Annotated in this window: 49 protein-coding genes, 3 tRNA genes and 4 pseudogenes (2 of these 56 only partly in view); 31 read left to right on the top strand and 25 right to left on the bottom strand. The window is 49.9% G+C overall.

Going from position 1 to position 57671, the window contains the following annotated elements:
- On the top strand, positions 1-980 hold the 3' portion of the coding sequence (gene recD, locus PT300_14000; GenBank protein ID MDF7681636.1) for an exodeoxyribonuclease V subunit alpha. The gene continues 853 nt to the left of window position 1, outside the view; 980 of the gene's 1833 nt are visible here — the last part of the coding sequence; its start codon lies beyond the left edge, outside the window; its stop codon occupies positions 978-980.
- 21 nt (positions 981-1001) lie between these two features.
- Here recD and argA read toward each other — a convergent pair whose 3' ends face one another.
- Positions 1002-2333 (bottom strand): amino-acid N-acetyltransferase, encoded by a 1332-nt coding sequence (gene argA / locus PT300_13995; GenBank protein MDF7681635.1) that lies wholly within the window; start codon positions 2331-2333, stop codon positions 1002-1004.
- 231 nt (positions 2334-2564) lie between these two features.
- Here argA and PT300_13990 point away from each other — a divergent pair, with 231 nt between their 5' ends.
- The 3 genes from PT300_13990 to cobS are packed head-to-tail and all read left to right on the top strand — an operon-like array spanning position 2565 to position 5722.
- Positions 2565-3818, top strand: a complete 1254-nt coding sequence (locus tag PT300_13990) for an N-acetylmuramoyl-L-alanine amidase (protein MDF7681634.1) — start codon at positions 2565-2567, stop codon at positions 3816-3818.
- 19 nt (positions 3819-3837) lie between these two features.
- Positions 3838-4953 carry a threonine-phosphate decarboxylase CobD gene (gene cobD, locus PT300_13985; GenBank protein ID MDF7681633.1) on the top strand — a complete coding sequence of 372 codons (1116 nt, stop codon included), beginning with the start codon at positions 3838-3840 and terminating at the stop codon, positions 4951-4953.
- 25 nt (positions 4954-4978) lie between these two features.
- The gene (gene cobS / locus PT300_13980; GenBank protein MDF7681632.1) at positions 4979-5722 is read left to right on the top strand and encodes an adenosylcobinamide-GDP ribazoletransferase; all 744 of its coding nucleotides are present in this window, start codon (positions 4979-4981) and stop codon (positions 5720-5722) included.
- Between the two features lie 28 nt (positions 5723-5750).
- Here cobS and PT300_13975 read toward each other — a convergent pair.
- Together PT300_13975 and PT300_13970 are read right to left on the bottom strand one after the other, a co-directional pair.
- A tRNA-Met gene (locus PT300_13975) sits at positions 5751-5827 on the bottom strand.
- A gap of 45 nt (positions 5828-5872) precedes the next feature.
- Positions 5873-5949: transfer RNA gene (locus PT300_13970), tRNA-Met, on the bottom strand.
- A gap of 225 nt (positions 5950-6174) precedes the next feature.
- On the opposite strand from PT300_13970, the gene mltA reads away from it, so the two are divergent.
- Both mltA and tcdA read left to right on the top strand, forming a co-directional pair.
- Positions 6175-7272 (top strand): murein transglycosylase A, encoded by a 1098-nt coding sequence (gene mltA / locus PT300_13965; GenBank protein ID MDF7681631.1) that lies wholly within the window; start codon positions 6175-6177, stop codon positions 7270-7272.
- Between the two features lie 21 nt (positions 7273-7293).
- Complete coding sequence (tcdA, locus tag PT300_13960) at positions 7294-8112, top strand: tRNA cyclic N6-threonylcarbamoyladenosine(37) synthase TcdA (protein ID MDF7681630.1); 819 nt, start codon at positions 7294-7296, stop codon at positions 8110-8112.
- A gap of 6 nt (positions 8113-8118) precedes the next feature.
- Here tcdA and csdE read toward each other — a convergent pair whose 3' ends face one another.
- The 3 genes from csdE to PT300_13945 all read right to left on the bottom strand — a co-directional run bounded on the left by csdE (position 8119) and on the right by PT300_13945 (position 11543).
- On the bottom strand, positions 8119-8559 hold the full coding sequence (csdE, locus tag PT300_13955) for a cysteine desulfurase sulfur acceptor subunit CsdE (GenBank protein MDF7681629.1): 441 nt from the start codon (positions 8557-8559) through the stop codon (positions 8119-8121).
- Complete coding sequence (gene csdA, locus PT300_13950; protein MDF7681628.1) at positions 8556-9764, bottom strand: cysteine desulfurase CsdA; 1209 nt, start codon at positions 9762-9764, stop codon at positions 8556-8558. The genes csdE and csdA overlap by 4 nt, the downstream gene beginning before the upstream one ends.
- 204 nt (positions 9765-9968) lie before the next feature.
- Positions 9969-11543, bottom strand: a complete 1575-nt coding sequence (locus PT300_13945; protein MDF7681627.1) for a methyl-accepting chemotaxis protein — start codon at positions 11541-11543, stop codon at positions 9969-9971.
- A 602-nt stretch (positions 11544-12145) separates the two neighbouring features.
- On the opposite strand from PT300_13945, the gene PT300_13940 reads away from it, so the two are divergent.
- From PT300_13940 to rlmM, 3 genes are read left to right on the top strand one after another with little or no spacing between them, the layout of a single operon-like run.
- Positions 12146-13063, top strand: coding sequence for a transcriptional regulator GcvA (locus tag PT300_13940; GenBank protein ID MDF7681626.1), 918 nt, complete (start codon positions 12146-12148; stop codon positions 13061-13063).
- A 19-nt stretch (positions 13064-13082) separates the two neighbouring features.
- Positions 13083-13478: a DUF423 domain-containing protein gene (locus PT300_13935; GenBank protein ID MDF7681625.1), complete on the top strand. Its 396-nt coding sequence runs from the start codon at positions 13083-13085 to the stop codon at positions 13476-13478.
- On the top strand, positions 13471-14571 hold the full coding sequence (gene rlmM / locus PT300_13930) for a 23S rRNA (cytidine(2498)-2'-O)-methyltransferase RlmM (GenBank protein MDF7681624.1): 1101 nt from the start codon (positions 13471-13473) through the stop codon (positions 14569-14571). The genes PT300_13935 and rlmM overlap by 8 nt, the downstream gene beginning before the upstream one ends.
- Positions 14572-14679: 108 nt before the next feature.
- Here rlmM and PT300_13925 read toward each other — a convergent pair whose 3' ends face one another.
- The 4 genes from PT300_13925 to queF form a co-directional block, all read right to left on the bottom strand.
- Positions 14680-16044, bottom strand: coding sequence for an L-serine ammonia-lyase (locus PT300_13925; protein ID MDF7681623.1), 1365 nt, complete (start codon positions 16042-16044; stop codon positions 14680-14682).
- 52 nt (positions 16045-16096) lie between these two features.
- On the bottom strand, positions 16097-17386 hold the full coding sequence (locus PT300_13920; GenBank protein MDF7681622.1) for an HAAAP family serine/threonine permease: 1290 nt from the start codon (positions 17384-17386) through the stop codon (positions 16097-16099).
- Positions 17387-17692: 306 nt separating this feature from the next.
- The gene (gene ppnN, locus PT300_13915; GenBank protein MDF7681621.1) at positions 17693-19060 is read right to left on the bottom strand and encodes a nucleotide 5'-monophosphate nucleosidase PpnN; all 1368 of its coding nucleotides are present in this window, start codon (positions 19058-19060) and stop codon (positions 17693-17695) included.
- A 146-nt stretch (positions 19061-19206) separates the two neighbouring features.
- A complete protein-coding gene (gene queF, locus PT300_13910) occupies positions 19207-20052 on the bottom strand; it encodes an NADPH-dependent 7-cyano-7-deazaguanine reductase QueF (GenBank protein ID MDF7681620.1) in 846 nt (281 codons plus the stop codon).
- 68 nt (positions 20053-20120) lie between these two features.
- Between queF and syd the strand changes: the two genes are divergently transcribed.
- Positions 20121-20669, top strand: coding sequence for a SecY-interacting protein (syd, locus tag PT300_13905; protein MDF7681619.1), 549 nt, complete (start codon positions 20121-20123; stop codon positions 20667-20669).
- Between the two features lie 779 nt (positions 20670-21448).
- Positions 21449-21799, top strand: a complete 351-nt coding sequence (locus PT300_13900; protein ID MDF7681618.1) for a DUF305 domain-containing protein — start codon at positions 21449-21451, stop codon at positions 21797-21799.
- Positions 21800-22001: 202 nt separating this feature from the next.
- Here the strand turns inward: PT300_13900 and ybcJ are convergent, their stop codons facing one another.
- A complete protein-coding gene (gene ybcJ / locus PT300_13895; protein MDF7681617.1) occupies positions 22002-22214 on the bottom strand; it encodes a ribosome-associated protein YbcJ in 213 nt (70 codons plus the stop codon).
- A gap of 1 nt (position 22215) precedes the next feature.
- On the bottom strand, positions 22216-23082 hold the full coding sequence (gene folD, locus PT300_13890; GenBank protein ID MDF7681616.1) for a bifunctional methylenetetrahydrofolate dehydrogenase/methenyltetrahydrofolate cyclohydrolase FolD: 867 nt from the start codon (positions 23080-23082) through the stop codon (positions 22216-22218).
- Between the two features lie 244 nt (positions 23083-23326).
- Here folD and PT300_13885 point away from each other — a divergent pair.
- Positions 23327-23403 (top strand) — tRNA-Arg (locus PT300_13885).
- Between the two features lie 433 nt (positions 23404-23836).
- On the opposite strand, the gene PT300_13880 is transcribed toward PT300_13885, so the two are convergent.
- A protein-coding gene (locus PT300_13880; GenBank protein ID MDF7681615.1) for an IS5 family transposase occupies positions 23837-24681 on the bottom strand; the annotation gives its coding sequence in 2 pieces (ribosomal slippage) (positions 23837-24336 and positions 24336-24681; 846 coding nt in all).
- Between the two features lie 71 nt (positions 24682-24752).
- Here PT300_13880 and PT300_13875 point away from each other — a divergent pair.
- Positions 24753-25268 (top strand): hypothetical protein, encoded by a 516-nt coding sequence (locus PT300_13875; GenBank protein MDF7681614.1) that lies wholly within the window; start codon positions 24753-24755, stop codon positions 25266-25268.
- Between the two features lie 374 nt (positions 25269-25642).
- Here PT300_13875 and PT300_13870 read toward each other — a convergent pair whose 3' ends face one another.
- Positions 25643-28216, bottom strand: coding sequence for a DEAD/DEAH box helicase family protein (locus PT300_13870; GenBank protein MDF7681613.1), 2574 nt, complete (start codon positions 28214-28216; stop codon positions 25643-25645).
- Positions 28213-30483, bottom strand: a complete 2271-nt coding sequence (locus PT300_13865; GenBank protein MDF7681612.1) for a DNA methyltransferase — start codon at positions 30481-30483, stop codon at positions 28213-28215. The genes PT300_13870 and PT300_13865 overlap by 4 nt, the downstream gene beginning before the upstream one ends.
- A gap of 302 nt (positions 30484-30785) precedes the next feature.
- On the opposite strand from PT300_13865, the pseudogene PT300_13860 reads away from it, so the two are divergent.
- The 3 genes and pseudogenes from PT300_13860 (at position 30786) to PT300_13850 (ending at position 32825) form a co-directional block, all read left to right on the top strand.
- A pseudogene (locus tag PT300_13860) lies at positions 30786-31031 on the top strand (type IV toxin-antitoxin system YeeU family antitoxin).
- A complete protein-coding gene (locus PT300_13855; GenBank protein MDF7681611.1) occupies positions 31005-32354 on the top strand; it encodes a DUF935 family protein in 1350 nt (449 codons plus the stop codon). Before PT300_13860 ends, PT300_13855 begins: the two are co-directional and overlap by 27 nt.
- A 60-nt stretch (positions 32355-32414) precedes the next feature.
- The gene (locus PT300_13850) at positions 32415-32825 is read left to right on the top strand and encodes a tail fiber assembly protein (protein ID MDF7681610.1); all 411 of its coding nucleotides are present in this window, start codon (positions 32415-32417) and stop codon (positions 32823-32825) included.
- On the opposite strand, the pseudogene PT300_13845 reads toward PT300_13850, so the two are convergent.
- The 3 genes and pseudogenes from PT300_13845 to PT300_13835 all read right to left on the bottom strand — a co-directional run bounded on the left by PT300_13845 (position 32797) and on the right by PT300_13835 (position 33777).
- A pseudogene (locus tag PT300_13845) lies at positions 32797-32886 on the bottom strand (tail fiber assembly protein). The gene PT300_13850 and the pseudogene PT300_13845 overlap by 29 nt on opposite strands.
- 278 nt (positions 32887-33164) lie before the next feature.
- Positions 33165-33575, bottom strand: a complete 411-nt coding sequence (locus PT300_13840) for a type II toxin-antitoxin system HicB family antitoxin (GenBank protein ID MDF7681609.1) — start codon at positions 33573-33575, stop codon at positions 33165-33167.
- 22 nt (positions 33576-33597) lie between these two features.
- Positions 33598-33777, bottom strand: coding sequence for a type II toxin-antitoxin system HicA family toxin (locus PT300_13835; GenBank protein ID MDF7681608.1), 180 nt, complete (start codon positions 33775-33777; stop codon positions 33598-33600).
- 685 nt (positions 33778-34462) lie between these two features.
- Here PT300_13835 and PT300_13830 point away from each other — a divergent pair.
- Both PT300_13830 and PT300_13825 read left to right on the top strand, forming a co-directional pair.
- Entirely contained in the window at positions 34463-35434 is a 972-nt protein-coding gene (locus tag PT300_13830; GenBank protein ID MDF7681607.1) for an RHS domain-containing protein, read from the top strand.
- Positions 35435-35589: 155 nt separating this feature from the next.
- Complete coding sequence (locus PT300_13825) at positions 35590-35778, top strand: hypothetical protein (GenBank protein MDF7681606.1); 189 nt, start codon at positions 35590-35592, stop codon at positions 35776-35778.
- A gap of 676 nt (positions 35779-36454) precedes the next feature.
- On the opposite strand, the gene PT300_13820 is transcribed toward PT300_13825, so the two are convergent.
- Positions 36455-37149 (bottom strand): IS1 family transposase gene (locus PT300_13820; GenBank protein MDF7681605.1). Its coding sequence is split into 2 segments (ribosomal slippage): positions 36455-36891 and positions 36891-37149, totalling 696 coding nucleotides; the frame shifts between segments, so codons are not numbered across the junction.
- Between the two features lie 158 nt (positions 37150-37307).
- On the bottom strand, positions 37308-37682 hold the full coding sequence (locus PT300_13815; protein MDF7681604.1) for a hypothetical protein: 375 nt from the start codon (positions 37680-37682) through the stop codon (positions 37308-37310).
- 989 nt (positions 37683-38671) lie between these two features.
- On the opposite strand from PT300_13815, the gene PT300_13810 reads away from it, so the two are divergent.
- The 5 genes from PT300_13810 to PT300_13790 all read left to right on the top strand — a co-directional run bounded on the left by PT300_13810 (position 38672) and on the right by PT300_13790 (position 43698).
- Positions 38672-39481: a hypothetical protein gene (locus PT300_13810; protein MDF7681603.1), complete on the top strand. Its 810-nt coding sequence runs from the start codon at positions 38672-38674 to the stop codon at positions 39479-39481.
- A gap of 341 nt (positions 39482-39822) precedes the next feature.
- Positions 39823-40092, top strand: a complete 270-nt coding sequence (locus PT300_13805; GenBank protein ID MDF7681602.1) for a hypothetical protein — start codon at positions 39823-39825, stop codon at positions 40090-40092.
- 297 nt (positions 40093-40389) lie between these two features.
- Positions 40390-41568: a M20 family metallopeptidase gene (locus PT300_13800; GenBank protein ID MDF7681601.1), complete on the top strand. Its 1179-nt coding sequence runs from the start codon at positions 40390-40392 to the stop codon at positions 41566-41568.
- A 19-nt stretch (positions 41569-41587) separates the two neighbouring features.
- The gene (locus PT300_13795; GenBank protein ID MDF7681600.1) at positions 41588-42364 is read left to right on the top strand and encodes a lysine/arginine/ornithine ABC transporter substrate-binding protein; all 777 of its coding nucleotides are present in this window, start codon (positions 41588-41590) and stop codon (positions 42362-42364) included.
- A gap of 260 nt (positions 42365-42624) precedes the next feature.
- Entirely contained in the window at positions 42625-43698 is a 1074-nt protein-coding gene (locus PT300_13790; protein ID MDF7681599.1) for a YncE family protein, read from the top strand.
- 85 nt (positions 43699-43783) lie between these two features.
- Here PT300_13790 and nfsB read toward each other — a convergent pair whose 3' ends face one another.
- The 3 genes and pseudogenes from nfsB to PT300_13775 form a co-directional block, all read right to left on the bottom strand.
- Positions 43784-44437, bottom strand: coding sequence for an oxygen-insensitive NAD(P)H nitroreductase (nfsB, locus tag PT300_13785; protein MDF7681598.1), 654 nt, complete (start codon positions 44435-44437; stop codon positions 43784-43786).
- A gap of 82 nt (positions 44438-44519) precedes the next feature.
- Positions 44520-44900: pseudogene (locus PT300_13780) on the bottom strand (MmcQ/YjbR family DNA-binding protein).
- Positions 44897-45481 (bottom strand): TetR/AcrR family transcriptional regulator, encoded by a 585-nt coding sequence (locus PT300_13775; GenBank protein ID MDF7681597.1) that lies wholly within the window; start codon positions 45479-45481, stop codon positions 44897-44899. Before PT300_13775 ends, PT300_13780 begins: the two are co-directional and overlap by 4 nt.
- 308 nt (positions 45482-45789) lie before the next feature.
- Between PT300_13775 and PT300_13770 the strand changes: the two genes are divergently transcribed.
- Positions 45790-46890: an MBL fold metallo-hydrolase gene (locus PT300_13770; GenBank protein MDF7681596.1), complete on the top strand. Its 1101-nt coding sequence runs from the start codon at positions 45790-45792 to the stop codon at positions 46888-46890.
- 24 nt (positions 46891-46914) lie between these two features.
- Positions 46915-47250 carry a RamA family antibiotic efflux transcriptional regulator gene (locus PT300_13765; GenBank protein ID MDF7681595.1) on the top strand — a complete coding sequence of 112 codons (336 nt, stop codon included), beginning with the start codon at positions 46915-46917 and terminating at the stop codon, positions 47248-47250.
- Between the two features lie 47 nt (positions 47251-47297).
- Here the strand turns inward: PT300_13765 and entD are convergent, their stop codons facing one another.
- Both entD and PT300_13755 read right to left on the bottom strand, forming a co-directional pair.
- On the bottom strand, positions 47298-47939 hold the full coding sequence (gene entD, locus PT300_13760; protein ID MDF7681594.1) for an enterobactin synthase subunit EntD: 642 nt from the start codon (positions 47937-47939) through the stop codon (positions 47298-47300).
- 121 nt (positions 47940-48060) lie between these two features.
- On the bottom strand, positions 48061-50286 hold the full coding sequence (locus tag PT300_13755) for a TonB-dependent siderophore receptor (GenBank protein ID MDF7681593.1): 2226 nt from the start codon (positions 50284-50286) through the stop codon (positions 48061-48063).
- A gap of 237 nt (positions 50287-50523) precedes the next feature.
- Here PT300_13755 and fes point away from each other — a divergent pair, with 237 nt between their 5' ends.
- The 6 genes and pseudogenes from fes to PT300_13725 form a co-directional block, all read left to right on the top strand.
- Positions 50524-51732: an enterochelin esterase gene (gene fes, locus PT300_13750; GenBank protein MDF7681592.1), complete on the top strand. Its 1209-nt coding sequence runs from the start codon at positions 50524-50526 to the stop codon at positions 51730-51732.
- A gap of 44 nt (positions 51733-51776) precedes the next feature.
- Positions 51777-51992: an MbtH family NRPS accessory protein gene (locus tag PT300_13745; GenBank protein MDF7681591.1), complete on the top strand. Its 216-nt coding sequence runs from the start codon at positions 51777-51779 to the stop codon at positions 51990-51992.
- Positions 51992-55873 (top strand): enterobactin synthase subunit F, encoded by a 3882-nt coding sequence (locus tag PT300_13740; GenBank protein ID MDF7681590.1) that lies wholly within the window; start codon positions 51992-51994, stop codon positions 55871-55873. Before PT300_13745 ends, PT300_13740 begins: the two co-directional genes overlap by 1 nt.
- Positions 55874-56104: 231 nt before the next feature.
- Positions 56105-56578 (top strand): annotated as a pseudogene (locus tag PT300_13735) (DUF3289 family protein).
- A complete protein-coding gene (locus PT300_13730; protein ID MDF7681589.1) occupies positions 56568-57026 on the top strand; it encodes a DUF943 family protein in 459 nt (152 codons plus the stop codon). The pseudogene PT300_13735 and the gene PT300_13730 overlap by 11 nt, the downstream one beginning before the upstream one ends.
- Before the next feature lie 183 nt (positions 57027-57209).
- Positions 57210-57671: the 5' portion of a DUF943 family protein gene (locus PT300_13725; GenBank protein MDF7681588.1), read on the top strand. It continues 132 nt past the right edge of the window; the window shows 462 of its 594 coding nt (coding positions 1-462); its start codon is at positions 57210-57212; its stop codon lies off the right edge, out of view.

Here is a 57671-nt window from a genome sequence, read left to right as displayed (position 1 = left end):
ATGCGCTGCCCCCCGAGAGCCAGGTGGTTTTCCTCGGTGATCGCGATCAGCTGGCTTCCGTTGAGGCGGGTGCAGTACTGGGTGATATTTGTGCCTGGCTGGCGGATGGCTATACCCCTTGTCGGGCGGCTCAGTTATCCCGGCTCACAGGCTACTCCCTGCCAGCTGGTGATGGCCAGATTGCCGCTACACTGCGTGACAGCTTGTGCTTGTTGCGAAAAAGTTATCGTTTTGGTGATAACTCCGGGATTGGTCATCTGGCACGGGCGGTAAACAGTGGTGATGGTCACGCGGTTAGTGTAACGCTGCAGCAGCCATTTGCCGATATCATCTGTCATAGCCTGAGCAGCCCGGAAGAGTACGCCATGATGCTCAGCCAGGTGCAGGCAGGATATGGCCATTATTTGCAACTGTTACAGCAGCGTGCCACACCGGCAGCACTCATTGCGGCATTCGCTGAGTTCCAGTTGTTATGTGCTTTGCGCGATGGTCCCTGGGGGGTGAGTGGGCTGAACCAACAGCTGGAGAAGCAGTTTCATCATCAGCGGATGATTACCTTACCAGGCGCGGGGCGCTGGTATCATGGACGTCCGGTGATGATATCGCGTAATGACAGTGCGCTGGGTTTATTTAATGGCGATATCGGCATTGCCCTGGAGCAGGAAAAACGCTTACGTGTCTGGTTTCCGATGGCTGACGGCAGCATCAAGTCAGTCTTACCGAGCCGTTTACCGGAGCATGATACCGCGTGGGCCATGACGGTGCATAAGTCGCAGGGATCTGAGTTTGACCATGTGGCCCTGATCCTGCCCGCTAAGCGTATGCCACTGGTGACACGTGAACTGGTTTATACCGCCGTGACACGAGCGAAGCAGCGACTATCACTCTATGCCGATAAGCAGATACTGAGCCAGGCGGTCGCCACCCGTACCGAGCGGCGTAGTGGGCTGGCGGCGATCTTCGCGCAAGACGAAAGGTGAAAAAGCCGCCCTCCGCCGCTGTCAGAGCAGATCGAGCATCAGTACCAGGGAGCGGCGCTGATAGTTGTACATCTTTTTCCTGCTTTCCGGCAGGTACTCTATCCCGACGGGAGTGAAACCGCGTTCCTGAAACCAGTGGATACTGCGGGTGGTGAGGACAAAAAGCTGGCGTAAGCCCCTCTGTTTTGCCTCTGCGATGATGTGATCCAGCAGTATCTCGCCGCGTGATGAGCGACGATAAGCCGGATGTACTGCCACGCAAGCCATTTCGCCGGTTTTTTCTTCAACAAAAGGATAGAGGGCGGCACAGGCGATGATCGTGTTATCGCGCTGAATCAGGGTAAATTTATCAATTTCCATCTCCAGTTGTTCGCGGGAGCGGCGCACCAGAATGCCTTGCTGCTCCAGCGGCTGGATTAATGCCAGGATCGCGCCAATATCATTAATTGTCGCCCGGCGGATCTGCTCGGCGCTTTCCATCACGATCTGCGTGCCCGTCCCTTCGCGTGAGAAAAGTTCTTCCAGTAACGCGCCATCTTGCTGATAACTGATAAGATGGCAGCGACGTACACCGCTGCGACAAGCTTTGATCGCTGCCTGCAGAAAACGCGCGGTACTGGCGTTTTCCTCTTTTTCTGTCGCCAGCGCTTCTGCGCGTGCTTGTGCCTCATCAGGGAATAATTCCGTCGCGAGGCGGCCATGCTGATCGTAAACTCCCTGCGCAGCGCAGAAGCCGATCATTTTTTCCGCTTTTAGCTGAATCGCCAGCTGGCTGGCGATCTCTTCTGAGGTCAGGTTAAAACTTTCACCGGTCACTGAAACCGCCACCGGCCCCAGCAGAACGATAGCGCCTGCAGCCAGCTGACGATGAATAGCTGTCTCATCAATACGGCGAATACGACCACTGTGGCAATAATCAATCCCCTCATCGACCCCCAGTGGTTGGGCAATAATAAAGTTACCGCTGACAACATTAATGTGCGCGCCCTGTAATGGGGTATTGCTCAACCCCATAGACAAGCGGGCGGTGATATCAAGTTGTAACATTCCGGCCACTTGCTTAACCAGTGCCAGTGTTTTCGCGTCCGTGATGCGGATTTTTTTATGATAAATCCCTTGCTGATGGTGTTGTGCCAGGCTGGCGTCAATCTGTGGCCGGGCACCATAGACCACCACGAGGTGGATACCCAGACTGTGTAACAGACCAATATCATTGACAATATTAGCGAAGTTTTGATGATTGATGGTTTCACCATCCAGCATAATGACGAACGTTTTACCCCGATGGGTATTGATATAAGGGACTGAGTGGCGAAATTCCTCCACCAGCCCACGATGCTGTTGTTGCGTCATAACATCACCCCTAATGAATTAATATTCATAATTAGTGTATTTTTATTCTCTAAATGTGTTCAGCGCAAGCATAGAATGGCGGTGAAACAGATAAAAACGGCGCAATAATAGAGATATCGTCAGAAATGTTTACCCTTTTATAGATGACAGCGCATGCAGCGTTGGCTAAATTTTTTAGTTAACCTATTGAGTAAAATTAGTTTTTATCAGATTTTGTGACTCAGGAGTGGCATGACAGAGTATAAGTTTGGATTAAGCCGCCGACTTTTTTTGCAGGGCGTAGGGGCGATAGGGCTATTGAGTGTCAGCCCGTTAGCATTCGCGGCTTTGGTGCAGGTGGTCGCGGTGCGTGTCTGGCCGTCATCAACCTATACGCGTATCACGATAGAGTCTAATCATGAACTGAAATTCAGACAGGTCACGGTCAGTGATCCAAAGCGGCTGATTATTGAGCTTCAGGAAGTCCAGCTCAACGCGGTGTTAAAAGGGATTGGAACACGGATTACCAGCAGTGATCCCTATATCAAATCGGTCTCTGCTCGTCAGTTTAATCCGCAAACGGTGCGACTGATATTTACGCTGAAACAGGATATTAAGCCCCAGCTTTTTGCTCTCGCACCGGTGGCGGGCTTTAAAGAACGATTGATCATGGATCTCTATCCGGCGATGGCGACCGATGTGCAGGACCCCCTGCTGGCGTTGCTGGAAGATTACAACAAAGGTAATCTTGAGCAGCCGCTCCCTCGTGCGCAAAGCGGGCCAAAACCCGGTAAAGCGGGCACGGATCGCCCGATCGTCATTATGATTGATCCCGGGCATGGCGGCGAAGATCATGGCGCTATAGGGAGTAATGGCACCCGGGAAAAGGATATCGTGTTGAAAATTGCCCGTCGATTACGTACGTTAATCAATAAAAACAGCAAAATGAAAGCGTATATGACCCGTAATCAGGATATCTTTGTGCCGTTAAAGGTCCGTGTTGCGAAGGCACAAAAACAGCGTGCCGACCTGTTTATCTCGATTCATGCGGATGCTTTCACTAACAACCAGCCCAGTGGCTCGACTGTGTTTGCCCTGTCAACCCAGGGGGCGACCAGTACGGCGGCGAAATATCTGGCGCAAACGCAGAATGCCGCTGATCTGGTCGGTGGGGTCAGTCCTAGCGGTGACCGTTATGTTGATCATACGATGTTCGATATGGTGCAGTCATTGACCATCGCTGATGGTATGAAGCTGGGCAAAGCGGTGCTGCAGAAAATGGCCAGGGTGAATAAGTTGCACAGTCCCCGTGTCGAGCAGGCGGGGTTTGCGGTACTTAAAGCGCCGGATATTCCCTCGATTCTGGTGGAAACCGCCTTTATCAGTAATATCGAAGAAGAGCGTAAACTGAAAACGGCGGCTTTTCAGCAGCAGATAGCCGAGTCGATACTGGCGGGGATTAAAACTTATTTTTCTGATAGCGTTACACGGGCAAGACGCCGGTAACCACTACAGGAGTCGGGGCATGACGTTACTGAAGAGTACTCATGGTGGCAATATTGATGAGGCTGCCGCAATCCTCGGTATTCCGCCACAACAATTAGTCGATTTCAGCGCCAATATTAACCCACTGGGAATGCCAGCAGGTCTGAAACAGGCACTGGCAGATAATCTGCAACGGGCGCAATGTTATCCTGATATCGAATACCGGCGGTTACATGCCACGCTGGCGGCGCATCATCATATTCCCGTTTCATGGCTTCTGGCCGGTAACGGTGAAACAGAATCTATTTTCACCCTCGTTAATGGCCTGAAACCCCGGCGGGCGATGCTCGTGATCCCGGGGTTTGCTGAATACCGTCGGGCGTTGCAGAGAGCCGATTGCACGATTGTTGAGTTTGCGCTGCGTGAAGAGGATGGCTGGCAACTGACAGACACGATCCTCGCGGCGCTGACGCCTGATCTCGATTGCCTGTTTCTTTGTACGCCGAATAACCCGACTGGCCTGCTGCCGGAGCGCCATTTACTGGAGGCCATTGCGCTGCGCTGCCGGGAGGCCGGGATTGCGCTGATTATTGATGAGGCATTTCTTGATTTTCTCTCTGATCAGCCTGGCTTTATCCCGCTATTAGCGCAATATCCCCATATCTGGGTGCTCCGTTCGCTAACTAAATTTTATGCGATCCCGGGGTTGCGCCTGGGTTATCTGGTTAATAGTGATCCGCAGGCGATCGCCCGCCTGCGTGAGCAACAAATGCCCTGGTCGATTAATGCCTTTGCGGCCCTGGCTGGGGAGATGGTGCTGGATGATAAAACCTATCAGCAGACAACATGGCAATGGCTGGCCGATGAGGGCGCGCGTTTTTATCAGGCGCTCAGTCAGTTTTCCGGCTTGACAGTTTATCCAGGGTGCGCAAACTATCTTTTTTTACGTTGTGACTGGCCTGGGATTGATTTACAACAGGTTTTGCTGGCACACCATATTTTGATTCGTAGTTGCGCTAATTATCCCGGGCTCCGTAGCGGCTATTTTCGTGTCGCGATTCGCAGCCGGGAAGAAAATCAGCACCTTATTATGGCACTGAGGGCGGTTGTGGCAGATGAAACGGTTCGTCACACTCCGCTCTCTCCTGATGCCTGATAACGGGGCAGGGAAACAGCTTGAAATGATCACACTATTCTGGGCAACACTCTCTTTTATCAGTCGGCTACCAGTACCTGAACGCTGGTATCAGGGATTACCTTTCGATCAGTATGGTCGGGGAATTATTACTTTTCCTTTCATTGGCGCATTGCTGGGTGCTCTCGCCGGGCTGGTTTTTCTTGCCGTGCAGGGCTGGTGTGGTATTCCGCTTGCCGCGCTGTTTTACCTGATAGCGCTGGCCTTGCTGACCGGGGGCTTTCATCTTGATGGTCTCGCCGATACCTGTGATGGTGTGTTTTCCGCGCGTCGTCGTGAGCGGATGCTGGAAATTATGCGTGATAGTCGCCTTGGGACGCACGGCGGACTGGCGCTGATTTTTGTCCTGCTGGCCAAGCTATTGACCATCAGCGAACTGGCATTACGTGATATGCCGATGTTGCCGCTGCTGGCTGCCGCTTGTGCCGCCGGACGCGGTGCGGTGGTGCTGGTGATGTACCGACAGCGCTATGCGCGTGAAGAGGGGCTTGGCAATGTGTATATTGGCAAAGTGAATGGACATCAGGCCTGCATCACTATAGCGATAGCGGCGATACTGACACTGCTGCTATTACCGGGGCTACGTGGTCTGGTGGCATTACTCGTCACGATGGTGATCGTTTTTCTGTTTGGGCAATGGCTGAAGCGAACTCTGGGTGGCCAAACCGGTGATACCCTCGGGGCGACAATAGAGCTGGGAGAGCTGGTTTTTATGCTGGCTTTGTTGTGAAGAGAAACGGCTGGGATGAGTCTGATATTGGTTGCGGAGGCCGGATTTGAACCGACGACCTTCGGGTTATGAGCCCGACGAGCTACCAGGCTGCTCCACCCCGCGTCCGTCTTTCACTGTGCAGTGAATCTATCATCAATCAAACTAAACTGGTTGCGGGGGCCGGATTTGAACCGACGACCTTCGGGTTATGAGCCCGACGAGCTACCAGGCTGCTCCACCCCGCGTCCGTGGCTGCGTACTATACACTGTTAGTATTTTGATGCAACCGTTTTTCTGCGAAATGATTAAATTAATAAGCGATATAGCACTCAGACGTACATAGTCGATTTTTTTTGCCCAAATTGCCTTTATCATAGTGATATGGTAGCTGTCGGAAAGCGGCTGACGGATTTGCTATCTTTCTTATTACCTTCTGCCGGTCTGGCAGGTTGCTATAAAAACGAGATGCTATGAAGGGATGTTGGATAAAACCGGTTGTTAGCGGGATGTTGTTACTGTTGCTGGCGGCCTGTACACCGAAATCGGGCCACCGTGATCAGCAATATGATGAAGACAGTTTTAATCAGTTGTTGTCACTGGTGAACAATCCGAATGCCATCGGTTCACCGATTAACGCTGGTGACTTCTCTGAACAGATCAGACAGATTCACCAGGCTTCGCCGCGACTGTATAGCAGCCAGAGTACGCTTTATGATGCCCTTCAGCGCTGGTTGCGGGCTGGGGGCGATACCCGCACACTACGACAATTCGGCATTGATGCCTGGCAAATGCAGGGCATGGATAATTATGGCAATGTCCAGTTTACCGGTTACTATACCCCGGTAGTACAAGCGCGTTATACCCGCCAGGGTGCCTTCCGTTATCCGATATATCGCCTGCCACCGAAACGCGGAAAATTGCCAAGTCGTGCCCGTATTTATGCCGGTGCATTGAGTGATGCCTATGTGCTGGCTTACAGCAATTCGCTGATGGATAACTTCATTATGGATGTGCAGGGCAGTGGCTATATTGATTTTGGCGATGGTTCGCCGCTCAATTTTTTCAGCTATGCCGGAAAGAATGGCTGGCCCTACCGCAGTATTGGTAAAGCCCTGATTGATCGTGGTGAAATAAAAAAAGAAAATATGTCGATGCAGGCGATCCGCCAGTGGGGTGAGAGACACAGCGAGGCAGAAGTGCGGGCATTGCTTGAGCAAAACCCGTCATTTGTCTTTTTTAAGCCACAATCCTTCGCGCCGGTAAAGGGAGCCAGTGCCGTGCCGTTGATTGATCGCGCGTCAGTGGCCTCGGATCGCAGTATTGTTTCGCCAGGCACCGCGTTACTGGCAGAGATCCCCCTGCTGGATAGTCAGGGCCGATTCACCGGTCAATATGAGCTACGATTAATGGTCGCGCTGGATGTCGGCGGGGCTATTCAGGGGCACCATTTTGATATTTATCAGGGGGTGGGGGAGGAAGCAGGACAACGGGCGGGATGGTATAACCACTATGGTCGTGTCTGGCTACTGAAAGATGCGCTGGTCGGCGGCGGGATGTTTAGCAATTAAAAGAAGGTGTTGTAGATAAATATGGCTGTGGTGATTAATGAAGCCTGGCGTCAGCGTTTTGGTGGTACGGCACGATTATATGGCGAACAAGCACTGCAATGTTTTGCAGATGCGCATGTTTGTGTGATCGGGATCGGCGGTGTCGGGAGCTGGGCCGCCGAAGCGCTGGCCAGAACCGGAATTGGCGCCATAACGCTGATCGATATGGACGATGTCTGTATTACCAACACAAACCGGCAAATCCATGCCCTGAGCGGAAATATCGGCCAGGTAAAAGCCGAAGTGATGGCACAACGTATTCAGCTGATTAACCCGCAATGCCAGGTGACGGTGATTGATGATTTTATCACCGCAGAGAATGTGGCCGGATATCTGGCGGCTGGCTTTGATTATGTGATTGATGCCATTGATAGCGTGCGTCCGAAAGCGGCACTTATCGCCTGGTGCCGACGCCATAAGATACCCCTGATAACCACTGGTGGGGCAGGGGGACAGGTTGATCCGACCCGGATTCAGGTCACTGATCTGGCGAAAACCATTCAGGATCCGCTGGCGGCGAAATTGCGTGAAAGACTGAAAAGTCAGTATGGTATCGTCAAAAACAGCAAAGGTAAGCTGGGGGTGGATTGCGTTTTTTCCACTGAAGCGCTGGTTTACCCGCAAGCCGATGGTCGTGTTTGTGCCATGAAACGCAGCGCTGAAGGGGCAAAACGGATGGATTGTGCCTCAGGTTTTGGTGCCGCAACAATGGTGACAGCGACCTTCGGTTTTGTCGCTGTTTCTCATGTATTGAAGAAAATGCTGGCAAAAGCACAACGCCAGCGACAGTCATTCGCATGAAAACACTCATACCGCGCTGGCAGCAGCGCGCACGGCATCACACAGTGCGGCAAGCCCCTGATTGCGTGATGCGCTCAACGGCTCACTGAGTCCCAGTTCGGCAAATAGTGCCAGCGGATCAGTGGCCAGCAATTCAGCGGCACTTTTCCCTTCGATTGCAGTCAGCAGGACGGCCAGCAGACCGCGTACTATTCGCCCTTCACTGTCAGCAAAAAAATGCATTTTCCCTGCACTGAGGGTCGAACCGAGCCAGACCCGGTTTTCACAGCCGCTTATTTCGTGACTTGCCGCCTTTTGCGCCGTGGTTAATGGTGGCAGTTGTTTGCTTAATAAAATCAGTTGCCGGTATTTGTCTTGCCACTGATGTAACGGGGCAAAAGTCTGGCGCAATGTTTCGGTGGTGATGGTGGTGCCAAATGGATGGCAGGGCAGCGGGGCAGTTGTCATAAATCTCCCAGTATTTCCAGTGCGCAATCAACGGCGTAAACCAGCGCATCAACATCATCCTGTGTATTATAGGGGGCAAATGAGGCGCGCAGGAGATTATTCACACCCAGTGCCGCCAGCAATGGTTGAGCGCAATGTTGCCCGGCTCGCAGGGCGATGCCAGACTCGGCCAGCAGCGTGGCCATATCACTGGCATGTATACCGGTAAAATCAAAGGCCAGCAGGCTGGATTGCTGGCAGCGGAAAGAGCGAAAGCCCGGACGTTGTGCCAGCGCCAGTTCCGCCTGGCTAGCCAGCTGGCAACTCCACGCTTCCGCCTGCACGAGATCGATCTCTGTCAGCCAGGCGAGCGCCGCCTCAAGCCCAATAACACCCGCGATATCGGGTGTTCCCCCTTCCAGACGGTACGGTACCGGTTGGGTACGAAAACCATCAAAACTGACCTCGCTGACCATTTTGCCGCCGCCCAGCCACGATGGCATCTCCTCCAGCAGCTCACTTTTACCATACAGTGCGCCGGTTCCCGTCGGGCCATATAACTTATGGCCTGAGAAGGCGTAAAAGTCGATATCCATTTTTTGTACGTCAGCGGGCGCGTGGACGATACCCTGGGCCCCGTCGACCATCACGACCATCCCAGCCTGATGAGCATAATCGATAGCCTTTGTCAGATCAGGACAGCCGCCGGTCACGTTCGACATCTGACTGATAGCCAGCAGCCGACTACGAGGGGTGATGAGCGCAGGCAGGCGTGCTATATCCGGCAGTCGATCGAAACCGACAGGCAGCTTGATAACCTTTGCTCCCGTCTGTTCGGCAACCATCAGCCAGGGAATAAGATTGGCGTGATGTTCAGCCTCACTGACGATAATTTCATCGCTTGGTTTCAGGCGCGGACGCAGATAACTTTGCGCCACCATATTAATCGCCTCTGTCGTACCGTGCGTCCAGACGATATTTTGCCAGCCAGGGGCGTTGAGCAGTGCCGCCACACGTTCACGCGCCGCTTCATAGCGCCCGGTAAGCTGGCGGGCGGCGGCAAACTGGCTGCGGTGCACATTACCCACACTGTGGCGATAAAACTGGTCGCTGGCGGTGATCACCGCCTGTGGTTTTAGGGTGGTCGCGGCACTATCAAGATAGACACCCGTATCGGCGAGTGCCGGAAACTGACGACGAAACTGCTCAGGATGGAATGAACGCATAGAACCCCTCATTATCATGCGCTGATCGTCGCGCAATTTATCTTTGGGGGCAAGGATGGCGGGAGAATATGTTGGCCTTGTGGCCTGCTTTTGTTCTCTGGTGCTTATTTTTAAGGTATTACAGCTGGTGGCTGTGATTGTTATTCAGGGCGAGGGTTAAAACAGCCAGGCCGCAGAACCTGGCTGTTTTGATGGCAGTGTCATTTACTGGATAGCGAATTTTGCTACGGCTTGCGTCAGACAGTTGACCTGGTTTTCTAACTCCAGCGCCGCAGAAGTTGACTTATTGGCTAAGGCATTATTCTGCTGTGTCACACCATCCATGGTGGTAATGGCGATGCCAATTTGCTCAATGCCCCGACTCTGCTCATCGGAAGCGGCTGCAATTTCAATCATCAGTGCAGTAACCTGCTCAACCGCGTTGACAATTTCATTCATCGTATCCCCGGCCGCGGTCGCCAGTGTCGAGCCGGTTTTAACTTTATCACTCGAATCATCGATCAATGTTTTGATCTCTTTTGCTGCTTTGGCGCTGCTCAATGCCAGACGGCGGACTTCATTCGCGACGACGGCAAATCCGCGCCCTTGTGTACCGGCACGCGCCGCCTCAACTGCCGCATTGATTGACAGGATATTAGTCTGAAAAGCGATGCCATCGATCACTTTGGTAATATCATTAATTTTCTGGGAACTATCGGTGATATCACCGATGGTGTGCACCATGCTATCAACCGCTTTACTGCCACGTTTCGCGATTTCAGAGGCATTAATCACCACCTGACGCGCCTGGGCGGCATTATCGGCATTCTGTTTTACCGTGGTTGTCAGCTCGGACATACTGGCTGCCGTTTCTTCCAGTGAAGCGGCCTGTTGCTCGGTACGAGCAGAAAGATCCTGACTTCCGGTAGAGATGTGACTGGCACCATTCATCACTTCATCCGCGCTGTTACGAACATTTGATACCATTTGGATGAGTTCATTTTGCATATGAAGCAGGATAGTGGCTAGCTGTCTGACTTCATAAAAACCACTGAGTTCAATATGGGTTGACAGATTACCCGCAGCAATTTGCTGGATACTATTAATGGTTTTGGTGAGCGGGATCAGTAAGGCGTTACGTAAACCTATCCAGACTATGATAATCAACAACAGAACAATAATCAGAAAGATAGTCTGCATCCAAAACGCGATATTTTCTGCATTGTTAGCGTCATATTCAGCAATTTTGAATTCATTCGCGATTCTTTCGATATATTCATTATAGGCGGTATCAAAAGCATCCTGAAAAGCCTGGGTAGGCTGTTTATTTGCGGTGTCGATATCGTTTTGTTGCAGCGAATGAATTAAATCCTGGAGTGCATCGTGGAAAGCAGAATAACTGTCATTTAATTTGTCCTGTTTACCATGAATGTTAACTGAATAATATTTCATACTTTTTTGGATTGATGCCGTATAGTTTTTCCAGTGACGTTCCGCTTTCTGTAAGGCAGTGCTTGCATCAGTCAGTAATTTACCGCTGTCAAGATGTGTGCTACCCCCTTGTTCTTTACTGACCAGATGTTGTATGGCAGATACCCCGATAATCGAACGTGTTTTCAGCAATTCGATCCAGACGCTATTTAACTCAGAATGTTCATTATGAAAAGTGCGTAATTCAGATAATCTTTCTTTCTCTACATCAAGAGACCGAAAAAAAAGACCACCTGAAACGATTTGTACAAGACCAAAAAGAGATAATATCATCATTAAAATAGTTATGATTTTCAAGCGGCTTAACATTCCATGCTTCCTATGGGCTGAAGTAGTCAATAATGTGTGTGAGCAGTGACGAAATTACCAAATAATGATATAAGTCCATGATGATTTAACGAAATATGTTATCGGCGTCATTTAGAAGATTTTTAATTGAATATAACAATCAAAATTTGTTAATCGATCGTTTTTATCATTTAAATAATGGCGATATTTAAACGATTTAATATAATATGTGCACCTTTAGTGCATTGAGAAATATGATCTTCTTAGCGCCCGGCGCGCAAAAACGGGCCCAGCGTGGGATAAAAAAAAGCACCGCAGTAGCGGTGCAACATAAAATCACTATGGACAGACAGGGAATGAATAAAATAGTAGCTAAACTACTGTGGTCGACAAATGCAGACCAAATTGCAAACACAACAACACAACATCACAACCATTAGCCAAAGACTTGCTGAAACACGCATTCCAGAAAGTGCTCTGTTTTGGCTCAGGAAGTGGCGCTACTATAGGTATTCACTGGTATAACCACAACAGACAAATTATAATGATTCGGATAAAAAAAACTAATGGATAAAACCTGTGTTTTTTTATTCATTTCAGTTAACACCCAGGTCAGAGAATTCATGTCAAAGCGATTACCGCCGTTGAATGCATTACGTGTTTTTGACGCTGCAGCCCGTCATCTTAGTTTCACCCGTGCTGCTGAGGAGCTTTTTGTCACACAAGCGGCGGTCAGCCATCAAATCAAATCGCTGGAGAGCTTTCTGGGACTGAAACTGTTTCGCCGCCGCAATCGTTCTCTGTTGCTCACCGAAGAGGGGCAGGGCTATTTCCAGGAGATCAAAGAGATCTTTTCACAGCTGGCTGAAGCGACAGATAAACTCCAGGCTCGTAGCGCTAAAGGCGCTCTGACGGTGAGTTTATTACCGAGTTTTGCCATCCAGTGGCTGGTGCCACGGCTGGCCAGTTTTAATAGCGCTTTTCCGGGAATCGACGTCAGAATTCAGGCGGTCGATCGCCAGCAGGATAAACTGGCCGACGACGTCGATATCGCCATTTTCTATGGCCGCGGTAACTGGCCAGGACTACGGGTTGAAAAACTGTATGCCGAATATTTATTGCCAGTCTGCGCGCCAGCACTGTTAGGGGGTGATAATGGCTTAAAAACCCCGGAAGATCTGGCACAACATACGCTGTTACATGATATTTCACGGCGTGACTGGCAAACCTATATTCATCAGTTAGGGCTGGATACCATCAATGTGCAGCAAGGGCCGATTTTCAGCCACAGTGCGATGGTATTGCAGGCGGCGATCCACGGACAAGGTGTCGCGTTAGCCAATAATGTAATGTCGCTATCTGAAATTGAGGCCGGGCGACTGGTCTGCCCGTTTAATGATGTGCTGGTCAGTAAGAATGCATTTTATCTGGTTTGCCATGACAGCCAGGCTGAATCAGGTAAAATAGCCGCTTTTCGCCAGTGGATTATGGCGAAAGCGGCAGGCGAACAGGAAAAATTTCGTTGTCGTTATCAACAATAAAATCTGACAGGATAAACAAATGACCAGCCGTTTTATGATGATATTCACCGCACTCAGTGGTTTTATTTATGTTGCTCTCGGTGCGTTTGGCGCCCATGTACTCAGTCGATCACTGGGCACCGAGGACATGGCGTGGATCGATACCGGATTGCAGTACCAGGCTTTTCATACCCTGGCTATCTGGGGGCTGGCGATAACCATGCAACGCCGTGTCAGTATCTGGTTCTACTGGAGCAGTATCTTTCTGGCGCTGGGGACCGTTTTATTTAGCGGTAGCCTGTATTGTCTGGCGCTCTCTCATTTACGCCTGTGGGCATTCGTCACTCCGGTAGGGGGAACCTGCTTTCTGGTCGGTTGGCTGCTAATGTTAATGGGGGCTGTTCGCCTGAAGTCCAGGAACATTGCGCATGAATAAGGTAATTCTTTATTGCCGTCCCGGATTTGAAAAGGAGTGTGCCGCCGAAATCAGCGATAAAGCCTCCCGTCTTGAGGTGTTCGGTTTTGCGCGGGTCAAACCGGATAGTGGCTATATCATTTTTGAATGCTATCAGCCCACGGATGGCGACAAACTGATACGTGAGCTATCGTTTAGCTCGCTGATCTTTGCCCGCCAGATGTTTCTAGCGGGTGACTTGCTGCGTGATCTGCCGCCGGATGATCGTATCACGCCCATCGTCGCCCGATTGCAGGATCAGATAGAAAAAGCGGGAGATTTACGGGTAGAGGTTGCCGATACCAACGAAAGTAAAGCGCTGCTCAAGTTCTGTCGTAAACTGACCGTCCCGTTGCGTTCGGCATTGCGTGAAGCGGGGGTGCTGAGTGATTACGCTGCGCCGAAGCGTCCGGTGATCCATCTGTTTTTTGTCGCACCGGGCTGCTGTTACTGCGGTTATTCTTATAGCCATAACAATTCTCCCTTCTATATGGGGATCCCGCGACTGAAATTTCCGGCTGATGCCCCGAGTCGCTCGACCCTGAAACTGGAAGAGGCATTCCATGTCTTTATCCCGGCAGATGAATGGGATGAGCGGCTGGCAAATGGGATGTATTCCGTGGATCTCGGGGCCTGTCCTGGGGGCTGGAGCTATCAACTGGTCAAACGCAATATGTGGGTCACGGCGGTAGATAATGGCCCGATGGCACAGAGCCTGATCGACACCGGTCAGGTGATCTGGCGGCGTGAAGATGGTTTCCGCTATCGTCCCGAACGACAAAATATCTCCTGGATGGTGTGCGACATGGTGGAGAAACCGGCGAAAGTCGCGGCACTGATGGCGCAATGGCTGGTCAAGGGTTGGTGTCGGGAAACGATTTTCAACCTCAAACTGCCGATGAAAAAACGTTACGAGGAATTATCGCGTAATCTCGCTTTTATTCAGCAACAACTGGATGAGCATGGCGTCAACGCTCAGCTGCAGGCACGCCAGTTGTACCATGATCGTGAAGAGGTCACGGTACATGTGCGCCGCTTATGGGCCGCTGTCGGTGGGCGACGTGATCAACGTTAACACTTTGCGGATCGCATAGGAGCGGTAATCCGCTCTACGTCCTGGGTGATCGCCTATGACCTGGCGTGATACTGCGTTCATTGAGGCGGTATCACGCCATCAGGGTGCTTAATCGCAGGCGATAATTTTTAGTGCCAGACCACCGCGCGACGTTTCACGATATTTGGCGTTCATATCTTTGCCGGTTTCATACATGGCTTCGATCACCTTATCAAGACAGACACGGGGTTCGCTATCGCGGCGTAAGGCCATCCGTGCGGCATTGACCGCTTTAACCGCAGCGATGGCGTTGCGCTCGATACAGGGCACCTGAACCTGTCCGGCGACGGGATCGCAGGTAAGGCCAAGGTTATGCTCCATAGCAATTTCAGCCGCGATACACACCTGAACAGGATTGGCACCCAGCAATTCAGCCAGACCTGCTGCAGCCATCGAACAGGCAACCCCGACTTCCCCCTGGCAGCCCACCTCTGCACCCGAGATGGAAGCATTCATTTTATACAGTGAGCCGATAGCGCTGGTAGTCAGCAGGTAACGCGCCAGAGAATCGGCGTTAATTTTATCGATAAATTTATCATAATAGGCGAGGACTGCCGGTACGATGCCGCAGGCACCGTTGGTCGGCGCAGTCACCACACGACCCCCGGCGGCATTTTCTTCACTGACCGCCAGGGCAAACAGATTGATCCAGTCAACAACGGTCATCGGATCTTTATTGTAACTCTGGCTGACCAGCATCCGGTGTAAGGCTGGAGCCCGACGGGGGATGCGTAGCCTGCCGGGTAACACGCCTTCTGTCGCTATCCCATGTTCTATTGAGTGGATCATCACCGCATGGATCGCGGCAAAATAGTGTTCCAGCTCTTGCCGGCTATGTAGCGCCAGCTCATTTTTCATCATCAGGCCGGAAAGCGAAAGCCCGTGTTTGAGGCAGTGCCTTTGTAAATCCGCTGCACTTTTGTACGGATAAGGCACCTGGCCTGGAGCATCGTGACGCTGGCCAAAATGGTGTTCATCGACAATAAATCCGCCGCCGATAGAGTAGTAAGTCTGATGATAGAGGACGTTGTCACCGTTCAATGCGGTGAGGCGCATGCCATTTTCATGCCGTGGCAGGTTTTCACTGTGAAAATTGATACATTGATCAACCGGAAAGGCGATTTCCTGTTGACCATTGGCCAGCATAAGGCGTCCGTGGGTATTAACATCCTGAATAAATGCAGGGATAGTATCGATCTCTACGTTGTCAGGCAGATTTCCTGCCAGACCCATAATAATCGCGATATCGGTATGGTGTCCTTTCCCGGTCAGCGAAAGAGAGCCGTAAACATCAACAATAATTGTGGTGACTTCAGACAGTTGCTTGCGGGCGATCAGATCGTCGATAAACTGTTTGCCTGCTTTCATTGGGCCGACAGTGTGGGAGCTGGAAGGACCAATGCCAATTTTAAAAATATCAAATACGCTGATCATGATGCATCCAGTGTTATCGGGAAATACGCCACCGCTGGGTGGCGTAGTTACGTTAATTGAATAAAGAGTAGAAAATCGCGGAAATTGCTATCAGTCCGATGATCACAACAAAGATATTGCTGATCTTACCGTTGTATTGACGCATGGCCGGGATTTTATGGATGGCATACATAGGCATCAGGAACAGGATCATCGCGATAACCGGGCCACCAAGTGTTTCGATCATCCCGAGAATGCTTGGATTCCATGTGGCGACAGCCCAGGTGGTGAGCAGCATGAATAGCGCGGTGATTTTATTCAGTTTGCTGATTTCGATGCTTTTACCTTTACTACGCAGCGATTTGATTACGATACCATTAAAGCCTTCACGCGCTCCCAGATAGTGGCCGAGAAAAGATTTAGTGATGGCAATGATGGCAATGATCGGGGCCATCCAGGCGATAACGGGTGCATTAAAGTGGTTAGCCAGATAGGACAAAATAGAGATATTCTGTGCTTTTGCCGCAATCAGATCAGCAGGCGACAGGCTGAGTACGCAACTGAAGACGAAGAACATCACTGTCAGTACCATCATGACATGCGCACGGGCCAGAATACGGGAGCACTTTTTCTCCGCGCCATTACCATACTCTTCCCGCTTCGCCACGGCGAAGGATGAGATAATCGGGGAGTGATTAAAGGAGAATACCATTACCGGAATAGCCAGCCAGAGTGTCATCCACAGGCCGTGTCCGCTCGTGCTAGCACTGCTCAGGGAGAGCGTTGCCAGCGAACTGGTATTCCATTGTGGAATCAGATAGAACGCCAGAATCATCAGGGCGATAACGAACGGGAATACCAGAATACTCATGGCTTTAACAATCATCTGTTCGCCGAAACGGACAATGGTCATGATACCGATAATTAACACCAGCGAGAGGATGGCACGCGGCGGTGCTGTCATCTGCAGCTGATGGGTCATGAAGCTCTCAACAGTATTGGTGATGGCAACACTGTATACCAGCAGAATAGGATAAATAGCAAAAAAGTAGAGCAGGGTAATCAGTTTTCCTGCTCCGCTACCGAAGTGTTCTTCGACGACTTCGGTAATATCTTCGCCAGGTTGTTTGCCCGACAGGACAAAACGGGTCATGCCACGGTGGGCGAAAAAGGTCATCGGGAAAGCAAGGATCGCCATGATAATCAGGGGGATCATACCACCGACACCGGCGTTAATTGGCAGGAATAACACGCCTGCACCGATCGCTGTACCATACAGTCCTAGCATCCACATGGTATCGGTTTTTTGCCAGTCACTCTGGGTGGCTTCTGAAATGGGCATACTGACCTGAGTATTTTCCATCTTTATCTCCTGGAAAAAATAGCGGAAAGAGAATGATTAAGATCTAGCTTTCGACATTAAATGCTTTAAACTTATTAATTTAAGAAATTTTACACTAGAGATGGCGGCGAGAAGATATATTTATTGCTGGTGTGTATCAGTGATCGTGATCGCAATTGCGATAACATGTTATCGATATGGTTATTTTTGACACAATAATGTTAGCTTTTAACAATTGATGTTATTTTTCCATCGTGTCAGGGGAAGCGGACAGGAGAGACCATCCGGGTCAGGGATGATGATCCTGACCCGATGATAGCGTATTAATCAGGCGTGAATTTCATAGCACGGGACATAGGCGCTGCCGCCGGGGAGTTTCATTCGGTGCTGAGTGATAAAACTCTGCAGCAGCTCATCCATACGGTGCATGATTTGCGGATCGCCATGCAGTTTGTAAGCGCCGAATTTTTCGATAGCCTGAATGCCCACTTGTTTAACATTCCCCGCAACGATACCGGAGAACGCCCGACGCAGATCAGCGGCGAGGGTGGCAACGGGTTGATCCGGTGAGAGTTTGAGATTAGCCATGTTTTCATGAGACGGATTAAATGGCATCTGCAGCTCTGACGGGATGCGGATCGACCAGTTAAAGCTGTAAGCATCGCCGGTTTCCAGACGGCACTCTTTCACCAGCGGCATGGCTTTGCGCATTTGTCGTGCTACTTCTGCGGCATCACCGGTAATAATGCGGTAATGGTGGCGTGCTGATTCACCGAGCGTATGAACAATGAACTCATCCAGCACACGGAAGTAGTCAGCGCTTTCCTGTGGCCCGGTGAGGATCAGCGGCAAAACCTGAGATTGATTATTCGGGTGCATTAAAATGCCGAGCAGGTACAGCAACTCTTCCGCTGTGCCGACACCGCCAGGAAAGATGATAATACCGTGGGCGAGTCGGACAAAGGCTTCAAGCCGTTTTTCGATATCTGGCATGATTAACAGCTCGTTGACCAGCGGATTAGGCGGCTCAGCAGCAATGATCGAAGGCTCAGTGATACCAATAAAACGGCTGTCCTTATAACGTTGCTGGGCGTGACCCACTGCCGCCCCTTTCATCGGGGCTTCCATCGCACCGGGGCCACAGCCGGTACAAATATTCAGTTCACGCAGACCCAGTTGTGTACCGACGTGACGCGCGTACAGATATTCACTGGCATTAATTGAGTGACCGCCCCAGCAGACGATCAGATTCGGCTCCTCACCCACATGTAACGCCCGCGCGTTACGAAGGATCGAAAAGACCAGATTGGTGATATATACCGGGTTGTTGAGATCGGCTTCCGGGAACGCGACCGTATTGTGCAGTTGTCCGTAAACGAACAGAATATCGCGCAGCACGGCGAACAGGTTGGCTTGCAGAGAGCGGATAATCCGGCCATCAACGAACGCTTCCTCTGGCGGGTTGATAAGCTCCAGTTTGACGCCCCGCTCACGACGCAGCACATTAATATCGAAATTCTTAAAGCGCGACAGAAGCTCCTGACTGTTATCTGTCTGGCTGCCCGAGTTCAGTACCGCCAGGGAGCAATTACGGAAAAGCTGATAGATGTCACTACTGGCAGTACGTTTAAGCATGTCCACTTCCAGTTGAGACAACATATCCATTGAACCAAGTGGACTAACATGTGTAATCAAGTGACTCTCCTTACTCAATAATGGGGTTTCCTTAGCACCTGGTGGGCCAGGCTCTTAATGTTAACAATATGCTTGCCAGCAGCGCTTTTCACAACCTTCACAACCTCACTTTTGCGTAGTGATACGCAAAACATGAAAAATCCCGCTTACTGGCGTGCCAGACGTCCTGGTGGCGGCACAAAATGGGTATTACTACGCCAGGGATTGATATCCAGGCCGCCGCGACGGGTATAACGAGCATAGACAGATAGCAACTGTGGCTGGCAGAAATGCAGCAAATCATGAAAAATACGCTCGACGCACTGTTCGTGAAACTCATTGTGGTGGCGAAATGACACCAGATAGCGTAACAGCTTTTCACGATCGATTTTTGGCCCTTCATACTCGATTTGCACCGATCCCCAGTCGGGCTGGTGGGTGATAAGGCAGTTGGATTTTAGCAAGTGGCTGACTAATGTCTCATGGACTCGCTGATCACTTGTTGCATCCTGTAATAGACTGGCGTTAAAAGCGTATTGTGTAATGGTGATATCCTGATCATCGATACAAACTCCCGCGAGTGGGGATATGGGCTGACCTTCCAGTGCCTCGAGTCGCGAAAGGGAAACGCTGACTTCCCCTTGCACACAGGCGCTGATATCGCGCCTCAGCGTCGCCTGAACAGCCTGCCAGTTATCGAAACAGGTTTGATTGAAACTATTGAGATACAGCTTAAAACTCTTCGACTCCACCAGGTTGATACTGGAATCCTCAATTTCCACATGGCCGACGGCCACTTGTGGCACGCCTTTAGCGTTTAGCCATGACAGTTCATACAGGGTCCAGATATCCGCGCCATGAAAAGGCAGATTTCCCGCCTGCAAACCCAGCGGCTCACGATTGAGACAACGTGGCACGCCCTGCAACAGCGAAGGATCATAAGTATCACAGTAATTTGTTGATTTACCAAGTACCAGACCCGCCAGAGCCTGATGCTGATCATAAGAAGACATGTTTCACCGTTGTAAAGCAGGTACACTATCGGCTAAGTGTACCCTGTCTGTGACAAAGAGAGAAACCGGTGGATCGGCAAACGACAGTAGCATTACAAACATTTACCCGACGTTATTGCGCCGCCTGGCAGCAGCAGTGCGCCAGCCTGCCACGTAGCGAAGCACTGTATGACATCCCTTCGCCCTGTATCAGCACGGTAGAGGATCACGCCGTTTTCTGGCAACCACAATCCTTTACCTTACCGCCGAATCTCAGTGGTGTAGAACGGGCATTAGAGATTGTGATCCAGCCCGCCGTTCATCAGTACTATACGACGCAGTTTGCTGGTGATATGGCAGCACGCTTTGCCGATATCACCCTGACGCTCCTGCAAACCTGGAGCGACGACGATTTTCAGCGTTTACAGGCAAACTTAATCGGCCATCTGGTGATGCAAAAGCAGCGGAAATTGTCACCGACATTATTTATCGCCACGCTGGATGATGATGATCAGGCGGTCATTTCGGTCTGTAATCTGAATGGTGAGATTATTAAAGAGACACTCGGGCACAGTCATCGCAAGGTACTATCCCCTTCGCTGGCCAATTTTCTTGATCAGCTGGTTCCGGTGTTGTAATCCATATCGCCTGACCGATTGTGAGATATCTCTTACAGACACTGTAAGAGATTATCATTAATTAAGTCATATCTTATCGTTAGTTATTTTAAAAATATTATTTAATTCAGTATGTTATTTGTTTATTGATAAGATAAGCCTTAAGGGATTTTCTTAATGTGTCTTGTAAGATTATCAGGGAACAGTAACCTTATAAGCGTTGAACGGGAGTCGTGAATGACGAAGCGCACATCAGGATGATGATTCTTACGTCAGATAACCGGGAAACGTCGCAGGGAATGCTTTCAGGATGAAACGCCGGAGCGCGTACAGGGACACCTCCAGGAGGGAGAATGAGAGCCTTTCATGATGAAAGATGAATCAGGAAGATTCGGGATAAGCTTACGGAAAAGTTATTCCACATCGGAGTTGTGTGGAAGCAGGATGCATAAGTTTAAGGATAAACGCGGTCAGGAAGGGCCTCAGGAAAAGTTTTCATGGATGAGCAGGGAGCATACATGTAGCTGGATTGCTACAAAACGAACCGAGAGCACTGTATTTTACAGTGCTCTCTTTTTTTGTCTAAGCGTCTGACCCATCCGGCGTTATTGACGCAGCCAGCCTGGACACGGACAGCGCGCAGAAACCGCAGCGTATAGGTGTACGTGAGGATTTCAGGCACTGCCCAGGGCTAAAATGGTAAGTAAATAAGCCTGATGGGCCAGGCACTAAATGGAATGGCTTGTTTATCGCTCTTAACTATAATTATCCTGTCCCCATTTGATAAACGGAGTATTGTTATGAAAATCAAAACATCTCTTTTGGTACTACTCATGTCAGCGATGCCGGTCATCGCCGCTGAACATGCGAAGATGCACACACCAGAAATGGCATCATCGCCTGTCACACAGGAATATATGGACGGCATGAAAGATATGCATGAAAAAATGATGGCTGGTATTGCTGATCCTGATCCCGATAAAGCTTTTGCCAAAGGAATGACGGCGCATCATGAAGGCGCAATCTCAATGGCGGAAACTGAACTGAAATACGGGAAGGACCCTGAGATGAAAAAACTGGCGCAGGAGATTATAAATGCGCAGAAAAAAGAGATAAACCAGATGAATGACTGGCTCAGTAACCAGAAATAACAGGCAGCAGGAATATTTTTCGGCGGTGACCGCGCAGGCGGTCACCTGAGCCGATAATCAAGCGGCTTAGCACCGGGCCCATCAGGCTATTTGACTTGCCATTCTGGCTCTGGACAGTGCCAGAAATCCTCACGTACCCCCTGTACGCTGCGGTTTCTGCGCGCTATCGGTGTCCAGATTGCTGCATCAATAACCAAGTGGGTCAGGCAGTTACTCTGATACTGCGATCCGCAACGCTGACGATTTGTCCCGCGACAATTTTACAGCGTTTACGGGTTTCTGTGATGCCGTTGACTTTCACCTCTCCGCTGGCAATCAGGTGTTTAGCCTGGGCGCCGCTTTCACTCCAGCCTTCCAGTTTGAGCAAATCACACAATGCGATATAAGTATGCTGACCTAAAGAGAAATCTTTCATCTTAATCCTGTGGTGTATCATGGTACTCTTCACACGCCTGTAACGTATTCTGAATAAGAGTTGCGACAGTCATCGGGCCAACGCCACCGGGAACTGGGGTAATATAAGCTGCGCGTTTCACGGCCTCTTCAAACCCGACATCCCCCACCACTTTGCCGTTGTCCAGGCGGTTAATGCCGACATCAATAACGATAGCATCTTTTTTAATCCATTCACCAGGAATAAGGCCGGGTTTACCGACTGCAACGACCAGCAGATCCGCCTGTTCGACGTGTTGTCGCAGATTGCGGGTAAAGCGATGTGCCACCGTTGTCGTGCAGCCAGCCAGCAATAATTCCATACACATTGGACGACCAACGATATTGGAAGCACCGATAATAACCGCATTCAGACCGTAAGTATCGATATCGTAATGCGCAAGCAGGGTCATTATTCCCTTTGGCGTACATGAACGCAAAAGCGGTGCACGCTGGCACAGATGGCCAACATTATAGGGGTGGAAACCATCCACATCTTTATCGGCAGCGATACGTTCCAGCACTTTGGTATTGTCGATGCCCGAGGGCAGGGGAAGCTGGATCAGAATGCCATCGAGGGTGTCATCGGCATTCAGTGTATCGATCAGTGCCAGCAGTTCGGGTTCAGTGATGGTTTGCGGGAGATCATATGAACGGGAGATGAAGCCGACCTCTTCACAGGCTTTTCGTTTATTGTCTACATAGATCCGTGATGCCGGATCACTGCCAACGAGTACTACCGCTAATCCTGGGCGGCGCTTGCCAGTGGCTATACGGGCTTTGACTTTTTCCGCGACTTCTGCGCGCACCTGTTGTGCTATTGCTTTACCATCAATAATTATTGCTGCCATCAGAAAGAGAATTCCATCCTTATCGTAACCCACCGGAAGGTTGATATTTTGTCAGAAGCCAGCGTTGCTGTCAGTGGTCGTTTCAGCTTTTATCGCCGATCAGCGACGAAAATTTCACCTTAACGGCCACGCCAGCAAGGGAGTTATCACCATAATCAGTGTTTCATAGAAAAGGCATTGACTCACTGGCCATTGACCGTATAATTCGACGCTGTTTCACGTCATGATACAACCATTTCTTAATGCGCCCTTAGCTCAGCTGGATAGAGCAACGGCCTTCTAAGCCGTAGGTCACAGGTTCGAATCCTGTAGGGCGCGCCAAATTCAATTCAAGAGACGTCAACTGACGTCTTTTTTTTATGCCTGAAATTCAGTAAATTAGCTCTAAACCACGTATTCAAATTCAACCTGAGTCTATCGGCATAAACCCACATCAAGTAATCTTTGTTGGTATATGTGTTGGTACAACCCTGTTCAATGGCTTTTTGTACCAACATTCAGTGATGGAGAGCAGCCAATGGCGCTAACAGATGTAAAAGTCAGAAGTGCGAAACCTACCGATTGACGCAATTCGCAGTAATGATGATTTTAAAATTGCTACTATCATGCGTAAGTACTCGCCTGTTTTTTCGAGTTCGCGCCTCGAATATGCAGACGATCCACTATTGCTCTTCCGGGAAGCACAATGCCAAATAGACAAGATAAAAGTGTTTCTTGGCGAGAACTTGGCTTTCCCCATTCTAGGCTGTGTCCCTTAACCTAACAACCGCCTTAAAAACAACCTGATTGCCCCCAGTTTTAGCATGCTCAGATAGTTTCTGGCTGTTTTTTCTGAGCGCGTGGCTATTCGACGGTTTTCTTTCAGTATTGCAAAGCAGCGTTCCACCACATTGCGCTTTTTATATAACTGACGATCCAGCGCTCGACGACCATCACGGCTTGCTTTTTCGTTTGATTTGAAAGGAATAACTGCCTTTATTCCCTTCGTTTTTAAATAAATACGAAGATTACCGCCTGAGTATCCTTTATCCGCCAGCACAGCTTTGGGGCGCGACTTCAGACAACCACTTTTTCGAATAACACCGATTTGTCTGAGTAAGGGTTTTGCGTACTGACTTTCGTGAGCCTGCCCACCGCTCAGGCAGAAACTTAAGGGTAATCCTGTACCATCTGTTGCCAGATGGATTTTGGTGCCAAAGCCGCCGCGTGAGCGACCCAGCCCATGGTCATCTGAGTCATCGGGATATTTTTTTTTGCACCCGCAGCCGCTTTCAGGGCCCTGATGTTACTTCCGTCAAGTGCGATGACATCCCAGTCAATCAACGATTTTTCATCAAGTATCTGAAGTAATTTATTGAAAATACTGTTCATTACGCCACTTTTTGACCACCGGTTAAAACGGTTATATATCGTTTTCCAGCAGCCGTAACGTTCAGGTAAATCCCGCCATGGGGCACCGGAACAAAGGATCCAGAATATGCCATTCATGACGTGTCTGTGAGAAAAATAAGGGCGTCCCCCTCTGGAAGAGGCTTTTTCAGGTGGCAGCATGGGAGAGATCAGTGCCCACGCCTCATCCGGGAAATCGTAGCGAGCCATATCTAAAGGACTTTCTATAGTGAGACAGATACCAGATTGTACAAAAAATAGTTACGGGACACACCCTAGAAGTGTGCAAACTGATTCATGAAGGGGAATTGCTGATCCTGCCTGAGGCTTTCCTGCTTCACCTGGCGCTGGTGCCATATAAGGATGATGAATCCACAGAGGAAGTGGACGTCAACAAAGAGCATGAGGCCTGGAGCCGATCTCTGAGCGCATCCACCCGTGAACTGGAAAATTACATTAGCTATATTTCATCCACATCTTCCTACGACACTCATCAGGGAGTGAAGGGACTGCAGTTTCCTCGAGTCATGGCTATTCTGGATGATGAAGAGGCCCGTGGATTCATGTTCAGTTACGATAAGCTACTGGGTGTCACACCGCACTCTAAAACGGATCAGGAAAACGAAAGTGCAGGAGGGGACTCTTCGCCTAAAAGATCGCGCCGCCTTTTTTATGTTATCTGCAGCAGGGCACAGAAAAGCCTCGCTGTCGTCGCGTACACTAAAGCGCCCGATTTAGTTGAACGGACCGTAATTGCGTCAGGTTGGTTCGTAAAAGAAGAAATTATGCATATGTGAACGAGGTCATGTATGGTGAAGGACGATGAGGATGGTCTCAGAAATCATTCTTATATACTTTACTATGTGATTAATCCGCTCGTATCACCCTATCTTAACTCGAATTGTTATGGTGGTACTGACCAATTTCAGGTCTGTATCTTCCTCGACAGAGCTCATATTGGTGAGCGGAGAGCCCTGTTATGTGAATTGATTGGGATATGTAGATGCAGGCTAAATGGTATCCTTCTATAATCGTAATTAATTGGATTATCTGATTAAATATATTAAAAGTATTTGGTGGGAAACATTGTTTTGGTTGTAATCGAGGATAGTATTTTTATGAATGGCCTTTTACTCATAAAAGGCCATTCCGTTTCTTGATTATCAATAGATTACTGATAATAATCCGCAAGATTGCTGCTAAATAATAATTCTGCACTTTCAGCCGCAGCCACAGCGTCCTGAACATCCTGCCGTTTCAAATCCAAAACCCGCAATTTACCCTTCACTTCAGCGACGGATTCGATTCGTCTAAAAGCATCAGAATGATGTTTGGCATACAACGCCAGGCCTTTCAGCTTGGGCATAGCATCAGCCAGATGTAGGCTATGTGGATCTACTAAATCCACAACAATTTCGCTATTCTGTTCGGCAAAGAACAGGAAATCGGGACGAACAATTTTGTATTGTTCGGTTTCAACATAGGCGATGCCTAGTGACGACGGCCCTGTGTATTGTGGGTTACGATACCAGAAAGCAAATCCTTCACGTTTGGTTTCTATCTCAAAAACCGTGGTTTCCCAATGGTTCAACTGAGCCGGATAGTTCCCGTTTTCGTCACACAACAAATGGTGTTTCCAGACAGGAAGGTCAGTTTCCTTCTCACCTTCACGCGCCCTGGTCATTTCAAACTTGTTCTCCGGCCTGACCAGATCCACGTCCTGCGGTTCGGTACTCATTTCGGCGATTTGACGATAAGCCTCTTTACGCTCATCTTTCAAGATCTTAATCTGCTGCGCGTACTCAGCCAGCCACGCCTTCGCCAGTTTATCAGCCTCGGCATCGAAGTAATCCTGCACCTCTATTACTAGCCCCAAACCAGCAACGGTCACACGAGCTTCCATGATTGCTTCCAAATACTCCTCAGCATCCTCTTCTCGATCCGCGACCTTATCGGCCAGATATTCGACATAGGTACGTGAAACATCTGGGCTGAAGATTCGGGCTGCGCGCCGGTAGGCGTCATCAATCACCGCTATGTCCGCCTCCTCCCAAAATTCGTTGAAGGTCATGGCTTTATTCTTCAGGCTGGCAACCACAGCTTTACCATCCACTACGAGCACTGCATTGCGCTTGTTTTTGATTTTTTCAGCATTTTCTGTTTGGAATTTTTCCAGGACAGCGTGCAAAGCAGCATGGGCTTTCCTGACTGCCCCATCAAGAATGCCGTCATCAACCAGTTCCTGTGCCAGCGCGGTCAGACGTTTGGCTGGTCTGGCTCCTTTCTGTGGTCGGGTTTGTGAAGGTAGCGCTTCAAATACTTCCCATACGGCAGCTGAAGCCGCCGGGTTAGGTTTCATCTCCACAGGGTTAACCAAGATACGTCCGCTCGGAGGAGATGTATCATCGCCCTTAAACAAGGTATTGACGACATCTCTCACTGTATTGGTATTAAACTTGGGCAGCAGGCATTCTACTGAGTTTAAGCGCTCATTACCCGGAATACGCCTTGCCAGTGGAGTACGCACCATACGCCCTAGCAATTGCGTAATATGCGTTTTGTCGCTGGCAGCGCGGAAGGAAACCATTACTTCGGCACGCGGGCAATCCCAGCCAGTGCTGATTGCATCTTTAGCAATCAGTACTCGCACCCAAGTTGATTCCTGCACCCGCTGCGGTTCAATATAATGTACCTGGTGTTGGCCGAAACGCTGTGTGGTATGTTCACCGAAAACATGAGCAACACTGTCAATGGGCAATTCGGGGTAGCGAGAGAATAGCGTATCCAGCCAACGCCCCACTTCGTTCGGGTCAGGTGTATTGGGTACCTGGAATACCATCAGCGGCACTACTTCGCGCGCAGTTTCCTGTTGTTTTGCATACTCTGCCCAGGCATCGGTCACTTCTCTGAGTCTGTCGGCAGCACGGCGTACCCATACAGTATCGAAGTCTCCGGCTTCATCCGGTACACCAAGAATGATATCGTCCTTGATAAGTCCCGATTCCTGCACTTTAGCTGAGTCAACCACCACGTTCGGCAGTTTGACATGATGACCGGCATTGGCAATAGCATTGTCGAAACGTTCAACTGTGGCAGAAATACCCCACACTACTGGAATACCTTTCACTCCAGCCGAACCATTGATTAGACGTTGCACAATAGTACTCTTAGCAGCTTCACTGGAAGCCGTTGACGAGCCCATACCTCTGTGCGCTTCGTCGAGCACCAGATAGAGGGTTAGATCCGGGTCTTCAATGGTGTTCTGGATGGTATCCCATAGCGTATAAGCCTGTGCATCAGGAGCTGCTTCGAAGAGCCCGCCTTTATCATCGAACCCGCGTACCAGCAGGCTTTTTTTGCCAAACTTCTGCGTGTTAAGGAAATAGATTTTTCCAGCCTGAAATTTGCGCCGACTGAAAGGATGTTCAACCACGACCATATCGTTGTAGTTGATACGGTCACTGGCTTCCATCAAGCGAAAGCGGGTTTGCTCGTTAAGTGCAGGATCGTCACTGAACCAGATCACTACCGCGCCGGGATCGGCATCGAAATTAAATTCGTCGTCGCCATGAAACAATGCTTCAAACGCAGCGGCAGCCATAACAGTCTTACCCGCACCGGTCACTGCCGTTAAAGAGAAGGCGCTCTTGTCATTTTCGTTATGCCAGTAACGGCGAGCTTTTCTGAGATTCACCAGCGAATCACGTACCGCATCGCGCTGATAGTCTTTTAGAGTGAACTTCATTCTGTTAATTCCCCACTGGTGAAGCTGAAATTGGTCAGGTACGACTCGTACAAACGTACCGGCTCAACACCTCTTGGCAGACGCCTGGTGACAGCCTGGAAGTGCCGATCATCATCGGTAACGATGAAGGCCACGCGCACTTCACTGGCATCGCTAATAGCGTCAATGAAAGGTGTAGCCTGATCAACCGCCGACAGCAGTCCATAGGCATCAGTTACTACCCATCCTTCCGCGGGAAGTGTGTCAATACGTTTGCCGCGTGCGCCTGCTCGCAACCACAGCAACGGCGCAATGCGCGCATATGCTAGGTTGTAGCTAACCGATTTCTCAGCTTCGTAGGTCAGGGTGAAGAACTCAGCGTTTTCCTCAAAGCCTTCAGACATTGGGAACTCATTGATAAATTTATAATTACCCTTAATAGGTTGTCCTTTCGGCGTTTTTCCTGTGATGGCGGCCTGTACACGTGGTTTGGTTATGTAGTCACAGATGCCCCACTTTTCCCAATCAGAGTCTCCGGGGCGAAAGCCCTGTTGTAGCAATTTTTTTTGTTCGTCGGCAGCGACTTCGTTATTAGTGACAGAGATGCACTGACGACAACCGCCATCCTGCTTGTTCAGGCGCATGACTGCGTGGGCTGTTGTTCCTGAGCCACTAAAGAAATCGAGAATGATTGCTTTGGGCTTGTTAGCAACAAAAAAGCGAAGAGCATCCTCGACAGCATAAAGCGATTTAGGGAATGGAAAAGTTCTCGACGGTAACAAAGACCGAAGAAGGGCGGTCCCATACTCAGAGGCATTATGAGAAGCAATTTTCCACTGTGAGGGGGCGACTCGTCGAGTATCGCGACGACCTGTTGCTATCAGTGAGCCGTCCTCAGCACGACCATGTATTTCGAAAAGATCAGACAATACCGCTGCATACGCACCATCAGGAAGATAATTTACGACAAAACCATAGGAAGTTGCTCGTCCTAGTCTAACCCTACCTTGCTCAATGCGGCTTCGTAATTCCGCAGGCCCAACTTGCCAAACACCTTCTGAACCATCTGAACGTAGAGGCCAAATAGTCGTCAGTCCGGGTCTGTCCTGTGGGAGTTCAGCTCCTAACGGAATGCTCTCGCCAACCTCAACAATTCGTTTTCCATCAGGAGTTGCATATATTGGGAAAAAAAGCCCAGGCCGCTCCGCACGGGCGGCGTGTGAACCACGTCGCATCATTGATGTCCATTCTGGCGTTGATGGTGCTTTCCCTTCGTCACTATCGTCTACTGTACTTGACGCAGAACTAGCCCAATCAGCACCAAGCTGAAGGCGTGCAGGTGATGAAGCTCCAAACATTACAAAATAGAGGTATTCGTCAGTACGTCGAAATCCGTTTCCACGGGAAGCTCCCTTTGGATTTATGACTGATGAGACCATCTGCACGTTAGCTTCCGGGAATATTTGCTCCAGCAACAATCCCAGCCGCAGATATTCCTTCTCATCAATAGTGACGATCAACACCGAATCTACCGGATTTAACAATTCCTTAGCTACTAGCAAGCGACGTTCCATCATTGCCAGCCATTTGCTGTGTCGATAGATGTCGTCACCTTCTACGTAATCGTTATTGTATTTCCAGTCTTTAGCCCCTGTATTATACGGTGGGTCAATATAAATTGCGTCTACCTTTCCCCTATGAGTGTATGTCAACGCTTTCAACACATGGTAGTTCTCGCCATTGATCACTGAATGGAAAGGCTTGTCACCGCCGCGTTGCACTTTTCCCGTACTAACTAATCCCGGCCAGATCATGTCACGAAATTCAGCTATAACTACAAGGTCGCTCAGTGCTACAGTCTGAGTCTCGACCTCAACCCTGCCCAGCAACTCCAGATCAGCGACCTTCTTCGTCTTGTGGATGGTTTTAACCTGCCATAACCGTTGATCACCTTTCTTAGTAGAACCACGCTCTGGCAGAACGCGAACCTTGTCCCCTTTGCGAATAGGCCGTAATGGCAACTCAACTACTTCGGGGCTATGTCGTTCGAAATTAAGACCAAAGGGAAGACGTGATGACAGGATCTTGATTTCTCGATCCAAGTCAGCGCCCAACTGTGGGTCTTTGGCCTTCGCTTTAGCTATTAAATCAGTCAGCCTGGACATATATTCCTTTTTTCTTATCAATTCTAAGCATTGTAGTTTCAAACGTTCGGCTATCAGGAAAGCCCAATACGTTGATCCATTGACGGAGTCAGAACATTGAAAAATTGGCTGTAATACTAACATTAATCAACGATTTCATCGATCCTAAAACCGAGTGTCACAGGTTAATACCAGCATGTCTGTAGCCCGGTTCTCATTATCTAAGTGACATCAGACAATCCAAATAATTGCAAACATATATCACCCCATCGAGCACAGCCACTCATACGGCGAACCTACTGGTTCTCCCTTGTTTTTTCATTTTCTGAGTGGTTAAAACTATTTAATAAACAATAAAATATTAACACCATCAGTAGGGAAGTGGCCGCACTATGCTCATGTTAAAATCATGGATGCTCATGTGACAGACCAAGTGAAGCTGTAGCTTGGCATCTCCCCAACCCGCTGTCACGCCGAGCTTTGGCGCAAGGCTGGTACAGGAAGGCAATCACCTGCATTACCTGGCAGACCGCGCCAGTATCACCGGAGCCTTCAGTGATGCGGATTTACGTCATCTCGATCAGACGTTTCCCGTACTTCTCAAACAGCTCGAGTTAATGCTGGTTTCCGGTGAACTCAATCCACGCCATCAGCACAGCGTCACGCTGTATGCAAAAGGGCTGACCCTCGACGCAGATATCCGTCGGCGCAAGGCCGCCGTAAAGTCGCTGGAGCGCGGCATGGAGCGCGGGCACGCTTCAGAGCCGGTATTCAATTTCATCCGCGATATGCTGGACGACATCGATATCTCTCGCATCATCGGCGAGATGACCGACGCCGTGCTATATGGGTATCAGCCCTGTGAAATTATGTGGGGCCGCTCAGTGAAGTCCTGGGCAGTCACCGACATCGTGGGCAAACCGCCTGAGTGGTTCCAGTTCGACAATGACAACCTGCTGCGCTTCCGGGCCAAAGACGCCGGGTTAGAGGGCGAGCCGGTACCACTCAATAAATTTGTGGTACCGCGCCAGGATGCCACCTACGACAATCCATATGGTTTTCCCGACCTGTCCATGTGCTTCTGGCCCGTGACATTCAAAAAAGGCGGGATGAAGTTCTGGGTGCGTTTTGCCGAGAAATTCGGCTCGCCGTGGGTTATCGGCAAGCATCCACGCGGCACGGCGCAGGGTGAAATCGACCTGCTGCTGGACTCCATGGAGGCGATGGTGGAAGACGCGGTGGCGGCGATCCCCGATGACTCCTCAATCGAAATCAAAGAGGCCGCAGGCAAGGCCGACAGCAGTGATATTTACCAGAACCTCATCACGCTGGCCCGCAGTGAAATCTCCATCGCACTGCTGGGGCAGAACCAGACCACCGAAGCCAACAGCAATCGCGCTTCCGCACAGGCGGGTCTGGAGGTCACCAGCGATATCCGCGATGCCGACGCCGAAATTATTGAAAGCGCGGTTAACCAAGTGATACGTCAGGTGGTTGCGCTGAATTTTGGTGAGGTGGCCAGCCCCGTCTGGCGCATGTGGGAACAGGGAACCGTCGACGATCTGCAGGCCAGTCGCGATGAGAAACTCAGTCGTGCCGGTGTGATGTTCACCCCGCAATACTTCAAGCGCGAATACCAGCTGCAGGACGGTGATATTGACGAGACGCCGCCGTCAGAACGTCAGAGGAGCGGCATGATGCCGCTGTCGTTTGCCGAAGCGATGGATGCCGATATTCAGGCCCAGGAGCAACTGGATGACGCATTGGATATTCTGATGAACGGCGGGACATTAAACGGAACGTTGGAACCCGTGCTGGCTCCGCTGTTTAAGCAGGTTCAAAGCGGCACTAACCCCTCTGAACTGCTGGGTGATCTGGCCGATCTGTATCCGCAGATGAATACCGAAGACCTGCAGGAACGGCTGGCTCGTATTTTGTTTGTGGCGAATAGGCGGCGGCATCAGTGGTCACGCGTATGGCTCAGGCGGCGGTGGTGCATACGATTCCGCTTATAGCGGAACTAAGATGACAGGCGGGAATGGCGCGGCGGGGATTTGTATTATCGAGGAGTTCGCATAATGAGTAATTACGCATTAGTTAAAAACGATATCGTTGTGAATGTAATTGCCTGGGATGGTGAAAATGAATTCACAGTGCCGGATAACCAACAGCTCATTAATATTTCAGATATCAATGAGACGCCGGGAATAGGCTGGTCATATTCAGGAGGGGAATTTACTGCGCCTCCGCCTCCAGAGCGCTCTCATGATGAACTGGTGGCCGATGCTGAACAGCAAAAACAGTTGCTGATAGACGCAGCAATGGCATCTATCAGCGTGATTCAATTGAAATTACAGGCCGGACGCAAACTGACGGACGATGAAAACGCGAGGCTGAATGCGGTACTCGACTATATAGATGCGGTGGCAGCAATTGATACTGACACTGCGCCGAGCATCAACTGGCCTGCTCCACAGGCTGAGTAGGACAACTGATATCGGGGACTGTTGAGGTATCAACGCGGTTCAGCAGTACCCTGTATTTTTTTGGTTATCGACGCTGTACCGGTATTTTTCGGTAGATGGTTAGAGGGAGGATGCAGCGGTAGGATTGTAATTCTTTTGCAAATATTGAAACATCGCAGCGATGCCATTTATCTCACGGAAATGAACGCATTTATCGCGCGGCGCATCAAGTTGGCGTTTGATAGTAACTGATTTGGGGTAGCGAAAAAGGATGAAAGCAATCGCCTAGTGCGGTAGCGGAACCATTGACCTTCTCTTCATGAAAAGTGTATTGAACTACCGGGGGCTGCCCCCGGTAGTTTAGATTTTGGCGCTACCTATTACTTTATCAGCCGCCACGCGGGACAGGAAACCAGAGCGGCTACCGTACTCAGGGTGCGCAGCGACAAACTGATCGATACGGCGGATCAGCAAAGAAGGGAGTGTTACGTTAATTTTTTCAGCTTTCCCCATTAACCGGGTAACGTCCACATCCACCAGCGCCCACACCACGCCAGCATAATCAGGATCGGCCAGCCAGTTTTCCACGCTGGTTGCTTCCGGCACTGCCTCACCATTTTCCACCAGTAATTCGATATGTGCGTCGATAGCCTCACGCACGCTCTCAATCGCATCCTGATAATTGTCGCCGCCAGAGAAGCAGCCTGGAATATCAGGTACGCGAACGCCGAAGGATGAATCGCCTTTATCAATAGCAACTGGATACAACATGTAAACCTCCAGGAGGTGGGGCTTAGAGCCCCGCTTGTTTTTTGATGCTTTTCAGTGTTGGTAGCGGTATGTCCTTCTGTGGATGTTTTACCGTTACCAATCCCTTTTTCGTTGGGTGTTTGAACTGGTGATGACTGCCTTTTACTCTTACCAGATACCACCCATCGGCTTCTATCATTGCTATTGCATTCCTGCTATCCATCCTCCGGCTCTCTGTGTTGCTTTTAGTAGAGTTATAATAACTCTTGGTGTATTGGCAGTCAAGTATTTCGGAGTTATTGGGGTTATTTTTATTAGTGGGGACGGAATCAGTGTATAAATAATTAGGTGGGGGTAGGTTGTGTCGTATTTGTGTCGCCACAGAATGTGCATAGAGAGCAGGCAAACACACTAAAATACTTCAAACGACACATAGCCAAGCGCGAGCGTGGATAATTTGTTTATTTACAATGTGTTGCTGGTGGATCTTCGATCTTCTAAGCCGTAGGTCACAGGTTCGAATCCTGTAGGGTAGTAAACAGACATCAACTGATGTCTTTTTTTATGCCTTAACTTCATGAGTTGATTGATTTTAGTGTATTTAAACTCTCTCTAAATATACCGACATCAAATATTGAGTGTTGCCTGCGTGAGCGGTGATAAACACGCCTGTGCGATTGTCTAATGTGATCGGCGGCTCGAATTTCCCACGCACGACAAACCAAACAGTACTTTCCCTGGCCACAGGCAATTGTCAATTTCCTCATTGTGTGAAGCCGATCGCAGAATAAGTCTGAAAATGATTAACGACTTAATAATATCATCGTGATTATTGTACCCCTGTGGCAGACTCAGACCCTCTCCTCTGAATCAATCATCCACGCCTTAATTCAGCACAGGGAACGGTCATGCGCAAAGGCAACCCCATCGGTAAACTGCAGTATGTGCCGCCGCCGCTCGGCACGGTCGATGGCGGCAGCGCTAATCCGCCGGTGAAGAACGACTGGTGGGCTGAATGGGGCGAGATGGTGCACAGCGGGCTCGATATCATCGGCGCGATACCGGTGGTGGGCATTCTCGCCGATGGTGTGAACGCGGTTATCTATACCGCCGAAGGGGAGTATGGTCAGGCGGCACTGTCAGCCACTTCGGCAGTAGTCAACTTTGTTCCCGGCGCGGGCGGGGTATTTAAAGCCGGAAAAATAGCCGCCCCGATTAATAAAGCGCTCGGTAAAACCAGCGCGGTGAAAGCGGTGGAGAAAAGCGCACTCCAGGCAGAAAAGACGGCGGTAAAAGCTGAAAGCCGGGCAGCCGGAAAAAGTGCCAGTCATACCCTCAGCGCCAAAAAAGCAGGCAGTGAAAAGGGCGGCAGCCATCAGAGTCGCAACAGCCGCAAAAGCGAGCCCTGCAAAATCCCGGCCGAGCCACTCTCGCCACTGACCAATAATCGTCTGCGGCAGTATGCCGATAAGCGTTACGAAGATGACGACTTCGGCAATCTGACCACAAAACACAGTGGCCACAACGACACCCAGCGACTTCACTGGAATGCAGAACATCAGCAGGAAGAAGTGGTCAGTATCCACAACGGCAAAACGCAACGCAGCCGCTACGGCTATGACGGCTTTGGCCGCCGGACATGGAAACAGGACACCAGCGGGGTCACGGTCTTCATCTGGGATGGCGACCAGCTGCTGAATGAAATCAGCGACCAGCGCAGCCATCTGTGGATTTACGAAGACGAGCACGGCTTCGTCTCGCTGGTACAGGCCACCCACAGGGCGGGCGAAGACAACAAAGAGGCACGGATATACTGGTATCATAATGACGCTTCCGGCCTGCCGCGCGAACTGACCGATGCCCAGGGCAATATCGTCTGATGGGTCGACCACGGCTGGGGCCGCACCGCGCAGGTGAAAACCCGCAACGGAGAGAATATCCACCAGCCCCTGCGTTATCAGGGATAATACTATGACGAAGAAACCAGACTGCACTATAATCGTTTTCGCTACTACGTCCGGAATGTGGCCGCTTTATCAGCCAGGACCCGCCAGGGCTTGCTGGCGGACTAAACCCGTATCAGTATGCACCGGATCCAATTAGCTGGATTGATCCGTGGGGGCTGAGTAAATGTAAACCAGAAAAATGGGATATAAATTCTCATCAAAATAATAAAAATGCAGTTAAAGGACTGAATCTTGGTCTAAATAGGTGCGCCAAATAGTAGATCACATTGAGGAAATTATTAGCGCCGTTCAATGTGGCAACTGTTGAAAAAAATTCGTCACTTTATGGAAACGCTCTGGTAATAAATATCGGCTGGCATAATTGTAGCGCTATTAGGCGCAATTATTTAGGGTTTTGCTGACGGGATTATCTGTACTGGCAACCCAGAATAGCGTGAATATGTAATAATAAAAATAAACTCAACCCCAGTGCTGTTACATTGATTTTTTATAAATGTTAGTGCATGGTAAATAAAAAATAGGATGGTTTAGCGGAAATACTACTTTTTGTTATGGTTTTTTGTATTCCTGATATTCTGGGTATTTTTCTACCGGAAACTAAAAAGAAAATATTCAGCGTATATATAATCCTGGCGTCCTGTTTAAAATATGGGTGCCTCCATCGTTGTTATTATGTTTTCAGCCGCGATCGTGATACAACTCTGTGCGCTTCCTCACACGCGAGAAAGGTACCAACTTCTTATTATATATATGGTGATTTCGGATCACTACGTATCGAACTTTTCGAACGTGCAAAAGCGCGATCAGTGTATTTCAGCACTTCAGGCCGGATCCCGGGTAAAGGGTGGTAGAGACTACGGTTACTAAGAGCCTATCCCATTAGGCTATTTTACTTGCCATTTTGGGTGATGTATTCAATGTGTTTATTTCGTCTCAAACATAATATTCGCGCTCAATAAAAGTACCGATGATCCTGTCATGCATCTCAACAGATTTTGAGTACCCCAGAGTCTTACGATTCAGTCGCTTTAACCGGTTACGCAGATTCAGGTTTTCCCGTTCAATCCGCTGCGTGTAAAGCTTACCCCTGATATGTTTTTTATCCGGCAGTATGTCATATGCGCTGAAGTTATCGGTACACCAGAAGGCGACATGAAAACCTGACAGTAATCTCAGTAACCTGCGCAGTGTCTTTTTGCTCCTGCGCCCAAAAGTATGTGCAATAATACGTTTGAGACGAGGCTCCCATGCATACCACAGCCAGCGTTGCTGCTTTTTACTGCCAGCAAAAGACCACATCTCATCCACTTCACAGATAAGCTGGATTTGCAGATTATCCAGCGGTAATGTGGTTACACATCGTGGCGCGGGTTTTTTAAAGTGCGGACTACGGCATTGATGCTGATATGCAGAGTCCGTGCGGTATCACGGATACCGGCATTATTCATAGCAAGGTCAACAATTTGTTCTTTCATGCCGGGGTGGCAGGCTCGATAAGCGTAATCGGTCTGGAAAGTACGACAGCATGACTGACAGCGATAGCGCTGAAATCCGGACTTACCCAGGCCATGCTTTTTAATGGGTTCAGTTTGTTTACAAAACGGGCATGTTACATCAATTTTAGCCATCTGGCGCACCTGTTAAAAAGAGTGATTATACAACATGATAAACACGTTGAATACATGACCTGATTTTTCAGATGGTGTTTTTTTAGCGCGACGGTAGCTGTCTGGGTCAGGAAAGTCCGATATGTCGTCGCTTCATGCTTAATTTAATATGCTGATTTTTAATGCAAATTAGCATTGATATCGTTATTCAGACTCGCCACCCAGCGATTGTAATCGCGGCTGATTTTACCGCGTTTAGCATGCAGATTGATGCTGTCTGTATAATCGATACTGTATGACGTTGCCGTGTATTTGATACGTATTTCGGCATAGTAGTCATGGTTTCGTCGAATTGCGGTGATGACGCCAGGGCTTTTTTCATTGAGAACCCAGAGATTTTTAGCGCCCGCTTTGAAAATCGCGCTTTTTACCTCTGTGGTTGTATGCTCAGTACCGATATGGGTATTGAAGTTTCTGATGGCGTCTCTGCAGCTACAGCCTGCTAAGGCACTAACGATAATCACTATGGCTAACCACTGACTTATTTTCTTCATAAAATCTCCGTTCAATATAAGCATAGACTCTTAAGCACCGTTGCCTCAGGGCTATGTTGCTGACCTGTTCGCTTTCAGGCCGTGCCTGAAACTTTCATCTACTTACTGTTGGTTGCGGTTTTCCTGTACTCTCCGAGTCCAGACTGGCTGTGTCAGGAATGCCTGGCTCATATTTTAAACAAACTATTTTGTGATCATAATATTTTAATGATCCTTTTTAGTCGCATAAAAATGTCATTTTGTTAACTTGATGTGTATTTTTTAAAAATAAAGATATTTATTTTTATATTATTTTTACTTTACTGTGATTAATGAGTTATTTTTAATGATATAGAGATGATGATTATCATCACACAAAATGGGATCATGAATAATCGTGCAATGGCAAAAAGCATAAAATCCGATCAATAATGTTATGCTTTCGATCTCATTAGCCATCGCTGTATTGATGAGATATGACTCACAGCACAGCTTAACTCATAACATAAATTTCAATGATTTAAATAGAGTAGCAGCCGAAAAAAATCACCTATCGATTCTTGTTTTGCTGAGTTGCAATAACACTAAATCTTCATGATATTCAATGAGATTGCTGTTATAGAAGCAACATGAACACGATATTCAGACAGAGGAAGTCTGTGAGGATCTGGCAGATACTTTATTGTTAATTTCCGTTTCAGCGCAAGGCAGTTTTCAGATAATCATTATTCATCTCAGTAAGGGGGAAAATATCGGTATTAACGATCTATTAACTAATATATGATAGATACAATCTATCATATATAATGGATCGATCGGTACAAATGATTTGCCTTTCCTGTAAAGCCCGGCAGAATGTGATTCTAATATAACAGGCTGATTTATTTAGTCTATTTGTGCATAAGGTAAATAAAGAAAGTCTGAATTAGCTACAACTATCTTATGTGGGTTTCCTGGCTGTCTTATTACGATGATTATCCATTTCGCTTTTATTCATTAAAGGGGTATCTATGCGTACTCTTATGGTGCAACAGCTTTTGATTGCGCTATTTCTGTCTGCATTCATCGCTTTTTTAACCGGGGGAAGTAGTCTGGTTTTTATCAGTATTATTGGCTTATCGATAAGTGCTTTTATACTGATTATGGGATGTTCGGCAAAACAATGTGATAAGCAACCAGAAGCGGAGTTAGCGCATCAGTATAACCCTGATGTACAGCAAACAGCACACGCGTTACCTCAATTTACCCTGTCGGGTAAAGTTTACCGATTTATTGAAACTTATTCGGCGACAGTTATTGATGTCAGCCCCTGTCATGGTCAGATTCGCCTGATAACAGATACCGGCAGAGAAAAACAGCTTCCTGATTATGGTATTCCTTTTCGCAAATCACATCGTATCCGTAAATATGAGCTGCGCCAGTGCAGTGCCTCGGGTGACTGTAATGTTTTTCGCGATGCGCTCATTATTAATGTGAATACTGGTGAATATGAACTCACTTTAGCCAGAAAATGTATTATTATCCCGGCGATCTTCACCCTGTTTTTTCCTAACAGTTCGGTAACATCCCATTATAAACTGATGCCAGTTCCTCTGTTATTCTCTGTTATTTTTACTTTGCTTTCTGCTGTCGCGTTCATTTCCTTTTTACTGATGTTATGGAGTATTAAAGAAGAGCAGATCTGGGGGGAATATAGATACGCCTGGCTGGCCTATTTTCTCTCCAGGGGCGGCAGTTTTATCTGCATTAACTGGATGAAACAAAAAAGTAAAATTTTTGATAATAAGATCGTCGCTCTCGTTGAGGCCGTCAGGCATTAGTGCGACAGAATAAAAAATTATCATCGCATATAAAAATCTGTCATCTCCCTTTCCTTTGTCAGCTATGCAATTAAACTGACAGCGAGAGTACCTGTCGCGTATTTCAGGGATAATTTTCGTCAGGAGCATCGTTTATTAGCAGATATGGTGTTATGATCGGCACTATTCATCCCAGTGATGGATGATTATGGCGGTATCCCGATATCTCAATTGCATTATCTGCTCAGGGTTTCCTTTCAGGAAACCTGTTTTGTATGGCTATTTAGTAACAAGGAAATAAAATCATGAAAAGAAAACTGATATTATCGATCGTTGTATCTGTTTTGTTATCATGATGTGGAATGATTGATAACAGTCTGCGCGGTGATGGTGATCTTAAAGAGAAAGCCGCATTTGCTTTGGGAACCACACCAGATAAAATTATTATTAGTCATCGTACCGCAGAGATCGATGCCGTTAAATTTCATGCCATCACCAACGGAAAAACATACCAATGTTATTATACGACTGTTGGGGTAAGCAGTGATGCACTGTGCTCGCCGACGGATGGGACGGGATTACCTGCTGAAGCACAATGTAATGCTTTATTAAAAGCCGCCAATAAATGTTGATCGTTAAGCGCCTGGCCCATTAGTCTATTTTACTTGCCATTTTGTCCCTGGGCAGTGCCCGAAATCCTCACGTACTACCTGTACGCTGCGGTTTCTCCGCGTTGTCCGTGTCCAAACTGGCTGCGCCAATAACGCCTGGTGGGCCAGGCTCTTATTCATATTCTTTATCCATCAGGTGATACGCACTTGGTTTTACTATTCTGTTTGTCTATTCTATCGCTCAGTGTCCTGGGTTAGCGCCTGACCCATCAGGCATCTTATTCAGATGAATCATTTTTTTATATTCCGGAGAGCGATATGACAGTGGGTGTAATTCCAGAAATTAAAACGTATGAAGAAGAAATGATTGCCATTCGTCATTATTTACATGCTCACCCGGAATTAAGCCTTGCCGAGTTTAATACCAGTGAGCTGGTGGCAGAAAAACTGACTCAGTGGGGTTATACCGTCACACATGGTGTCGGTAAAACCGGGATAGTGGGGTCATTAACCCGGGGAGATTCGCCACGCACGATAGGTCTGCGTGCCGATATGGATGCCCTGCCGATTCACGAAACCACCGGCTTACCCTGGGCCAGTACGGCGCCAGGGAAAATGCATGCCTGTGGTCATGATGGTCATACGACGATTTTGCTGGCGGCGGCCAGATATATTGCCTCTCCGGCATGTCAGTTTAATGGCACGGTACATCTGATTTTTCAGCCTGCCGAAGAGGCGATGGGAGGGGCGGATCTGATGGTGAAAGAGGGGCTGTTTGAGCGTTTTCCCTGTGATCGTATCTTTGCCTTGCATAATATGCCGGGATTACCTGCGGGTAAACTGGGGTTTTATGCCGGTAATTTTATGGCCTCAGCAGACACGGTGAAGATCACTATCCATGGTCTGGGAGGACATGGCGCCCAGCCAGATCGCACCGTTGATCCGGTATTGACCGGGGCGGCGCTGGTGATGGCGCTGCAAAGCATCGTCGCCCGTAATGTACCGCCGGGTGAAACGGCGGTAGTCAGTGTCGGGACCTTTCAGTCGGGTATCGCCCCGAACGTGATCCCGGAGAGCGCGATACTGGAACTTACGGTACGGGCGATGAAAACAGAAATACGCGATCTGCTAATTAAGCGTATCCGGCAACTCAGTGAGTTCACCGCGAAAAGTTATGGCGCAAGTTGTGAGATTGAAGTCTATGACTCCTATCCGGTACTGATTAACAGCGCCGAAGAAACCGCTTTTGCCAGCAAACTGGCGCAACAGGTCTTTGGCCATGAGCAGCTGCTCGCTTCGATTTCGCCGATGAATGCCAGTGAAGATTTTGCTTTTATGTTACAGAGGCGCCCTGGCTGCTATTTCCTGTTAGGCAACGGTGATAATGGGGAAAAAGGGAGTTGTATGATACATAACCCCGGTTATGACTTTAATGATCAGATTATTACCATTGGGGCATCTTTTTTTGCCCACCTGGTTGAAACCTACTGCTGTTAATCTCTGGAGCTTATCAATGATGAAAAAATCACTGCTGTTATGGATGGCACTGCTGGCATCAACATCGACGCTGGCGGCGGAGCAAAAAGAAATTCGCTTTGGTGTCTATCCTGCTTTTGCCCCGCTCGAATGGAAAGATCCTGAGGGGAATCTGGTGGGATTTGATATCGATTTGGGTAACGCGATTTGCCAGCAATTGCAGGCAAAATGCGTCTGGGTGGAAAACAATTTTGATGGCATTATCCCGGCACTGAAAGCGCGCAAGTTCGACGCTATTCTTTCGGGTATGTATATGACGGATAAGCGTAAACAACAAATTAACTTCAGTGACAAACTCTACACCAGCCCGGTGTTCCTTGTTGCGCGTAAAAACACCCTAACAGGCAATAGCCCTGAGCAGTTGAAAGGAAAAACCATCGGTATCGAACAAGGATCGGCACAAGAGACTTATGCCAATCGTCACTGGCGACCGCAGGGCATTAATATTGTCTCTTATCAGGGGGCCGATAGCGTGGTACGTGATCTGGAAGCCGGACGCATTGATGGGGCAGTACTTTCCGGAATGATGGCCGATTATACTTTCCTGCGCCAGCCACAGGGCCAGGACTTTACTTTTGTCGGCGGCAGTTTACAGGATGATAAACTGTTTGCGGCCGGTGCGGCGATTGGTCTGCGTAAAGAGGATGAAGCACTGCGTCAGGAGCTGAACGGCGCGATTGCAAAAATACTGGCTGATGGCACCTATCAGAAACTTGCCAGCCAGTATTTTAATTTTGATGTCTATTCCGGGCAGTAAAACGCCTGGCGCCAGGAGCCATACCAACGGCGCAGAAGCGGAAAAGGGGGGCTATCTCCCGCCATCAAAAAGGCAGCGAAAGCTGCCTTCTTCCATCACCGCTGATTAATTAATCAGCTTATCAGTACGCTTTTAAGTAATGATTATTATTATCATTCGCATTTTTATTTGTATAATGAGCCGCTTTCTGTCAATGGCTGACTCATCACATTGACAGCACAATAACCAACGGTTGATTGATTTTGACAAGGAGCCTCACAATGAAATACACCACTTCACTATTAGTGCTGGTTGTTTCCGCGCTGTTAAGCGGCTGTACCACCTCCCATACCACACCTGCTACGCCATCAAATACAGCGCCTGTTGCCGCACAGCCCCTCAAACGGGAGCTGGCGGCAGGATTATATGAGATGGCGCTGAGTCCGCAGGGTGACGCTCTGTACGTCGCCAGTGCCGATCAGTCTACCGGTGTGCAGGGTGGCGCGATTTATAAACTCGATCCGAAAACCCTGAATACCCTGAGCCTGAGTTATACCGATCTGAAAAACTTTGCTCTGCAAATCACCCCTGATGGTGAAACACTGTTTGCCACCAATACGCGCGATGGTGGGATCACTGCAATTGATACCGCAACCGGCAAAGTCAAACAACGGTTGCTGTTCAGTGAGCGCAACGAAAAAAACCGGCCATATGGTGCGCGGCAGATCCTGTTGCAGAATAATACCTTATATATTGGCGCGCTTGCCGATCCCGCCCAGATCTGGGTGGTGGATGCCACCACACTGAAGCTGAAAACGCGAATCAAAAATGCCGGAAATCGGGTGACTGGTCTGCATTACTCACAACAGACCGGCCGTCTGTATGCCGCGAATGGCAGTGGTGAGATCCTGGTGATTAACCCACGTAACAACCGTATTGAGCAGCGCTGGAAACCCCTGGCTGATCAACCGGCATTATTACTGAATATTGCTGAAGACAGCGCTACGGGACGGCTGTTTGTCACCGATAACTCAAAAGCGAAAACCATGCTGGTGCTGGATATCCACAGTGGTCAGTTGCTGAAAAAACGGGATGTCGGAGATACGTTAGCAGTGAAATTCAATCCTGCACGTAATGAAATTTATCTCACCCAGCGTGAGTCCGGCAAAGTCTTAAGCCTTGATGGCACGACATATGCGCTGAAAAAGCAGTGGGATATCCCGGTTCATCCGAATAGTCTGGTGCTTTCAGCCGATGGGCAGACTCTGTTTGTCACCATCAAGCAAGCCACTAAAAAGGGTGTTCCGACACCAGGACTGGACAGCGTTGTCCGTATTGATCTGAGTACGCAATAACAACCCAGCAGCCTGGCAACAGGCTGTTTTGCGCCGGTCAGATATCACCCACCTTCGCGGGATGCAGAGGTGGGCAGGCACGGACTCAAATCTCAGAGATCGTGACGCTCTGTGGAAGACGTGATTTTGGTAATTTAGCATTGAAATCATCTGCGCTACGATGACCGACGGCGACGATCACAAGACTAGTGTAGCCCTGTGTTTTCAGATCGAACTCAGCATCCAGAAGCGCGAAATCAGCCCCCTCAATCGGTACCGCATCCAGCCCCATCGCAGCGACGCCGAGCAGGAAATTACCGACATTCAGATACACCTGCTTCGCCATCCATTGCGCGTCATCATGAAGCTCGTTACGGTGCATATTAGCAAAAAAGACCCGCCCCTGATTATTTGCGGCTTTCGCTTCCGGGGTGGCAAAACGTCCGTCGGCATCTTCCTGATCGAGTACCCGCTGTAGCCAGGCATCATCCATCGCCGTTTTGGCGCAGAACACCACCACATGTGAGGCGTTCAGGATCTTACTTTCATTAAAGATATAAGTGCCGCTGGCGGCTTTGGCGATCCGCGCTTTTCCGGTATCGCTGCCGGTAACGATAAAATGCCACGGCTGGCAATTGGTACTGGATGGACTGAACTGTAACAGGGTTTTCAGGTTGTTAACTTCTTCTGCGGTCAATTTTTTGCTGGCATCAAAGACTTTTGTTGAGTAGCGTGTTAGCGCGACAGAAATAATATTCATAATCGATCCTCATGATTTATGACTCAGAAAACGCTGAGTTTACAATGATAGTACAGCGTATAACGCAGAAAAAGACAGCGGTCTAAGACACTATTTTTTGCGGACGTAAGCGCAACTGGTCTTTCTTCGCCAGTTTATTGACCACCTGATCCCAGGAGTCGGCAATGAGTTCAGCCAGCAGTGATTCGCTGATATCTTCACCGGCAACAACGCTGATCCAGTGTTTTTTATTCATATGATAGCCAGGGGTAATACTGGGATAAATTTGCTGATACAGCAGTGATTTTTGCGGATCGGCCTTGAGATTTACCCCTGGCTGGCCATTAACGGGCAACATCAGCATAAACATGCGTCCGGCGACTTTAAAAACATCACACTGCAGGCCAAAGGGTCAGCAATGTTCCGTGAAAGGATAGCTTAATGCGATGCGCTGTGCATTCGCACGTAATAGATCGGCTCTCATTGTCTGACCTCATTATGGAGTGCCTGCCACATGGTTTCGAACCCCAGGTCGATCAGCTCATGGGCGCGTGTCGGGCTATCGCTGGCGTATTTGATCGTGGTCTCCGCTAAGGCCAGAAACAGGGCGTCACCAAACGCGCGGTAATCGTCACTCTGGAAAACAGGCTTGATCGACAACTGGCAAATATTGATCACCTCAGGAAACATCCTCTCCGCCTGGCGACGGGTTTCATCGCTGATCCGCTCGCTCAATGACAGACGGCGGATCGCTTTATATTCTACCGGATGGTGGATGCTCCAGTTAATATAACTCTGCCAGATACAACGGGCATTTTTTTGCGGTTGGGTTTTATCGGCTATCAGTCCACTGGCCAGTGTCTGAATGAGTTCCGAGTGTAGCGTGAGATATAACTGGTTAATTAATTCATCTTTTGTAGCGAAATAGCAGAAGAGTGTCCCTTCGGCAACACCGGCATTACGGGCGATAACGGATGTTGAGGCGGCGATGCCGGTCTCAGCAAAAGCCGCTGTTGCCGCTGCCAGTAACGCCTGTTTTTTATTTTGGCTTTTAGGTCGAGCCACTGCACTTACCTCACAGAAACGAACACTGAGTTGATGCTACTAAGCGCCTGGCCCATCAGGCTATTTTAGCTCTGGGCAGTGCCCGAAATCCTCACGTACTAACCTGTACGCTGCGGTTTCTGCGCGCTGTCCATGTCCAGACTGGCGGCGTCAATAACGCCTGGTGGGCCAGACTCTAAATAGTTATATGTTGAAAATAAAAGAGAAAAATCGTCTTGACGCTGTCGGCTTTTCTCTTAATAATGAGTGCTCACTCATTTATTATCAAATGATATTACCCGGAGTCGCATCCTGTGTCTAAACAGATGATGCGGCCTGATACTTTTTACATGGTGGCTATCATGTTATTTTCTTTACCTTTTATGCTAAATGCTGCATTTGGGCAGGCGCCACAGGGAGCGCAACGTAAACGCCTGGAGCAGTCACCGAATTATCATAATGGCCGTTTCCATAATCCGCTACCGACTCCGGGCTTCAGTGGCAGTAAAAACCCCCTTCAGGCCTGGTGGGCGTTTTTTTTCACCAAACGGCAAAATACCCGCCCGGCAAAACCGTTACCACGGATCAATACTGATCTCGCCAGCCTGCCACTGGAGCAGGATATGATTGTCTGGCTGGGCCACTCGTCGTGGTATCTGCAACTGGCAGGAAAACGCATTCTCATCGATCCGGTTTGCAGCGATTACGCTTCGCCTTTCTCTTTTACGATTAAAGCGTTTCCCGGCGACTACCCGTGGCGTGCAGAACGGATGCCGGAGATAGACCTGCTGATTATCTCACATGATCATTATGATCATCTTGATTACACCACAATTAAAACATTATTACCGAAAATAAAACGGGTGATCACCCCGCTGGGGGTCGGTTCGCATCTTCGTTACTGGGGAGTGGCTGATGACATTATCAGTGAAGCCGACTGGAATCAGAGCCTGGTGGTCGATCCACAACTGACGGTGCATGTATTACCGTCTCGTCATTTTTCCGGACGAGGATTCAGGCGCAATCAGACGCTATGGGCCAGCATCATGCTGGTCACGCCGCAACAGAAAATTTACTACAGCGGTGATGGGGGTTACGGGCCACACTTCAAAGCGATTGGTGAACAGTTTGGCTCGGTAGATCTGGCGATTATGGAAAATGGTCAGTATGACAATGACTGGAAATACGTTCATATGATGCCAGAAGAAACCGCTCAGGCGGCCGATGACCTGCACGCTAAAGCAATACTGCCTGGACACGCCGGGCGCTTCAAACTGGCAAAGCACAGCTGGGACGACCCTTATAAACGGCTGCTGGCCGCTAGTGCCGGACATGACTGGCGACTGCTGACCCCTGTGCAGGGCGAGCCGTTACGGGTCGATGACAAAGCCGCCTCATTTACTGCCTGGTGGCAGTCCTCATCATTTTGATGTCATAAAAAGAGAGGGAGATTGATGACTATTTCCGCACAGGTTATTGAAACCATCACTCAGTGGATTGATGACAATTTACATCAGCCGTTGCGTATCGATGATATTGCCCGTCGTGCCGGATACTCAAAATGGCATCTGCAACGGCTTTTTGTCCAGTACAAAGGGGAGAGTCTGGGTCGCTATATCCGTGAACGTAAATTACGACTGGCGGCGCGCGACCTGCGCGATACCGATCAACGGGTGTATGATATCTGCCTGAAATATGGATTCGATTCCCAACAGACGTTTACCCGCGTTTTCACCCGCACTTTTCATCAGCCACCGGGCGCTTACCGTAAAGAGAATCATCGCTCCTGAGACCGCTGTTATCACGCAATAATGATGAATAACAGAAATGTTATTCATCATCCCTTAGCGCAAGCCGGGAGGGTGCAGAGGGTGATGATATGATCGTTGATCATCATGCCATCAACCTGATACGTCCGCCCGGCACTGTATAAGGTGATCCGCTCAGCGCCAAGATCGGTAATGCGCAAATGAAGAAAGTCTGTTTTTTGCTGCTGATGGAGCGGCAGCGCCTTAAAAAGGCTCTCCTTCGCGGAAAACGCCAGCGTCAGTGCGTGCTCGAGGGGTAAGCCACTGCGTTTCAGTGACAACTGCTCTTCGGCATTGACGATACTCTCCATCAAATCTTTTGTCAGTGTCGGGGAGAACCGATGTTCGATATCAATGCCTGATGGCCAGCGACTGACCACCGCCAGTGCGCAAGTACCACAATGACTGATACTGCCATACCACGGTGCTGGCCAGAGCGGCTGGCGCTGCGCGCCTATTGCTGGGATCGCTGTTTCTCCCACCGCCTGCAGGGCGTGCGCGGCGGCGATACGCCCGGCCAGATGTTCCGCCTGGCGTTTTGGTCCCCAGTGTGTCATCTGACGATGGTGAGGTAGCCAGAGTAAATCTGACGCTTGTAGCGTCGCCGGACAGAAATCAATCCGCTGTAGCGAATGGCCAGCAAGGCACAAAGTGGTATGACAAGTATCCATAGATGTAACGTATTAAGCCACAGATTATTATTCTGAGTCGGCGCTAAGTTTCAGCAAAAATATCCGCAACCGCTGAGCAGTTCCCCGTCAGCGGTGATAGCGACGGGGGCAGGGCGGTGGATCAGAAGCGCGTATTCACACTCATATACCAGGTACGGCCCGACTCGTTATACGTTTCAGCCCCGGCTCCCGCCATATAATCACCGGTCACTGTATCGCCGGTGGTCTGGGCATTACCGGCACGCCAGTGCCGCTTATCCAGCACATTATCCACCCCACTGGTCAGACTGACATTTTTGCTGATATCCCAGGTGGCACTGAGACCGATAATGCTGTAAGGGCTGACTTCGTTCTTCTCGCTGCCGCTGACCGGTTGTCCCTTATAGTTGTAGAGCTTCGGCTGCTGTTTACCATACCAGGTCAGGGTTGACTGTACAGAGATATCGGCCTGGATCTGCCAGCTCAGTGTCGAATTAAGGGTATATTTCGGAATAATCGACAACCGATCGCCGGTCTGTTTATTCTTACTTTGCAGCATATATGTGAAATTATTTGTCCAGTTAACCTGCTCGCTAACCGGCACGTTAAACGACCCTTCCAGCCCTTCGACCACCGCTTTGGGCACGTTATCCCACTGGTAAATATCGGTTTTTACTCTTCCATTACCAGTCTGCGCAATCGGCGCATAACCGGCTTCGATTTTATCGTGGTAATCGTTGCGGAACCAGGTGACCCCCGCCAGCCAGCGATCATGTTTAAATTCGAGGCCCACTTCTTTATTGGTGCTCCTCTCGGCGCTGAGATTATCGTTGCCCATCATATAACAACCGACATTATTGCCGCTGGCATAGCAGCCCTGGCCCTTGCTGTACAGGATATAGTTCGGGTTGGTCTGGTACAGACTGGGGGCTTTCCACGCCCGGCCAATGCCCATCTTGAGGGTAAAGTCATCGCCCAGAGTCTGTGACAGATTCAGTGACGGACTCCAGTTATTGCCCGTAATGGTGTGATGATCGAAACGCAGTGCCGGTGTCAGCATCGTCGAATCGGTCAGCTCAAGATTATCCTCAGCAAAAAGTGAAAAAATTTCTGCCTGTGAATAGGGGCTGCGTCCGGTACTTTCATAACCGGGGATCGCGCCGCCCTGAAATTTCTGGCTATTGGAGATACCATCCTTCATCCGTTGCTGATTCCACTCGCTGCCCACGGTCAGGTTCTGATTCACCAGCAGATGAAAGGGAAGGCTGGTTTCGCTATGCAGCGTTACATCAGCGAGGTCAATATCGCGGAACTGATTACTGTCAAACAGCCCCTCCAGGCCACCGGCCAGCCCTTCGCTAAGGCGTGAATTGCGGGTATGTTCATACTGCGCCCAGTTGCTGGTGGTGACGCCATTATCCCAGCCGCCATTCCAGGTGATGGCATAATTCTGCCGATAGAGCCGGTTGGTCTGTTTGCCGTAATTCTTTTTCACCAGCCCGTTGGTGGCGTTGTCATTATTGGTGTTCTGGGTATCGCCCGCATACAGGTTATTCTGTCGGCTATAACCGCTTTCAAATTCCAGTGACTGCATCGGGGCAAACTGCCAGCGCACCACTGCGTTGACATTTTTGTTTTCAATCCCTTCACGCCCAGCCGGTAAGGTATCTGCATAGCGGCCGGTACGTTCAGAGCGATGTCCTTGATTAATATCCCAGGCATCGGCCTGGGTTTTATCCAGATTGCCGTACAGACGGAAGCTGACATCGCCCGCCAGTGGGCCATTGAGAGAGAAGTTAGTCCGTCGGGTCGCCCCTTCGTCTTTATGTTGCGGCGCGTTCAGGTAGGTATTCCATGTGCCATGCCACTCATTATTACTCTTTTGGGTGATGATATTGACCACCCCACCGGCGGCACCATTACCGTAACGGACAGCGGCCGGGCCACGGATCACCTCAATACGTTCGATAAGCTCCGGCGGCACCCAGCTGGTATCGCCACGGGTATCGCGCTCGCCACGCCAGCCAAGACGAATAGAATTACGGCTGGTGACCGGTTTGCCATCCACGAGGATCAGGGTATTCTCCGGGCCCATACCACGAATATCAATCTGACGATTATTCCCCCGCTGGCCACTGGTAGCGTTACCCGTCAGGTTCACACCCGGCATGGTACGAATAATTTCGGCAATGTCGCGGGCGGGGGGATTTTTACGGATCTGATCAGCGGTGATGGTCGAAACCCCTGGAGCCTGCAGATTTTGTTCAGCAGCGGTGATGACCATCGTCTCCTCAGCGCACAGTGGCAAAGCCACACCATAGATCCCCAGATTAATCAGCACAGCCAGCGATGTGATTTTATTATGCATGTGAAATATTACCTTTGGTTATCGTTTTCTCTATAACACCGTGTTATATCGGGCGTGGCGTGGACATAAATTGTGTTATAAGAGGGAAAAATCATCTTACGTTGAGAAAAATCATCATATGTGACATTTCTTCATAAACCGCATACGCTATTGCAAATGTAAATTATTATCAATATTATGCTCTGTAAATTATGGTATTTATTAATAATGCTATAAATAACAGAGGATTATTTCAGAATGGCAGCAACAGGCACTGATGACTGGTGGCGACAGATAATCAGCCCGCAAATCATGGTCGAACAGGAGCAATGCCAGGTCATATTCTGGTGGCGTGATCCTGCCGGTAGCGAGGAAACCTCTGCGATTCGCCGGGTTTGGGTTTATATCACCGGCGTCACCGATCACCATCAAAATGCGCGCCCGCAGAGTATGCAGCGCGTGCCTGGTACCGATGTCTGGCGCTGGCAAACCACACTTTCACCACGCTGGCGTGGTAGCTACTGCTTTATTCCCTCAGTGCATGATGATGATTTTGCCGCTGCCGTTTTCAGTGCGCAGACACCGGATCGCTACCTGCTGCGTGAAGGCTGGCGCAAACTGTTACCCCAGGCGATCGCCGATCCGCTCAACCCGCAAAGCTGGCGGGGGGGAAGGGGACATTGGGTTTCGGCGCTGGAGATGCCGCAGGCCCCGGCACAGCCGGGCTGGACAGAACAGGCGATAGCTTATCGCCCTGCGCGCTGCATCGACTGGCACAGCACGCGCCTGGGGAACCAGCGGCGGGTATGGATTTATACCACCGGCGAGGCGGAACCGGCACAACGTCCGCTGGCCATCTTACTGGATGGCCAGTTCTGGGCCGGGAGTATGCCGGTGTGGCCAGCGCTGGCACGGCTGACCGCCGCCGGTCAGTTACCTCCGGCAGTTTACCTGTTGATTGACGCCATAGATAACGCCCATCGCAGTCAGGAGCTCCCCTGTCAGCGGGGTTTCTGGCTGGCGTTACAGCAAGAGTTGCTCCCCCAGGTCTACGCTATTGCCCCTTTTAGTGATCAGGCGGATCGCACGCTGGTCGCCGGGCAAAGTTTTGGCGGACTGGCGGCGATGTATGCCGCTCTACACTGGCCGCAGCGTTTTGGCTGCGTCCTCAGCCAGTCCGGCTCGTTCTGGTGGCCTTGTCGCGATCAAGCGCAGAACGGATTGCTGATAGCATACCTGCGCGAAAAAGCACCCCCGCCGGGGTTACGTATCTGGCTGGAGGCCGGGGAGCGTGAGCCGCTTATTTTAAGTGCTAATCAGGCGTTGCGGCAGCAACTACAGGGTACAAAACAGACTGTTTTCTGGCATCAGGTTGATGGAGGTCATGATGCACTGTGCTGGCGTGGTGGCTTAATGGCAGGATTAATCCAACTCTGGCAGCCATTATGTCGGACAAACCGTGATTGATCTGGCGATAGCCGCATGTTGATCAACAATCTCAGGAATCTGATATGCAACGCAGCGATCCTTTCGATAATCCACAAACGCAGTTTTACATTTTGCGCAATCTCCGCCAGCAATACAGCCTGTGGCCCGACAGCTGTCCACTACCTGAAGGCTGGACGATCGCCTCTCCTGCCCAGTCGTTAGCCGACTGTCATCACTGGCTGATGACCCACTGGACAACGCTGACACCTGACCACTACGCACAGATAAGGAGCTTCTGATGGCAACACGTTTACCGCTGGTGGCGGCACAACCGGGGATCTGGATGGCCGAGCAGTTATCGACGTTGCCCTCGGCCTGGAGTGTGGCACACTATATTGAGCTGCGCGGTCAGATCGACCCACAACAGTTGTGCCAGGCGATCGTCTGTGGATTATCGCAAGCGGACACCCTGAGTCTGCGCTTCAGCGAGGAGAATGGCGAAATCTGGCAGTGGCTGACGGATAATCCGGTATTCGCCGAACCGGCCTGCCACGATCTGCGCACTGCCGCCGATCCTGAAGCGGCTGCCCTGAGCATGATGCAGGCCGATCTGGCGCAGGATTTGCGGGCAATGAGTGGCCATCCCCTGGTCTGCCACCAGTTATTCCGTGTCGCTGACGACGGCTGGTTCTGGTATCAGCGTTATCATCATTTACTGGTGGATGGTTTTAGTTTTCCGGCGATCAGCCGACAAATCGTCGCAATCTACTGTGCCTGGCAGCGCGGTGAAGCGACACCGGCTTCGCCGTTCACGCCCTTTGCGGATGTGGCGGCGGAGTACCAGCGCTATTCGGCCAGCGAAGCGTGTCAGCGTGATAAACAGTTCTGGCAGGCGCAATGTCAGGTGCTGCCGCCGCCGGTCTCCCTCTCCGGACAGCCGCTGGCGGCACGAACAGAACAGCGTGATATCTGGCGGCTGAAACTTGATTTTCCTGCCGACAGTTTCCACCAGTTAGCGGCCAGTGCGCCACAATGTCAGCGTGCTGACCTTGCGCTGGCGCTGATCGCACTCTGGATCGGGCGACTCTCTAACTGCCAGGCCTATGCGGCGGGTTTTATCTTTATGCGCCGTATCGGATCAGCTGCACTGACGGCCAGCGGGCCGGTATTAAACGTCTTGCCGCTGGCGGTCGAGATAGCACCGCACCAGACGCTGGCGCAACTGGCGCAACAGTTAGCGGCACAACTAAAAAAAATGCGTCGCCACCAGCGTTATGATGCGGAACAGATCGTGCGTGATAGCGGCAGGGTGGCGGCTAACGAACCGCTGTTTGGCCCGGTTTTCAACATCAAACTGTTTGATTACGCATTAACGATCGCCGGAGTGACCGCCACCACCCATACCCTGGCCACCGGACCGGTCAATGATCTCGAACTGGCGCTGTTCATGGATGAATCCGGTGCCTTATCACTGGAAGTGCTGGCCAGCAAAGCGCGCTATGATGAGACAACATTGCGCGGGCATATCGCGCGATTACCGCAATTGCTGGCACAATTTGCCGCCGACCCGATGCTGTGTTGTGGTCAGGCGAATCTGTTAAGCGCGGAGGAAACCGCCCGTTTAGCACAGATTAATCATACTGCGGTCACGCTCCCGGCCACCACTCTGAGTGCGCTGGTCGCCGCGCAGTCGGCAAAAACCCCCGATGCACTGGCGCTGGCCGATGCACACTGGCAATTCAGCTATCGTGAAATGCGTCGGCAAGTGGTAGCACTGGCGACCCGGCTCAGCGAATGTGGTGTAAAACCGGGGGATAGCGTCGCCGTGGCCTTACCACGCTCGGTATTTCTCAGCCTCGCCATACAGGCGATTGCGGAAGCCGGGGCCGCCTGGCTGCCGCTGGATACCGGTTATCCCGATGATCGCCTGCGTCTGATGCTGGAAGACGCCCGTCCCTCGCTGCTGATAACCTCAGCCGATCAACAACCGCGTTTTCAGGCAATCGCGGGGCTGGTGACGTTATGTTACCAGCAACCGTTGCCCGGTAATGATGATACGCCACTGGCCCGCTCGCAGCCGGAACATACCGCTTATATTATCTTTACTTCCGGCTCTACCGGGCGGCCAAAAGGGGTCATGGTTGGACAGACGGCGATCGTCAACCGTCTGTTGTGGATGCAGGATCACTATCCGCTAACGGGCGATGATGTGGTGGCGCAAAAGACCCCCTGTAGTTTCGATGTTTCGGTATGGGAGTTCTGGTGGCCGTTTATTGTCGGTGCCCGGCTGGTGATGGCCGCCCCTGAAGCGCATCGCGATCCACGGGCGATGCAGCAGTTCTTCGCTGAATATGGCGTGACTACCACGCACTTTGTCCCCTCGATGCTGGCGGCGTTTGTCGCCGCGCTGAACGAGAGTGATTTCAGCAGCTGCCAGACACTGCGCCGGGTATTTTGCAGTGGCGAGGCGCTGCCGACCCTCCTGTGCCGTGAGTGGCAAACGCTGACCGGTGTAGCGCTACATAATCTGTATGGCCCCACCGAAGCGGCGGTGGATGTCAGCTGGTATCCGGCTTATGGCGAAAGCCTCGCCGCGGTCACTGGCAACAGTGTGCCGATTGGCTGGCCGATATGGAACAGCGGGCTGCAGATACTCGATGCCACCCTGCAGCCGCTACCGCCAGGTGTCGCGGGTGATCTTTATCTCACCGGTGTTCAGCTGGCGCAAGGGTATCTGGGGCGTCCCGATTTAACCGCAGAGCGCTTTATTGCCTGCCCCTGGGCGGCAGGGGAGCGGATGTATCGCACTGGCGATGTGGCGCGCCGACTGGAGAATGGCGCGGTAGAGTATCTCGGCCGCAGTGACGATCAACTGAAGATTCGCGGTCAGCGGATTGAGCTGGGCGACATTGATCGGGCAATGGCGGCGCTGCCAGGGGTGGCCCAGGCGGTGACGCAGGCCTGTGTTTTCAACCAGACCACGGCCAGCGGTGGCGATAACCGGCAATTGGTCGGGTATCTGGTTCCTGCCAGCGCAGAGCCGCTGGACACCGTCGCGCTGAAAGCGCAGCTTGCGCAACAGCTCCCCCCGCATATGATGCCGGTGGTGCTGATCACGCTGCCCGCCCTTCCGCTGAGTGCCAATGGTAAGCTCGATCGCAAAGCCCTGCCACTACCAACACTGGCCACCCCTCGTCGCGGCCATGTGCCGTTACCCGGTATCGAAACTACCGTCGCCGCCGCCTTCAGCCAGTGGCTGGGCTGCGAAGTGAACGACAGTGAAGCGGACTTCTTTGCCCTTGGGGGGCACTCGCTGCTGGCGATGCGCCTGGCGGCACAACTGAGCCGCGAGCTGGCGCAAACCGTGACCCCCGGACAGGTAATGATCGCGCCGACGGTAGCAAAACTGAGCGCCCTGCTGAGTGCTGATCTGAATAACGAACAGGCGCAGCGAATGGGCCTGGAAACGCTGCTGCCGCTACGGGAAAGCAGCGGCCCGACCCTCTACTGCTTCCATCCCGCTTCCGGTTTTGCCTGGCAATTTAGTGTACTGGCACGTTATCTCAATCCCCGCTGGTCGATTATCGGTATTCAGTCACCACGACCAGCGGGACCGATGATGAGCGCTGTCACGCTTGATCAGGTCTGTGAACAACACCTGCAAACCATACTGACCCGCCAGCCACACGGACCCTATTACCTCTTTGGCTACTCGCTGGGGGGCACCCTGGCGCAGGGTATTGCTGCCCGCTTATACCAGCGTGGTGAAGAGGTGGCGTTCCTCGGCCTGCTGGATACCTGGCCACCGGAGATCAACGACTGGGCGGAAAAAGAGGCCAACGGCCTCGATCCACAAGTGCTGGCGGAGATTGAACGTGAACGTGAAGCCTTTCTGGCCGCACAACAGGGACAGGCATCCGAAGCGCTGTTTCAGATGATCAGCGACAACTATGCCGATGCGGTACGCCTGCTGGCCAGCGCGCGCAGTATCCGTTTTGACGGTCAGGCGACTCTGTTTGTTGCAGATAAAACACGTCAGTTGTATATGGACCCCCACGCGGCCTGGCATCCGTGGATTAACGAACTGGAAGTGTTTAGCCATGACTGTACACATGTGGAGATCATCTCGCCTGCCGCCTTTACCATTATTGGCCCCATCGTGCGTGATATTCTTGCCTGACATCTGCGTTATGACAAAACCGTGCGGCAGATAACCGCCACGGTTCTGTCGCAGAATAACCCGCCAGCGAAAAGAGGCGGGATAATAAAATATCAGAATAAACCTAATTCCGGTTAAGCGGGAAATATAAAAGGTTGCTGTTATTAATTCCGCTAATAACTAAAAAGCAGCATCGATAGTGCATTATTATTTGTACTTTGTTGAGCTACATCGTAATATCACTTGTCTCACATGTTGCTGGATACGGCACTGAAAGAGCAGATATTGAATGATCATTCGAGAGATAGTACGTTGTTACGTATAAAAGACACCCTTAATAAAGGGATTGACTGGAATGAAAAATTTTATCCAGAAGAAGAAAAAGAAAAATTTTATGATGCTATCAGTGGTGGGAGATTACCGAAATTTGACAGTCTTCAGGATATGATTAATGGTATGGGGATCACTGTTCATGATACCTGGGCGACCCATATCACCATCATGTCCCTTGATATCACCGGTGACCAATACCGGGCGGTGATACATTATAAAGTACAGGATCACTTTGGCCTTGATAACGATGATATTCTGCAAATCAAATATCATCCGCTTCGTTTCTTCCGCATCTGGTTTGTCCTCCAGCGCTATCATCAGTTTGGCTTCAGACCCTTTATGACCGATATGGATGCTATTGTAGAAATCACCGGAGGGCCTAATGATAAGTAAGAAACGATATTATGCTGTGCTATTAGTTGGCTGTATTGTGCTGGCTTATTTTTGCTGGTTATTCTTACGTCCGGTGGAAATTGTTGCTATACATAGAAATGATAACCACAGTTATGTATTAGTAAAAAATTTCCCATTAACTGATAATGGGAAAATTAACTGGTGGCTAGAAAATAAATCTCGATTGAAAAGGAAATGTGATATTCCACAACCAGATGCCAATGGTTTTTTTACAATTGTTTTTTGGGATTTTGGTGATGGTTATAAAGAAGAGGGTAAGTATGAAAGGCTTTGTTTTGATGATATGCCACCACCCGTAAATTGTATCGATAAGGATAAAGTTTTTACTGTCAGTAATAGCAGGAATCTGGGAATAACATTTCTTACTAATGACAATTATTATATGTTAAATAAAAGCGGTAAATTAGTGAAACAAAAATTTAGCTAATTTCTATTTGTTAAATAATATCAGCTAATGTTATTAATAGTAAAAAATAAGTTATAACACCATGTTTATTTACTGTTTTTATCCTGGATGCTTGCTATTTATCCAGCGAGGAATAATAATGAAACAAAAATTTACGTATTATTATATCCTGATGATCTGTCACAGATATCACCAGAGGCGTTTATGACAAGAGAAACATTCCTTTTTTTGCTGGCATTATTCTTCTGCATTGTGCTGTTTTATGGTTGCTGGCAAACCTTCCGCTCGGCCTCTAAGCCGACCTCCCACCCGACCTCTAAGCCGACCTCCCACCCGGCCTCCCACCCGGCCTCCAGCCCGGTGAAGATTCTTACGGTTCAGCACAGAACTGGTTCTATTCTTGATGCATCGGTCGATCCCAGAATCAGTGGTTGTTTTAGTGAGGTATTCGTCGATCATTTTCCTGAGACGGCTCAAGAGAAGATAAATTGGTGGCTGGAAAACCAGAATATGCTGAAGGAAGCGCATAATATTCCCAATCCTGATTCAGAAGGTCATTTTGTGGTGACATTCTGGTTACTTCATGGCGGGTCTCGTGCAGACGAGGGGGAATACTCTCAGGAGAGTTCTAAGGATGAGCCACTCGTCTCCTCTTACAACATGGAA

Source organism: Enterobacteriaceae bacterium ESL0689, assembly GCA_029433525.1.
GTDB lineage: Bacteria > Pseudomonadota > Gammaproteobacteria > Enterobacterales > Enterobacteriaceae > JAQTIF01.
The sequence above is the reverse complement of the archived record's forward strand: the minus strand, read 5'-3'. Positions and strand labels throughout refer to the sequence as shown.

Coding starts and splice junctions, on each gene's coding strand:
- argA (MDF7681635.1), bottom strand. CDS start 2,333: ATGACGCAACAACAGCATCGTGGGCTGGTGGAGGAATTTCGCCACTCA.
- PT300_13990 (MDF7681634.1), top strand. CDS start 2,565: ATGACAGAGTATAAGTTTGGATTAAGCCGCCGACTTTTTTTGCAGGGC.
- cobD (MDF7681633.1), top strand. CDS start 3,838: ATGACGTTACTGAAGAGTACTCATGGTGGCAATATTGATGAGGCTGCC.
- cobS (MDF7681632.1), top strand. CDS start 4,979: ATGATCACACTATTCTGGGCAACACTCTCTTTTATCAGTCGGCTACCA.
- mltA (MDF7681631.1), top strand. CDS start 6,175: ATGAAGGGATGTTGGATAAAACCGGTTGTTAGCGGGATGTTGTTACTG.
- tcdA (MDF7681630.1), top strand. CDS start 7,294: ATGGCTGTGGTGATTAATGAAGCCTGGCGTCAGCGTTTTGGTGGTACG.
- csdE (MDF7681629.1), bottom strand. CDS start 8,559: ATGACAACTGCCCCGCTGCCCTGCCATCCATTTGGCACCACCATCACC.
- csdA (MDF7681628.1), bottom strand. CDS start 9,764: ATGCGTTCATTCCATCCTGAGCAGTTTCGTCGTCAGTTTCCGGCACTC.
- PT300_13945 (MDF7681627.1), bottom strand. CDS start 11,543: ATGTTAAGCCGCTTGAAAATCATAACTATTTTAATGATGATATTATCT.
- PT300_13940 (MDF7681626.1), top strand. CDS start 12,146: ATGTCAAAGCGATTACCGCCGTTGAATGCATTACGTGTTTTTGACGCT.
- PT300_13935 (MDF7681625.1), top strand. CDS start 13,083: ATGACCAGCCGTTTTATGATGATATTCACCGCACTCAGTGGTTTTATT.
- rlmM (MDF7681624.1), top strand. CDS start 13,471: ATGAATAAGGTAATTCTTTATTGCCGTCCCGGATTTGAAAAGGAGTGT.
- PT300_13925 (MDF7681623.1), bottom strand. CDS start 16,044: ATGATCAGCGTATTTGATATTTTTAAAATTGGCATTGGTCCTTCCAGC.
- PT300_13920 (MDF7681622.1), bottom strand. CDS start 17,386: ATGGAAAATACTCAGGTCAGTATGCCCATTTCAGAAGCCACCCAGAGT.
- queF (MDF7681620.1), bottom strand. CDS start 20,052: ATGTCTTCTTATGATCAGCATCAGGCTCTGGCGGGTCTGGTACTTGGT.
- PT300_13900 (MDF7681618.1), top strand. CDS start 21,449: ATGAAAATCAAAACATCTCTTTTGGTACTACTCATGTCAGCGATGCCG.
- ybcJ (MDF7681617.1), bottom strand. CDS start 22,214: ATGAAAGATTTCTCTTTAGGTCAGCATACTTATATCGCATTGTGTGAT.
- folD (MDF7681616.1), bottom strand. CDS start 23,082: ATGGCAGCAATAATTATTGATGGTAAAGCAATAGCACAACAGGTGCGC.
- PT300_13870 (MDF7681613.1), bottom strand. CDS start 28,216: ATGAAGTTCACTCTAAAAGACTATCAGCGCGATGCGGTACGTGATTCG.
- PT300_13865 (MDF7681612.1), bottom strand. CDS start 30,483: ATGTTAGTATTACAGCCAATTTTTCAATGTTCTGACTCCGTCAATGGA.
- PT300_13840 (MDF7681609.1), bottom strand. CDS start 33,575: ATGTTGTATCCAGTTGCTATTGATAAAGGCGATTCATCCTTCGGCGTT.
- PT300_13835 (MDF7681608.1), bottom strand. CDS start 33,777: ATGGATAGCAGGAATGCAATAGCAATGATAGAAGCCGATGGGTGGTAT.
- PT300_13830 (MDF7681607.1), top strand. CDS start 34,463: ATGCGCAAAGGCAACCCCATCGGTAAACTGCAGTATGTGCCGCCGCCG.
- PT300_13815 (MDF7681604.1), bottom strand. CDS start 37,682: ATGAAGAAAATAAGTCAGTGGTTAGCCATAGTGATTATCGTTAGTGCC.
- PT300_13810 (MDF7681603.1), top strand. CDS start 38,672: ATGCGTACTCTTATGGTGCAACAGCTTTTGATTGCGCTATTTCTGTCT.
- PT300_13805 (MDF7681602.1), top strand. CDS start 39,823: ATGATTGATAACAGTCTGCGCGGTGATGGTGATCTTAAAGAGAAAGCC.
- PT300_13800 (MDF7681601.1), top strand. CDS start 40,390: ATGACAGTGGGTGTAATTCCAGAAATTAAAACGTATGAAGAAGAAATG.
- PT300_13795 (MDF7681600.1), top strand. CDS start 41,588: ATGAAAAAATCACTGCTGTTATGGATGGCACTGCTGGCATCAACATCG.
- PT300_13790 (MDF7681599.1), top strand. CDS start 42,625: ATGAAATACACCACTTCACTATTAGTGCTGGTTGTTTCCGCGCTGTTA.
- nfsB (MDF7681598.1), bottom strand. CDS start 44,437: ATGAATATTATTTCTGTCGCGCTAACACGCTACTCAACAAAAGTCTTT.
- PT300_13770 (MDF7681596.1), top strand. CDS start 45,790: ATGCGGCCTGATACTTTTTACATGGTGGCTATCATGTTATTTTCTTTA.
- PT300_13765 (MDF7681595.1), top strand. CDS start 46,915: ATGACTATTTCCGCACAGGTTATTGAAACCATCACTCAGTGGATTGAT.
- entD (MDF7681594.1), bottom strand. CDS start 47,939: ATGGATACTTGTCATACCACTTTGTGCCTTGCTGGCCATTCGCTACAG.
- PT300_13755 (MDF7681593.1), bottom strand. CDS start 50,286: ATGCATAATAAAATCACATCGCTGGCTGTGCTGATTAATCTGGGGATC.
- fes (MDF7681592.1), top strand. CDS start 50,524: ATGGCAGCAACAGGCACTGATGACTGGTGGCGACAGATAATCAGCCCG.
- PT300_13745 (MDF7681591.1), top strand. CDS start 51,777: ATGCAACGCAGCGATCCTTTCGATAATCCACAAACGCAGTTTTACATT.
- PT300_13740 (MDF7681590.1), top strand. CDS start 51,992: ATGGCAACACGTTTACCGCTGGTGGCGGCACAACCGGGGATCTGGATG.
- PT300_13730 (MDF7681589.1), top strand. CDS start 56,568: ATGATAAGTAAGAAACGATATTATGCTGTGCTATTAGTTGGCTGTATT.